This is a genomic window from Piscinibacter gummiphilus, from assembly GCF_032681285.1.
Classification (GTDB): Bacteria; Pseudomonadota; Gammaproteobacteria; order Burkholderiales; family Burkholderiaceae_C; genus Rhizobacter; species Rhizobacter gummiphilus_A.
In genome coordinates, this window is record NZ_CP136336.1 from 1,324,855 (window position 1) to 1,382,182 (window position 57,328).

Annotated in this window: 46 protein-coding genes and 4 pseudogenes (2 of these 50 running past the window's edge); 17 read left to right on the forward strand and 33 right to left on the reverse strand. The window is 66.8% G+C overall.

Annotated features, from left to right (window positions below; all coding sequences use genetic code 11):
- The 6 genes from RXV79_RS06400 to RXV79_RS06425 form a co-directional block, all read right to left on the reverse strand.
- Positions 1 to 697: the 5' portion of a heavy metal translocating P-type ATPase gene (locus tag RXV79_RS06400; RefSeq protein WP_294371833.1), read on the reverse strand. The gene continues 1,868 nt to the left of window position 1, outside the view; the window shows 697 of its 2,565 coding nt (coding positions 1-697); its start codon is at positions 695 to 697; its stop codon lies beyond the left edge, outside the window.
- A 101-nt stretch (positions 698 to 798) separates the two neighbouring features.
- Positions 799 to 1,185 (reverse strand): hypothetical protein, encoded by a 387-nt coding sequence (locus tag RXV79_RS06405; RefSeq protein ID WP_316702593.1) that lies wholly within the window; start codon positions 1,183 to 1,185, stop codon positions 799 to 801.
- Between the two features lie 69 nt (positions 1,186 to 1,254).
- The gene (locus RXV79_RS06410; protein WP_316702594.1) at positions 1,255 to 4,500 is read right to left on the reverse strand and encodes a CusA/CzcA family heavy metal efflux RND transporter; all 3,246 of its coding nucleotides are present in this window, start codon (positions 4,498 to 4,500) and stop codon (positions 1,255 to 1,257) included.
- A 16-nt stretch (positions 4,501 to 4,516) separates the two neighbouring features.
- Positions 4,517 to 6,100 (reverse strand): efflux RND transporter periplasmic adaptor subunit, encoded by a 1,584-nt coding sequence (locus RXV79_RS06415; protein ID WP_316702595.1) that lies wholly within the window; start codon positions 6,098 to 6,100, stop codon positions 4,517 to 4,519.
- A complete protein-coding gene (locus RXV79_RS06420; protein WP_316702596.1) occupies positions 6,097 to 7,368 on the reverse strand; it encodes a TolC family protein in 1,272 nt (423 codons plus the stop codon). The genes RXV79_RS06415 and RXV79_RS06420 overlap by 4 nt, the downstream gene beginning before the upstream one ends.
- A gap of 95 nt (positions 7,369 to 7,463) precedes the next feature.
- Complete coding sequence (locus tag RXV79_RS06425) at positions 7,464 to 7,832, reverse strand: hypothetical protein (RefSeq protein ID WP_294371622.1); 369 nt, start codon at positions 7,830 to 7,832, stop codon at positions 7,464 to 7,466.
- A 260-nt stretch (positions 7,833 to 8,092) separates the two neighbouring features.
- Between RXV79_RS06425 and RXV79_RS06430 the strand changes: the two are divergent.
- The 3 pseudogenes from RXV79_RS06430 to RXV79_RS28155 form a co-directional block, all read left to right on the forward strand.
- Positions 8,093 to 8,251, forward strand: a pseudogene (locus RXV79_RS06430) (EamA-like transporter family protein); the annotation flags it as partial.
- Positions 8,252 to 8,307: 56 nt separating this feature from the next.
- A pseudogene (locus RXV79_RS06435) lies at positions 8,308 to 8,460 on the forward strand (EamA/RhaT family transporter); the annotation flags it as partial.
- Positions 8,430 to 9,128: pseudogene (locus RXV79_RS28155) on the forward strand (transporter substrate-binding domain-containing protein). The pseudogenes RXV79_RS06435 and RXV79_RS28155, both read left to right, overlap by 31 nt.
- A gap of 98 nt (positions 9,129 to 9,226) precedes the next feature.
- Here the strand turns inward: RXV79_RS28155 and RXV79_RS06450 are convergent.
- From RXV79_RS06450 to RXV79_RS06525, 16 genes and pseudogenes are all read right to left on the reverse strand, one after another.
- Complete coding sequence (locus RXV79_RS06450; protein WP_294371623.1) at positions 9,227 to 10,708, reverse strand: NAD-dependent succinate-semialdehyde dehydrogenase; 1,482 nt, start codon at positions 10,706 to 10,708, stop codon at positions 9,227 to 9,229.
- A gap of 9 nt (positions 10,709 to 10,717) precedes the next feature.
- On the reverse strand, positions 10,718 to 11,689 hold the full coding sequence (locus RXV79_RS06455) for a Bug family tripartite tricarboxylate transporter substrate binding protein (protein WP_294371628.1): 972 nt from the start codon (positions 11,687 to 11,689) through the stop codon (positions 10,718 to 10,720).
- 19 nt (positions 11,690 to 11,708) lie between these two features.
- Complete coding sequence (locus RXV79_RS06460; RefSeq protein WP_294371630.1) at positions 11,709 to 12,113, reverse strand: carboxymuconolactone decarboxylase family protein; 405 nt, start codon at positions 12,111 to 12,113, stop codon at positions 11,709 to 11,711.
- Positions 12,110 to 12,961 carry an alpha/beta fold hydrolase gene (locus RXV79_RS06465; protein ID WP_294371632.1) on the reverse strand — a complete coding sequence of 284 codons (852 nt, stop codon included), beginning with the start codon at positions 12,959 to 12,961 and terminating at the stop codon, positions 12,110 to 12,112. The genes RXV79_RS06460 and RXV79_RS06465 overlap by 4 nt, the downstream gene beginning before the upstream one ends.
- On the reverse strand, positions 12,958 to 13,386 hold the full coding sequence (locus RXV79_RS06470; RefSeq protein WP_304304820.1) for a hypothetical protein: 429 nt from the start codon (positions 13,384 to 13,386) through the stop codon (positions 12,958 to 12,960). Before RXV79_RS06470 ends, RXV79_RS06465 begins: the two co-directional genes overlap by 4 nt.
- A 75-nt stretch (positions 13,387 to 13,461) precedes the next feature.
- A complete protein-coding gene (locus RXV79_RS06475) occupies positions 13,462 to 14,361 on the reverse strand; it encodes a LysR family transcriptional regulator (protein WP_304304821.1) in 900 nt (299 codons plus the stop codon).
- Between the two features lie 292 nt (positions 14,362 to 14,653).
- Positions 14,654 to 16,534: a DUF3363 domain-containing protein gene (locus tag RXV79_RS06480; protein WP_316702600.1), complete on the reverse strand. Its 1,881-nt coding sequence runs from the start codon at positions 16,532 to 16,534 to the stop codon at positions 14,654 to 14,656.
- Between the two features lie 465 nt (positions 16,535 to 16,999).
- Positions 17,000 to 17,524, reverse strand: a complete 525-nt coding sequence (locus RXV79_RS06485) for a S26 family signal peptidase (RefSeq protein ID WP_304304823.1) — start codon at positions 17,522 to 17,524, stop codon at positions 17,000 to 17,002.
- A gap of 8 nt (positions 17,525 to 17,532) precedes the next feature.
- Complete coding sequence (locus RXV79_RS06490; protein WP_304304824.1) at positions 17,533 to 18,075, reverse strand: DUF2840 domain-containing protein; 543 nt, start codon at positions 18,073 to 18,075, stop codon at positions 17,533 to 17,535.
- Entirely contained in the window at positions 18,072 to 18,347 is a 276-nt protein-coding gene (locus RXV79_RS06495; protein WP_304304825.1) for a chromosome partitioning protein ParB, read from the reverse strand. Before RXV79_RS06495 ends, RXV79_RS06490 begins: the two co-directional genes overlap by 4 nt.
- Complete coding sequence (gene parA / locus RXV79_RS06500) at positions 18,344 to 19,108, reverse strand: ParA family partition ATPase (protein ID WP_304304826.1); 765 nt, start codon at positions 19,106 to 19,108, stop codon at positions 18,344 to 18,346. Before parA ends, RXV79_RS06495 begins: the two co-directional genes overlap by 4 nt.
- 224 nt (positions 19,109 to 19,332) lie before the next feature.
- Positions 19,333 to 20,151, reverse strand: a pseudogene (locus tag RXV79_RS06505) (replication initiator protein A); the annotation flags it as partial.
- 21 nt (positions 20,152 to 20,172) lie between these two features.
- Positions 20,173 to 20,466: a helix-turn-helix transcriptional regulator gene (locus RXV79_RS06510; RefSeq protein ID WP_304304827.1), complete on the reverse strand. Its 294-nt coding sequence runs from the start codon at positions 20,464 to 20,466 to the stop codon at positions 20,173 to 20,175.
- A gap of 122 nt (positions 20,467 to 20,588) precedes the next feature.
- Positions 20,589 to 21,209 carry a DUF2285 domain-containing protein gene (locus tag RXV79_RS06515; protein ID WP_316702601.1) on the reverse strand — a complete coding sequence of 207 codons (621 nt, stop codon included), beginning with the start codon at positions 21,207 to 21,209 and terminating at the stop codon, positions 20,589 to 20,591.
- Positions 21,148 to 21,345, reverse strand: a complete 198-nt coding sequence (locus RXV79_RS06520) for a transcriptional regulator domain-containing protein (protein WP_316702602.1) — start codon at positions 21,343 to 21,345, stop codon at positions 21,148 to 21,150. Before RXV79_RS06520 ends, RXV79_RS06515 begins: the two co-directional genes overlap by 62 nt.
- A 101-nt stretch (positions 21,346 to 21,446) precedes the next feature.
- Positions 21,447 to 21,788, reverse strand: coding sequence for a DUF2958 domain-containing protein (locus RXV79_RS06525; RefSeq protein WP_304304828.1), 342 nt, complete (start codon positions 21,786 to 21,788; stop codon positions 21,447 to 21,449).
- A gap of 148 nt (positions 21,789 to 21,936) precedes the next feature.
- Here RXV79_RS06525 and RXV79_RS06530 point away from each other — a divergent pair, with 148 nt between their 5' ends.
- Positions 21,937 to 22,209 carry a helix-turn-helix domain-containing protein gene (locus tag RXV79_RS06530; RefSeq protein WP_304304829.1) on the forward strand — a complete coding sequence of 91 codons (273 nt, stop codon included), beginning with the start codon at positions 21,937 to 21,939 and terminating at the stop codon, positions 22,207 to 22,209.
- A gap of 61 nt (positions 22,210 to 22,270) precedes the next feature.
- Here the strand turns inward: RXV79_RS06530 and RXV79_RS06535 are convergent, their stop codons facing one another.
- From RXV79_RS06535 to radC, 6 genes are all read right to left on the reverse strand, one after another.
- The gene (locus tag RXV79_RS06535) at positions 22,271 to 22,615 is read right to left on the reverse strand and encodes a DUF2958 domain-containing protein (RefSeq protein ID WP_304304830.1); all 345 of its coding nucleotides are present in this window, start codon (positions 22,613 to 22,615) and stop codon (positions 22,271 to 22,273) included.
- Positions 22,616 to 23,158: 543 nt separating this feature from the next.
- Positions 23,159 to 23,467, reverse strand: a complete 309-nt coding sequence (locus RXV79_RS06540; RefSeq protein ID WP_304304831.1) for a DUF736 domain-containing protein — start codon at positions 23,465 to 23,467, stop codon at positions 23,159 to 23,161.
- A 738-nt stretch (positions 23,468 to 24,205) separates the two neighbouring features.
- Complete coding sequence (locus RXV79_RS06545; protein WP_304304832.1) at positions 24,206 to 26,266, reverse strand: ParB/RepB/Spo0J family partition protein; 2,061 nt, start codon at positions 26,264 to 26,266, stop codon at positions 24,206 to 24,208.
- 439 nt (positions 26,267 to 26,705) lie between these two features.
- A complete protein-coding gene (locus tag RXV79_RS06550; RefSeq protein ID WP_304304833.1) occupies positions 26,706 to 26,885 on the reverse strand; it encodes a hypothetical protein in 180 nt (59 codons plus the stop codon).
- Positions 26,886 to 27,162: 277 nt separating this feature from the next.
- Positions 27,163 to 27,555, reverse strand: a complete 393-nt coding sequence (locus tag RXV79_RS06555) for an ATPase (protein ID WP_304304834.1) — start codon at positions 27,553 to 27,555, stop codon at positions 27,163 to 27,165.
- A 210-nt stretch (positions 27,556 to 27,765) separates the two neighbouring features.
- Positions 27,766 to 28,284 carry a RadC family protein gene (gene radC, locus RXV79_RS06560; RefSeq protein ID WP_304304835.1) on the reverse strand — a complete coding sequence of 173 codons (519 nt, stop codon included), beginning with the start codon at positions 28,282 to 28,284 and terminating at the stop codon, positions 27,766 to 27,768.
- A gap of 690 nt (positions 28,285 to 28,974) precedes the next feature.
- On the opposite strand from radC, the gene RXV79_RS06565 reads away from it, so the two are divergent.
- The 9 genes from RXV79_RS06565 to RXV79_RS06605 are packed head-to-tail and all read left to right on the forward strand — an operon-like array spanning position 28,975 to position 50,850.
- On the forward strand, positions 28,975 to 29,166 hold the full coding sequence (locus tag RXV79_RS06565) for a type II toxin -antitoxin system TacA 1-like antitoxin (protein WP_304304836.1): 192 nt from the start codon (positions 28,975 to 28,977) through the stop codon (positions 29,164 to 29,166).
- Positions 29,167 to 29,179: 13 nt separating this feature from the next.
- Positions 29,180 to 34,513, forward strand: coding sequence for a DEAD/DEAH box helicase (locus RXV79_RS06570; protein ID WP_304304837.1), 5,334 nt, complete (start codon positions 29,180 to 29,182; stop codon positions 34,511 to 34,513).
- A 6-nt stretch (positions 34,514 to 34,519) separates the two neighbouring features.
- Complete coding sequence (locus tag RXV79_RS06575; protein WP_316702604.1) at positions 34,520 to 37,396, forward strand: DUF8741 domain-containing protein; 2,877 nt, start codon at positions 34,520 to 34,522, stop codon at positions 37,394 to 37,396.
- Positions 37,397 to 37,400: 4 nt separating this feature from the next.
- On the forward strand, positions 37,401 to 42,305 hold the full coding sequence (locus tag RXV79_RS06580; RefSeq protein WP_304303401.1) for an Eco57I restriction-modification methylase domain-containing protein: 4,905 nt from the start codon (positions 37,401 to 37,403) through the stop codon (positions 42,303 to 42,305).
- Between the two features lie 9 nt (positions 42,306 to 42,314).
- Positions 42,315 to 44,300, forward strand: coding sequence for a hypothetical protein (locus RXV79_RS06585; RefSeq protein WP_304303402.1), 1,986 nt, complete (start codon positions 42,315 to 42,317; stop codon positions 44,298 to 44,300).
- Positions 44,297 to 45,184, forward strand: a complete 888-nt coding sequence (locus tag RXV79_RS06590; protein WP_304303403.1) for a Hachiman antiphage defense system protein HamA — start codon at positions 44,297 to 44,299, stop codon at positions 45,182 to 45,184. The genes RXV79_RS06585 and RXV79_RS06590 overlap by 4 nt, the downstream gene beginning before the upstream one ends.
- Positions 45,174 to 48,311, forward strand: a complete 3,138-nt coding sequence (locus tag RXV79_RS06595) for a DEAD/DEAH box helicase (RefSeq protein WP_304303404.1) — start codon at positions 45,174 to 45,176, stop codon at positions 48,309 to 48,311. Before RXV79_RS06590 ends, RXV79_RS06595 begins: the two co-directional genes overlap by 11 nt.
- Before the next feature lie 53 nt (positions 48,312 to 48,364).
- On the forward strand, positions 48,365 to 50,131 hold the full coding sequence (locus RXV79_RS06600; RefSeq protein ID WP_304303405.1) for a GmrSD restriction endonuclease domain-containing protein: 1,767 nt from the start codon (positions 48,365 to 48,367) through the stop codon (positions 50,129 to 50,131).
- The gene (locus RXV79_RS06605) at positions 50,128 to 50,850 is read left to right on the forward strand and encodes an HNH endonuclease (protein WP_304303406.1); all 723 of its coding nucleotides are present in this window, start codon (positions 50,128 to 50,130) and stop codon (positions 50,848 to 50,850) included. Before RXV79_RS06600 ends, RXV79_RS06605 begins: the two co-directional genes overlap by 4 nt.
- Before the next feature lie 161 nt (positions 50,851 to 51,011).
- Here the strand turns inward: RXV79_RS06605 and RXV79_RS06610 are convergent, their stop codons facing one another.
- From RXV79_RS06610 to RXV79_RS06620, 3 genes are all read right to left on the reverse strand, one after another.
- Complete coding sequence (locus RXV79_RS06610; RefSeq protein ID WP_304303407.1) at positions 51,012 to 51,326, reverse strand: helix-turn-helix domain-containing transcriptional regulator; 315 nt, start codon at positions 51,324 to 51,326, stop codon at positions 51,012 to 51,014.
- The gene (locus RXV79_RS06615) at positions 51,323 to 51,658 is read right to left on the reverse strand and encodes a type II toxin-antitoxin system RelE/ParE family toxin (RefSeq protein ID WP_304303408.1); all 336 of its coding nucleotides are present in this window, start codon (positions 51,656 to 51,658) and stop codon (positions 51,323 to 51,325) included. The genes RXV79_RS06610 and RXV79_RS06615 overlap by 4 nt, the downstream gene beginning before the upstream one ends.
- Before the next feature lie 88 nt (positions 51,659 to 51,746).
- Positions 51,747 to 53,075, reverse strand: coding sequence for a tyrosine-type recombinase/integrase (locus RXV79_RS06620; RefSeq protein WP_304303409.1), 1,329 nt, complete (start codon positions 53,073 to 53,075; stop codon positions 51,747 to 51,749).
- A 319-nt stretch (positions 53,076 to 53,394) separates the two neighbouring features.
- On the opposite strand from RXV79_RS06620, the gene cysM reads away from it, so the two are divergent.
- Genes cysM through RXV79_RS06635 form a run of 3 tightly spaced genes read left to right on the forward strand, consistent with a single transcriptional unit; the run spans position 53,395 to position 55,078 of the window.
- Positions 53,395 to 54,297: a cysteine synthase CysM gene (cysM, locus tag RXV79_RS06625; RefSeq protein ID WP_316702605.1), complete on the forward strand. Its 903-nt coding sequence runs from the start codon at positions 53,395 to 53,397 to the stop codon at positions 54,295 to 54,297.
- Entirely contained in the window at positions 54,294 to 54,845 is a 552-nt protein-coding gene (locus tag RXV79_RS06630) for an NUDIX domain-containing protein (protein WP_316702606.1), read from the forward strand. The genes cysM and RXV79_RS06630 overlap by 4 nt, the downstream gene beginning before the upstream one ends.
- Before the next feature lie 5 nt (positions 54,846 to 54,850).
- Positions 54,851 to 55,078: a sulfurtransferase TusA family protein gene (locus RXV79_RS06635; protein WP_296722092.1), complete on the forward strand. Its 228-nt coding sequence runs from the start codon at positions 54,851 to 54,853 to the stop codon at positions 55,076 to 55,078.
- Here the strand turns inward: RXV79_RS06635 and galU are convergent.
- A complete protein-coding gene (galU, locus tag RXV79_RS06640) occupies positions 55,075 to 55,941 on the reverse strand; it encodes a UTP--glucose-1-phosphate uridylyltransferase GalU (protein ID WP_316702607.1) in 867 nt (288 codons plus the stop codon). The genes RXV79_RS06635 and galU overlap by 4 nt on opposite strands.
- An 80-nt stretch (positions 55,942 to 56,021) precedes the next feature.
- Here galU and RXV79_RS06645 point away from each other — a divergent pair, with 80 nt between their 5' ends.
- Positions 56,022 to 56,999, forward strand: coding sequence for an NAD(P)-dependent oxidoreductase (locus RXV79_RS06645; protein ID WP_316702608.1), 978 nt, complete (start codon positions 56,022 to 56,024; stop codon positions 56,997 to 56,999).
- On the opposite strand, the gene RXV79_RS06650 is transcribed toward RXV79_RS06645, so the two are convergent.
- On the reverse strand, positions 56,941 to 57,328 hold the 3' end of the coding sequence (locus RXV79_RS06650; RefSeq protein WP_316702609.1) for a valine--tRNA ligase. Its footprint extends 2,450 nt past the window's final position; 388 of the gene's 2,838 nt are visible here — the last part of the coding sequence; its start codon lies beyond the right edge, outside the window; its stop codon occupies positions 56,941 to 56,943. The genes RXV79_RS06645 and RXV79_RS06650 overlap by 59 nt on opposite strands.

Here is a 57,328-nt window from a genome sequence, read left to right on the forward strand (position 1 = left end):
AGATGTATGCCAGGATGTAGCAGGCCACCGGCAGCCAGCCGGGTGCATCGCCCAGCAGTTTCTCGACGGCAAAACCGATCCCCAGCAACGCGCCGCAGGCCAGCGCGAAGATCAGTTCCGTGTTGGGCCCCAGCCATCCCCCGTGGCCGTGCGGGTGATCGTGTTCCTGGCCATGATCTTCTCCCGTCTCGTGCCGATGCCCTGGTTCGCCATGGCCCGCGTGGTCTCCAGAGCCTGTCTTGACCATGCCAGCCACGACGGTCACTCCAAGCCTCGCCAGCGCGCTGGTCAGCGACTGCTCGGTGAGACGTTCCCGGTCGAACTCCACATGTACCACCCCCGCGGCACTCGCCGCCGCTTCGAGCACCCCAGGCAGCGTGCGCAGACTGTCGATGACGGTCTGCGCGCGCCGCTGGTGACCGATGCCTTCGACCTGCCATTGGACATGGCCGAAACGCTCGGTGATCTTCGCGCCGGCCGCTTGCGTGATCTCGCGGATCCGCGCCAGAGGCAGCACGTCCGGGTCGTAGTGGATGCACAGTTGGGCGGGCGAGGAGCCCTCGCCGGGGCGGACATGCACCTTGTCGATGCCGGCGCGCCCTTGCAGCTCGTCGATCAATCGCCCAACGCAGGCGTCCGCAGCGTCAGGAACGCCCGGCAGGACCACCGGGATGTCGAGGCTGAGCTTGTTTGTCATGATGGATTTGGTCAAGCTGGGGAGCCGATGAAGGGCGGGAGTCCATGCATGCGCGGTCCGTACCCCATGGACGCAGGGCGCTCAGGCGCGAGTAGATGACTTCACTTCAACGTGAACCGCACGGATTGCACTGGCTTGCCCTTGAGGGCGACCTGCGCCACTGCCTTGGTGCCAGGACCGGTCTCGAAGGAACCGCGCGCTTCCAAGGCGGGACCGTTGGCCTTCATCTCCACTTCCTGCTTCGCGGTGCCGGACAGCAGCGTCAGCTTGGCCGTGGCGCCGCTGACGTCCACCGGCTTGCCGTGGTCGCTGATGTGGATGGCCAAGGCGTCCTTGGCGGCCACCAGTTCATAGCTCACGTCCTTGACGACGGTCACCACGCCGCCGTGGCGCGGCTTGGCCTCGTCGGCATGGTCGCCGGCAGCGAACGCGGCGCCGCTCAGGGCCAGGGAGGAGATGGCGAGAAATCGAGCAATGTTCATGGTCATGGAGGTCCTGTCACCTGGTTCAAGCCCCTCGGCATCATGGCCGTGCGAGGGGATCACGGCGTTCAACAATCAGGCGGGCTTCACATCCGGCGGCCCCGCAGCCGCTGCGGCAGGGGGGCCATCGAAGACCTCTTCCTCCTCGTCCCTCGCATGCGCCAACCGGTAGAGCACCGGCAGCACCAGCAGTGTGAGCGCTGTGGACGACAGGATGCCGCCGATCACCACCGTGGCCAGGGGGCGCTGCACCTCGGCGCCCGTGCCCGTGGCGATGGCCATCGGCACGAAGCCCAGCGATGCCACCAGCGCCGTCATCAGCACCGGGCGCAGGCGGGTGATCGCTCCCTCGTGGATGGCCGCGTCCAGTGAGCGGCCCTCCTCGCGCAGGTTGCGGATGAAGGAGATCATCACCAGGCCGTTGAGCACGGCCACGCCCGACAGGGCGATGAAGCCCACGGCCGCGGTGATCGACAGCGGGATGCCCCGCAGCCAGAGGGCCAGAATGCCGCCCGTCAAGGCGAAGGGGATGCCGGTGAAGACGATCAACCCGTCCTTGATGTTGCCGAACATGGCGAAAAGCAGCGTGAAGACCAGCAGCAGCGCGACGGGCACCACGATCTGCAGGCGCTCGGTGGCTGACTGCAGGTTCTCGAACTGCCCGCCCCAGGTGGTCCAGTAGCCCGTCGGGATCTTCACCCGCGCCTCCAACGCGGCGGTGGCCTCCGACACAAATCCGCCCAGGTCGCGCCCACGCACGTTGGCGCTCACGACGATGCGCCGCTTGCCGTTCTCGCGGCTGACCTGGTTGGGCCCGGGCGCCAAATCCAACGTGGCGACCTCGGCCAGGGGAATGAAACTCACACGGGTGGAATTTCCGCCTGGGGCTGCGGCCGTCGCGCCTCGCGAACTGCCCGGGGTGTCCGCGGCGGTGGCCGGCAGCGGAATGGGCAGCCGGCGGATGGCGTCGATGTTGCCCCGCACATGTTCGGGCAGGCGCACCACGATCTCGAAGCGGCGGTCGCCCTCGAACAGGGTGCCGGCCTCGCGACCGCCGACGGCGGTGGCCAGGATCTCCTGCACGTCGGCGATGTTCAGGCCGTAGCGCGTCACCTTGTCGCGGTCGATCTGGACGGTGAGCATCGGCAGGCCGGTGGTCTGTTCCACCTTGACTTCTGATGCGCCCGGGATGCCGGCAAGCACCTTCTCCACGTCCGCCGCGGTCTTGTTCAGCACGTCCATGTCGTCGCCGAAGACCTTCACGGCCACGTCGCTTCGCACGCCCGAGACCAGTTCGTTGAAGCGCAGCTGGATGGGCTGCGAGAACTCGTAGCTGTTGCCGGGAATCTTTGCGGCTTCTTCCTGCACGGCTTGCACCAACTCGGCGCGGGTGCGCCGGGGCTCGGGCCAGTCCTTCTCCGGCTTGAGCATGACGTAGCCGTCGGAGATGTTCGGGGGCATGGCGTCGGAAGCGATCTCCGCGGTGCCGGTGCGCGCGAAGATGCGCTCGATCTCCGGGAACTTGTCCTTCAGCCGCGTCTCGAGCTGCTGCTGCATCTGCACCGACTGCGTGAGGCTGGTGCCGGGAATGCGCAGGGCTTGGATGGCGAAGTCGCCCTCGTTCAGGCTCGGGATGAACTCGCTGCCCAGGCGCGTGGCCAACAGCCCGCACAGCACCACCGCGATGCCGGCAAAGGTCAGAACCACCGCCTTGGCGTCCAGGGCCCGGGCAAGCAGCGGCTCGTAGCCGCGCCGTGCCCAACGCATCAGGCGGTTCTCCTTCTCGGTGACCTTGTTGCCGATGAACAGGGCCACGGCCGCCGGGATGAAGGTGACTGACAGGATCATGGCCCCGAGCAGCGCAATGACCACCGTCAGCGCCATCGGATGGAACATCTTCCCCTCCACGCCGGTGAGCGCGAAGATGGGCAGGTAGACGATCATGATGATCAGCTGGCCGAACAGCAGCGCCCGGCGCGCCTCCTTCGAGGCGGCGAACACCTCGTGGAAGCGCTCGGTGCGCGTGAGCGGCCGACCATGGTGCGCCTGGGCATGCGCCAGGCGGCGCACGCAGTTCTCCACGATCACCACCGCGCCGTCGATGATGATGCCGAAGTCCAGCGCTCCCAGGCTCATCAGGTTGGCGCTGACCTTCTGGCTCACCATCCCGGTGAAGGTGAAGAGCATCGACAGGGGGATCACCATCGCGGTGATGACCGCCGCGCGCAGATTGCCCAGGAAGGCGAACAGCACCGCGATGACCAGGATGGCGCCTTCCAGCAGGTTCTTCTTGACCGTGGCGATGGCCTTGTCCACCAGCACCGTGCGGTCGTAGACCGTCACCGCCTCGACGCCTTCGGGCAGGTTGCGGTTGATCTCCTCCATCTTCTTGGCCACCGCCTGCGAGACGGTACGGCTGTTTTCGCCGATGAGCATGAAGACGGTGCCGAGCACGACCTCGCGGCCATTGTCGGTGGCCGCGCCCGTGCGCAGCTCCTGGCCCAGCTCCACCTGCGCCACGTCGCGCACGCGCACCGGCGTGCTGCCAGCGCTGGACAGGATCACGTTCCCGATGTCCTCGACGCTGCGCACCTGGCCCGGCGCGCGGATCAGGTACTGCTCGCCGCGGCGCTCGATGTAGCCGGCGCCGACGTTGGTGTTGTTGCGCTCCAGCGCGCGCACCACGTCGGCCAGCGACAGGCCGTAGGCGGCGAGCCGCTCCGGCACGGGTGCGATCTGATACTGCTTGGCGTAGCCCCCGATGGTGTTGATCTCGGTGACGCCGGGCACGTTGCGCAACTGCGGCTTGATGACCCAGTCCTGGATCTCGCGCAGGTCGGTGGACGTGTAGGGCGTGCCGTCGGGCTTCGTCGCGCCTTCCCCGGCCTCTACGGTCCACAGGAAGATCTCACCCAGGCCGGTGGAGATCGGCCCCGCCACCGGATGGATGCCGTCGGGCAGCTGGCCGGTGGTGGTCTGCAGCCGCTCGTTGACCAACTGGCGAGCGAAATAGATGTCGGTGCCGTCGCGGAAGATCACCGTCACCTGCGACAGGCCGTAGCGCGAAAGCGAACGGGTTTCCTGCAGGCCCGGCAGCCCGGCCATCACGGTCTCGATGGGATAGGTGACACGCTGCTCGGTCTCCAACGGCGAATAGCCCGGCGCTGCGGTGTTGATCTGGACCTGGACGTTGGTGATGTCCGGCACTGCATCGATGGGCAGGCGCTGGTAGTTGTAGACGCCCAGCGCCGCCATGGCGAGCACAGCCAGGAGCACCAGCCATCGCTGCTCGATGGCAAAGCGGATGATTCTCTCGAACATGGTCGCGTCGTCCGCCTCAGTGGGTGTGCGTGGCAGAGCCCTTGCCCTGCTCCGACTTGACGACGAAGCTGCCGGCGGCGGCGTAGCTGCTGCCCGCCTTCAGCCCGCCCAGCACCTCGACACGCTTGCCGTCCGAGCGGCCCAACTGAATCGGCTGGGCCACGAAGCCGCCCGGCACCTTGAGGAACACGACCGGCCGATCGTCGAGCGTCTGGACCGCCGACGACGCCACCGTGACCGGCGCGGCCACCTCCTCGGCCACCACCTCGATGTTCACGAACAGGCCAGGGCGCCAGGCGCCCTGCGGGTTGGCCAGGGTGATGCGGGCGCGGGCCGTGCGCGTCTGCTCGCCGATGAGCGAGCCGACATAGGCCACCGTGCCGCTGGCACTGGCGTCGAAGGCGCCGGAGCGCACTACCGCCTTTTCGCCCACACGCACCCGGGGCAGCTCCCGCGCGGGGATGCTCATCTCGGCCCAGACGGTGGACAGATCGGAGATGGTAAACACCTGCGTGTCCTCGCGTACCGCCTCGCCCAGGGCGATGTGCTTCTCAACCACGACACCGTCGAAGGGTGCCCTTAGCTCGACGCGCCCGAGGGAGCTGCTGCCCGGCGAAGCGCCAAGCGTCAGCAGTTTCTGGTTGGCGTTGGCCGCGGCGATCTCAGCCTCGCGCAGCGCCTGGCGCGCCTGCAGCACATCCTGCTCCGGGGAGATCTTCTCCTCCCACAGTTTCTTCTCGCGCTCGTAGGTGGTCCGGGCCAGGTCCTTGCGCTGCAGCGCGGATTGCAGTTCGGCACGAGTCTCGGAGACGGCGCTACTGGAGATCACCGCCAGCACCTGCCCCTTCCTGACCTGCTGCCCCAGGTTGGCGCCCACGCTGTCGACCACGCCCGCCACGCGCGGGACGATGTGCGCGGTGCGGTCCTCGTTGAAGCGGATCTCGCCGGGCAGTTGCAGGCCGCCGTGGATAGTGGCTGGTGCCGCGCTGTCCAGCGTGATGCCGGCGGAGCGGATCTGCGCATCGCTCATGGCCACCTTGCCCTCGTCGCGGGTGAAGGCGAAGAGGTAGCTCTCCCGGGGTGTCTGCACCTCGACCGTGGCTTCGAAGTTGTGCGGCTCGGCCACCGGTTGCTCGCTGGTAAGCACGCCCTGTTGGGGCTGGAGCCGGAATTCCTGCTTCTCGCCGCTGGGGCGTGTCAGGGCGATCACCACTGTGGCGCCTGCCGCATCGGCAGGCTGGTTCTTCTCGAAGGTCCAGGCCTTGAAGCGCGGCTCGCCGCCTTCCTCGCTCAGCAGCAGTTCCAGAGAGAAGTCGCCATCGGCAAAGAGCTGGCCGCCGTGCGGTCCCTTGGGTGCCTGCTCTTCGGCATGGCCGGCTTCACCTCCTCCCTCACCGTGGGCATGACCGTGACCGTCGTCACCTTCCTTGGCCCCGGCGGCGTGGTCGCCGTGGCTGTCCGCTGCGGGTTTGCCGCCCGTCTGGGTGAGGATGAGCACCCCGGCGATGACGCCCAGCACGAGCAGCACGGCGATGGCGACGAGTTGCCTGGACCGCGAGGCCCCCCTGCCCTGCGGCTGCGGCGATGGATTGGGATTCATGGACGTTCCTTGGAAAGCGTGGAAGGAGGCGTGCCGGGAGCACCGAGCAGGCGCTGCAGGTCGGCCGCTGCCTGATGAGCCTGGGCCAGAGCCCGCAGGTACTGCGACCTGGACTGCAGCAGGGTGCGCTGCGCGTCCAGCGCTTCGAGGTAGCTGAACTTGCCCAGCTCGAAGCCCTTGGTGGCTGCGTCGAAGGCGCTTTGCGCACCGGGCAGCACCTCCTCGCGCAGCGTGTTGACCTCGGCCAGGGCCGTCTCGAAACGCTGACGCGCGGCCGTGGCTTCCGAGCGAACGCGCAACTCGGCGGCCTGCGCGAGGTCTTCGGCCTTGTCCAGCCGGCGCAGGGCCTCCTGCAGGTTGCCCCGGCTCGTGTCGAAGATCGGCAGTGGAATGGAGATGCCGACGACGGCCTGGTTGCGCGCCAGTTCCTGCTCGCGCTTGGCGCCGACGGTGAGCGTGACGTCCGGGATCCGTTTGGCACGCTCCAGCTCGGCCAGCGCCTGCAGGCGGCGTGCGTCCAGGCGAGCCTCCCTGACAGCGGGTGCCGAGTCCACGCGGGACGATACTTCCTCGGCGGCCGGCAGCGCCTGGATGTTCAGCGCATCACCGTCCACCCGGCCGATCTCTGGACCGGGGCCGATGGCGGCGCGCAACTGGCTCAGCGCGGTGCGCAGTTCGCCCTGCGCCTGCACCCGCTCGAGACGCACGCCAGCCTCGGCCACGCGTGCCTTGGTTTCCTCCACCGGCGACACCTTGCCCGCCGTCACCCGCTTGCTGGCTGCATCCCGGCCGCGCTGCGCGAGGTCGAGCGAGGCCTGTGCCAGGGTCAGGCGCTCCTGGGCCACCAGCGCCGCGAAGAAGGCCGACGTGACGCTGGCCTCGAGATCGGTCTTCCGCGCATCGAGCTGGCTGCGCGCGATGTCAATGGCACGCTCGGCCGCCTCGATGCGCGCGCTGCGCTTGCCGCCCAGTTCGATGGGCTGGCTCAGGGTCAGCGTCGTGGTGCGCGTCTCGCGCCGCTGATCCTCCCACTGCGCTTCGAGGGTGGGATTCGGCAGGGCGCCGGCTTGAACCCGGGCTCCTTCGGCTGCTTCCAGTTCATGGCGCGCTGCAGACAGCTCGGGGTTGGTCTGCCGCGCCTGCAGCATGGCCTCGGCGAGGGTCAGCGCCGCTGCCTGTCGGGCCGGCACCTGCGACGCTGGCATATTCGTCTGGGCTGCCGTAGGGCAGCCCGCGAGCGCCAGGATCGCCCACGCGATCGGCGCCAAGTTCCTGTACATCGGGTTCTCCAGTCAAGAGGGGACAGAAAGGCCGATGCAGCAGCTCTGGGGGAAGTGTCGAAGGATGTGGAGCGCTGCACCGTTCAGGCGGTGCGGCGCCATTTGGGGCGTTCGATGTCGCGAGGTTGATCGCTGCTGTACCGCGCCAGCGTGATCGTGGCAAAGACATGCGAAGTCGACTCGGCCACGTGATCGGTGGTCAAAGGCAATGCCTGCAGGGTCAGACCGTGGCATGCCGTGCAGTCAAGATCCTCACTCGGGCCGGACGGATCATCCAACTGGTCTTGGGCCGCCGCGGAGGCGTCGGATGCGGCACGGTCGTGCTGGTGTGTGTGATGGCCGAGGTGGCTCGCTCCCGGCGCCGCCTCGTGGCGACAGTAAGGCGCGGCTGCCGACCATGCCCATTGCCACGGCAAAGCAGCAAGGAGGAAGACGAGAAGCCAGCGGCGCATGGGCGAGTGCGATTGAGTTGATGGCGGCAAGGCGATCGCCAGGAGCGCTTGCTGCGCATGGTCGGGTCCAGATTCCAGGCAGCGGGCTGTTCACCTCAACGCCGCACGGACCATGCTAGTGGGCGAGATGGCCGCTTATCTAACGGGAAAATTACAAGTCTGTCATCTTGGATTCGACAGCCTATGGTCGTGCCTCAGCTGGCAACTGTCGTCAAGCATGACGATGACAAGCTCGTTCTCCCAGCGTCGCCCTGCAGCAAGTGCTCAATGCCAGCCTGCGCACCCAGATCGATTCCCTCTGGTGGGACGGCTTCGTGAGCTACTTCGTCGGCACGGTGGCGATGCTGGTCGTCGCGCCGGCCGGCCTGGGAGCGGGAGGCCATGGCTGGGTCGCCTGGACAGGCGGCCTGTTCGGGGCCATCTTCATTGCCATCGCGATCCTGATGGCGCCGCGCCTGGGTGCGACGATGGTGCTGGCATCGCCGCCGTGGGGCAGTTGCAGCTGCTGCAGCCTTTCATGGGGTTCGGCGGGGCCGCCGTGCTACCCCACGAAAAGGTGAGCTGGACGATGCTGGTGGCGACGCTGGTCGCCGTGATCTGTGCGCCTTCGTGCTACGCGCGGCCCTGAACATGGGGAACCCAGTGCTGGCGCACAGCCGCTCGCATCCGAGCGCCCGCCGGCGTGACCATCGATCTCGCACGCATCCTGGCCGGCCGACTGGGGCTGACACTCCAACTGCTGGAGTTCGACACGCCCGGCGCCGCGGGCGCAGCGCTGAGTTCGGGCGCCGCCGACATCGGGTTCCTGGCGGTCGATCCCGTTCGCGCCCAAAAACTGCGCTTCACCTCGCCCTATGTGCGCATCGAAGGCGCCTACCTCGTTCGCGAATCCTCGCCCTTAGTCACCAACGAAGATGTGGACCGACCCGGCATCCGCGTGGTTGTCGGCACGGCCAGCGCGTATGCCCTGTTCCTGGAACGTCATCTCTCGCAGGCGAAACTCGTCGAGGTGCCCAGGCCGAGCAGGTGGCAGACGCCTTCGCCGCCGACTCGAGCTTGAACGTGGCCGCCGGCGTCCGGCAGCAACTGCACGCCGATGCCATTCGGTTGCCTGGAATGCGGCCACTGCCGGGCGCCTTTATGACTATCGAGCAGGCGATGGTCCTGCCGCGTGACCGCAGCGAGCCTGCAGCGCGGTTCATCGAGACCTCTATCACCGAACAGCGCTGCAGCGGCATGGTCGCCGATGCGCTTGAACGCCATGGGATCGAGGGAGCCATGGTCGCAGACGCGTAGTCTTACGGTGTCATGGATTTCCGATCGAACCTTCTCGACTTCGGGCCGGTTGATCGATGCATGCAGTCGCGCACTGGCTACACGGAGCCGCGACTGCCTCAGCCATCCAGCCCGCCCAAGCACAGGTACTTGATCTCGAGGAACTCCTCGATCCCGTACTTCGAGCCCTCGCGCCCCAGCCCCGACTGCTTGACGCCGCCGAAGGGCGCCTCGGCGGTGGAGATCAGGCCGGTGTTCGCGCCGACGATGCCCGACTCCAGCTGCTCGGCCACGCGCCAGATGCGGCCCACGTCGCGGGTGTAGAAGTAGGCGGCCAGGCCGAACTCGGTGTCGTTGGCCATCGCGATGCCCTCGGCCTCGGTGTCGAAGGCGAAGACGGGCGCCAGCGGACCGAAGCTCTCCTCGCGCGCGAACAGCATGTCCTGCGTAGCACCGGCCACCACCGTCGGCTCGTAGAACAGGCCGCCCAGCGCATGGCGCCTGCCGCCGGTGAGCACCCGGCCGCCCTTGGCCACCGCGTCGGCCACGTGCTCCTCGATCTTGGCCACCGCCTTGTCGTCGATCAGCGGGCCCTGCGTCACGCCGGCCTCCAGCCCGTTGCCGACCTTCAGCGCGCGCACCTTCTCGACCAGCTTCGCGGTGAAGGCCTCCAGCACGCCGCGCTGCACGTAGATGCGGTTGGCGCACACGCAGGTCTGCCCGGTGTTGCGGTACTTGGAGATCATCGCGCCCTCGACCGCCGCATCCAGGTCCGCGTCGTCGAACACCAGGAAGGGCGCGTTGCCGCCCAGCTCCAGCGAGAGCTTCTTGACCGTGTCAGCCGACTGCTTCATCAGCGTACGGCCCACCTCGGTGGAGCCGGTGAAGGTGAGCTTGCGCACGATCGGGCTGGCCGTCATCTCGCCGCCGATGGCGCTGGCCGAGCCGGTGAGCACCGACAGCAGCCCGTCGGGCAGGCCGGCGCGCTGCGCCAGCTCGGCGAAGGCCAGGGCGGAGAAGGGCGTCTGCGTGGCCGGCTTGACCACCATCGCGCAGCCGGCGGCCAGCGCCGGGCCGGCCTTGCGCGTGAGCATGGCGGTGGGGAAGTTCCAGGGCGTGATGGCGGCGGTGACGCCGATCGGCTGCTTGAGCGCCAGGATGCGCTTGTCGGCGCCGGGCGCGGGGATGGTGTCGCCGTACACCCGGCGCGCCTCCTCCGCGAACCATTCGATGAAGGAGGCCGCGTAGGCGATCTCGCCCTTGGCCTCGGCCAGCGGCTTGCCCTGCTCGCTGGTCATGATCAGCGCCAGGTCGTCGGTGTTCGCCAGCATCAGGTCGTTGAGCCTGCGCAGGATGGCGCTGCGCTCCTTGGCCGGGCGCGCGGCCCAGGCGCGCCAGGCGCCCTCGGCCGCCTCGATGGCGCGCCGCGTCTCGGCCGCGCCGCACACCGGCACGGTGCCGATGGTCTCGCCGGTGGCGGGGTTGGTCACCGCGATCGTCTTGCCTTCGTCGGCGTCGATCCATGCGCCGGCCAGAAAGGCCTGCTGGCGGAAGAGGGAAGGGTCCTTCAGGGGGAGTGCGCTCACGAGTCCGGGTTCCATGTCTGTTCTTTACTGCGGCTCGATGCCGAGGCCCTTGAGCGTGCGCGCCCAGAACGCCGTTTCCTTGTTCACTTCCTCGCCGAACATCCCAGGCGGCAGCGGCGCGGGATCGTTGCCGAGCTTGTCGCGCAGCACGGCCTGGGCATCCGCGCGGGCGAGCACGCGGTTGACGTCGTTGGTAATGCGAGCGAGTACGTGGTCCGGGGTACCTGCCGGCGCGATGATCCCGGTCCACACTTGAGGAATGAAGCCCTGGTAGCCTTCCTCTTTCACGGTGGGCAGGTCGGGCAGATCGGAGAAGCGGTGCTCGGAGACGGCCGCCAGCAAACGGACCCGACCCGCCTTCGCTTGCTCCTTGAGCACCTGGGCGCCACCCCACACCAACTGCACGTCGTTGCGGATCAGCGCCGTGTTGTGTTCTGCCGCACCTTTGTACGCGACCGGCGTGAGATCCATGTGCAGTCCCTGCTTCAGCACCTCCATGCCGATGTCGATGATCGACGTACGCCCCAGTCCGGCATAGTTCATCGTCCCCGGCCGGGCACGGCTGAGCGCGGCGAACTCACGCAGGTTCGGAACTGGCACCTTGTTGTTGGTGGCCAGAACGATACGCAGAATCGCCAGGCGCGCCACCGGCTTCAAATCGCGGCCGATGCGGAAGTTGGCATTGCGATCAATGAGCGGCGCGATCACCAGTGACGATCCCGTCAACAGCAGAGTGTGCCCGTCGGCCGGCTGCTTGGACACGTAGTCGGCCGCCACCACGCCACCGGCACCCGGGCGGTTCTCCACGATGACGGGCTGCCCCCATTCCGCCTCAAGCCATTGAGCCACCTGGCGCGCCAGGATGTCGGTCGCCGAACCCGGACCCAGCGGCACCACCAGCTTGACCGGCATGGAGGGAAATTCCGCTGCCGGCGCGCAGATCGCCACGGCCATCGCGGCGCAGGCGACCAGCCCTCTCAAGAATTGCTTCAGCATCGCGCAATGTCTCCTTGTTCTACGTCGATGGAGGCGCGGGATCCTGTGGTTGCTGCGCCTCTGCGAGATATTCGTTGGCCCATCGGAAGGCCTGGCTGCCGGTGGGCAGGCCGCAATAAATCACCAACTGGAGCAAAACCTCCTGGATTTCCTCGTGCGTCGCGCCGTTGCGTAGCGCCCCTCCCACATGGGCCTTGAATTCGACCGGCTTGTTCTGCACCGCCAGCAAGGCCAAGCAGACCAAACTGCGAATCTTCCACGACACGCCCTCGCGCGACCACAATTCACCCCAGCAATAGCGCATGGCGAGTTCGTTCAGCGGCTGCGAGAAGCTGGTACGCGCCGCGGTGCTGCTCGCCACATGGGTCTCGCCCATCACGAATCGCCGGTTGGCCACACCCTTTTCGTAGAGCGGGTCGTTCATGCCGACTGCTCCTCTTCGAGCATGTGCTCCAGCGCGCCATGCAGGCTGGGACGCAGCTTGGCGTAGTCCTCGATGACCGGGAAATGGCCCAGCCCCTCGATCAGCGTGAACTGGGCGCCGGGGATCGCCTCAGCCACCTGCCGGGAGACGTCAGGCAGCGCCGAATAGTCATAGTCGCCCGAGATGATCGATACCTTGCAGCGGCGCGTATCGATGTCCTTGAGTTGGGCACGCACGTCGAACTCCCGCCCGAAGGCGGTATCGCCGGCATAGACACCCGGCCCGCCCTGAGCGTAGTACCACCAATTCTCTCGCCGGGCCTCCTCCGGACTCAGAGGCGAATTCAGCCCGTACGTATAGCTGGCAGCGAACTCGCCGCCGTGGATCGCGGGGTGGTGCAGGAAGTCGTTGTGGCGGCCGATGCCATGGGCCACGCTTTGCAGGCCGATGACGCCGCGAAGCTCCTCGCCATGATCCACCGCCAGTTGCAGCACCACGAAGCCGCCGATGGAGCAACCCAGCAGGATGGGGCGTTCCAGTTCCAGCGCCCGATAGACCTCGCGGATGCAGCCCACGTAGAGACGACGAGTGAGTTCGTACTTGCGCAGCCACCAGCCCGCGGGAGGATTCGAGCGCCCGTGGTAAGGCAGGTCGAATGCAATGACGCGAAAGCGCTGGGTGACTTCGCGGTCGTTGAGCAGGTGTCGCCACTGGCGGCTGTCGGCGCCGGCAGTGTGCAGGCACAGCAGCGGAATGCCCTGCCCCGCTTCCTCGTAGAAGATCCGGTAGGCGACACCATCGACCTCGATACCGAAGTAGCCGCCGCGGATAGGTTCGAAGCGGCTCATTGCGGCTGCCCCTGGATCTGCATCAGCTCGAGCAGCCGGGTCATGGAGCGCGCGTTCTGTGCGAACAGCAGGGTGTCGCCCTCCATTTCGAACTCATCCACGCGCATTGCCATGGCAAAGACGCTGTTGTATAGCGGGGGCGCCGGCCGGGAGAAGAACTTGTCCCACACGGCATCCGGCGCACGGAAGCCGAAGTCGACGCGCCAGTCCAGCTTCTTGCCATGGCGCACGTCCACGACCTTGCCGTGCTGGAGTACGAGGTGGTGGCGCTGCGCGCCGAAAGCGAAGGCGACCGTGGCATTCAGATGCTGCCCCACCAGATCCATCTCGGGATCGTCGTTGATGCACTGAGCGACCTGGCGGAACCAGGCCGCGTCGCGCGGTGGAAGGCCACCCGCGTTTGATAGTGATTCAGAAGATTGCATACCGCCAGCGTAGGCAGCGGAGAGCAACCGCGCCAGCGAGAAATATCGAAGGCGCGCCTGGAGAAAAATCGATGATCAACCCGGCCAGCGCGGCTTTGACCCGACAGCGACCACCGTCTCTCGCACGGCGGCGCCCAGGGTACTGTCGTCGTCGCGCCGCCAATGCAGGTAGTAGGGGAGCGATGGAACCAGCAGTTCCCGCACGGCGGCCACGCGCACGAGGCGCCCTTCCTTGAAGAACCGGGACGCGAACGGCTTGGGCAATACGCACAGGCCCAGGCCGGCAGCGGCCAGGGCGGCCACCGCGCCCATGCTGTTGCACGCGACGATGCGGCGGAACTTGAAGCCACGGTCCACCGCCCAGGCGTCAAGTGCGGCCGTGGCTCCGGCCTGCGCCGATGTGGTGATCACCGGCAGTTGCGTCAGCCGCTCGGGCGTCAGGACGCCATCCGGCGGCATGAAATCCTGCCCTGCCACCCAAACCATCTCGACAGCATGCAGTCTGCGCGAACTGAGCTGTGCGTCAGCCGAGCCACCCGGACACAAGGCGAAGTCAGTCTCCCCCCGCACCACGGCGGCCAACAGCTCATGCGTCACGCCGACGCGGGGCTCCAGCGCGACTTCGGGCCAGCTCTTGCGCATCCGCTGCACGAGTGCCGGCAGCCATGTGGAGGCGACCTGCTCACTGACGCCGAAGCGGCAGGTTCCCAGCAACGCCGTCGGCCCCCGCGCGCCGATGAGGACGGCGTCACGCAGAGCCAGCATCTGCCGAGCCTGGGCCAGCACACGCTCGCCGGCACCGGTGATTCGCGCCCGGGGGCCGGAGCGGTCGAACAGCCTTTCGCCGAGTTCCTCCTCCAGTTCGAGGATCCGCTTGGACAGCGAAGACTGGGTCATCGACAAGCGGTCTGCGGCCAATACGAAACTGCCTAACGTACCGGCCCAGTACACGGCTTCCAACTCTTTCAAGGTCATGCACGGATTGTCCGTCCAGACCAACAGTACTACCCCGCCAGTCACTCAATCTGCCTGCCCGGCTGCGTATGCCCATAGCCAACCTGTCCTGGGTACTGATCTCATTGTCCGGCCGACAGAGACGGGGCGCCGGTTCCTGCTCGCGTTCGATGCGGCACGAATCCTGCCACCATGTGCAAAGCGCCTCGGCCGCGTTCACAACGGCCTGCATACGACATCTGTCCCGGAGACTCCGCTCCAAAGCAAATGGGCTCCACGCCACGCAAGTATGTCAACCCGTGCCCGCCCAGTCTCAACAGATTCCAATGCCGCGCCGATACCCGATCTCCCATGCCACTTCGCGACCATGAAGTGTGGCGGCAACCTGCTTGCCCAGGCGTGATTCAATGACTGGTTTCCACGGCACCAGGCTAAACCCTACGCCGTCGTCCAGGAGGGCATAGCGGCCGCTGACGAGCATGAGGCTGCGCCGATAGGTGGCGGCCAACTTCTGTCCATTGGCCGGCCTCCGGTACTTCAAGCCAGTTTCGGAGGCGATTGCCCGCGCAGTCTCCGAAAGCTCTCGATCCCGCAAGGTCGCCAGCAGGTTGCGAGCGAAGACAACGCGCTGGCCCCGGCGCTCGGCCAGCCCCTGCCCGATCAGGAACTCCACACGCTGCCGCATGGCCTCGCGCACCTGTGCACCAAAGCCCTGCACAGCCGGCCGAGCCATATCGCCCGCCACCAGCCCCCGATCCAGCCAAGTCGCACCGATGGCCCTGACCTGCTGCTCGATAGACAGGTGCGAGCGCAATAGGACGGCGCGCCGTGGCATCTTCAGCGCGCCATGCTCCCGAGCTTGCCGCAACAGGTCCGATGGCACGGTCCAGGCGCCGTCGGCGATGCGCTCCACGATGCCGCTGCGGCGCAGCGCCTCCAGTCGGCGCACGTGGATCTCCACCGTGGTCTCGGGATCCCGGTCGCCGGTCTGCACGAGCTGCGCCCGATGGCTGGCCGGGGTGTAGATGCCGTCCCTGGCCACGGCCAGGATATTCCGATCCACGATGCTCTCCCGCGTTGGCGGCCGAAACTCCACGATGCCGCCCAGCGGTAGTCCGCCCAGGTCGATGCCAGCCGGCAGTTTCAGGTAGTACGCCCGTCCGTCGATGCCATCGACCACCAGGCAGGGTCGGTCATGCAGTTCATCGCCCAGCCCCTTGCCCGCGATACGCCCGACGACGGACGCATCCGCCGGAGGATCGGTCACCAACTCGCGCTGCTCGCCCTTCATGGCCCGGTGCATGGTGCGCAGGATGTCGCCGCGCTCGCCCATGGCGGCCAGCGTCTGGTCCATGCCAGCCGCCAGCCGCCAGCGGTTCGCGTCGATGCGCTCGGCCAGCGACATGGCTTCGAGCCGCTGCAGCCGGGCGCGCAGCAGCGTCCGGCGCTGCGTGCCGGGTACGTTGCCTGCCCCCTCGGTCAGGTCCACGACGTCCACCTCGGCTTGGCGCAGTAGTTGACGATCCAGACCGGTGAGGCGCTGCTGCTCCACCTCGCGCTGCAGGCTCTGGCGGATCTCGGCCTCGGTGCGCGGCCCCATCCATTCGGTCGCGATCTCGCAGGCGCGCAGGCGCACGCCGTGGGCCAGGTAGTCGGGCGCGATCACGAGGTCACGGCCCTGGCGCTCACTGCCTATCCAGCCACGCAGCACGATGTGGGTGTGCGGGTTGTCCGTGTCCCAGTGGTCTACGGCGACCCAGTCCAGCGGAGTCTCCAGGTCGATCTCCATGCGCCGCATCAGTTGCCGCGTGAAGCCCCTGAGGTCCTGCAGTTCCGGAGCATCCTCCGGCGAGACGATGAGGCGGAACTGGTGCCGGTCGCCCCGGCCGCGTTCCTCGAAGGCCTGGAGGTCCGCCGCGTCGGTGTCGGCGCCATAGGCCTGTCCTTTCTGTCCGTTGCGGGTCACGCCCTCGCGCTCGATGTAGCGCAGGTGTGCCGACACCGCTTTTGCACCCGCGCGCTTCAGCACGACGAAGCGGGACTTGATGACCACGCGCCGGGCGCTCGCGCCGAGGCCGCGGCCGGCCAGTCCGGCGGCCATGCGCCCCCGGCCGAAGGTCGAGGCGGGGCGTGCACCGCGTGTGTCTGACGCCTTGACCCCGGACTTCGACACGGCCTTGAGCACCTGGGACACGAAGCGCTGGGAACGCGGCCCGGAGCGCGCTCTGGGCGGTGTCGGACGGAGGCGAAAGCGGTCATCGTCAGCGTCAGCCATCGCGAAGGCCCCGGCGCATCGAGGCGCAGTGCAGCGTGGACGGCACGCGCCAGACTATTGCAGCGGCAGCGAATTGGCGTCCGCACGGCACACAACGCCGCAGGCGACGTGCCGTGCCCACCCCACGTGCAGACTGGAGAAGCGCCCCGAGGCGTGCCGGCCCTTTTCTCTTGCCCTCTGCCTGCGCCCCCCGCATCCGCTCGCGGCTCCGGCATGCCGCCAGCCGCGCACGGCGCGCGCAGCGCAGCCCGCGAGGCTGCGCGGGTGCAGCGGGCGCTGCGCGCTTGCGACGGGATTCCTGCACGCTGGAATGCAGCCGAAGTGCAGCTTCGGCCGCAGTCCGGCGACAGGCTCGGCGCATGCGTGGACGCAAGCGCATGACACTCACCATGTCCACAAGGGTCGCGCGATGCCGAGCACGGCGGCGGCATCGATGGGGCCGAAGTAGCGGCTGTCGAACGACGCCGGATGGGTGTTGCTGAGCAGGAAAAGTTCGCTCTGCATGAGCGCCCGGCACTGCGCCCGGGGATGCAGCGGCCGGCGCGCGCCATCGTGCGTGAGCACAGCCGCCACGGGCACCCCGTCGATCCACACCAGGCGATCAAAGACGCACACCGCCTGCGGCGCCATGGCGCCGATGCGCTTGAGGATCGGCACGCCCTCGGGCAGGTAGCCGCGCTGCGCCGCGAACGCGGCCACGCCAGCGGGGAGCCGAGCCAAGACGATGCTGCCTACCTGCAACGATTCTTGCAGCGAGCCGGGATGACCGAGCGCATCGACGCGATACCACCCGCGCGCCACGCTCGCGCTCGGGTTGAAGACGATCCGCACCGGAAGCGGCACCGCCGCAGGCGTGGCAATCGCCGCCACGGCGAGCGCCATGCACGCCAGCAACGCGAGGCGGTGCATACGCGCGATCATTGCAGTGCCCCGCGTGCCAGGTGCGCCGCGTGGCGCTCCGGCGTGTAGGTCGGCAGCGGCAGGCGGGCGGCCAGCCGGTTGCCCGCCATGCACCAGTAGACCGGCGCGACCGCGCAGGGGTCGATGCCCGCCGCCTCGATCGCATCGACAGCGGCGAGCACGGCCTTGACGCGATGTTCGCCATCGGCGCGCAGCAGGATGCGCGCGCCGGGCGACACGCCCGAGATGCACTGCATGCCATCCAGCGGCGTCGGCGCCTGCAGCACCATGAGCTGCCACAGCGTGGTGCCGAAGTCGTTGCCGATCCACTTGACGCGGCAGCAGACGGCCCCCGGCAGGAACACCGCGACGCGCCGCCAGCGGTCCAGCACGATCTCGCGTGCCGGCCGACCGAAGCGCAGCCAGACGTTCACGCGATGCTCGACGAAGGCGAGCGACACCTTCATGGGTGTAGGCACGGGCACTGGGGCCGGCGGCAGCGCCGCCTGCGCCCAGGCCCGCGTGCCCGGCGTGCTGCCCGCCACTTGCACCGCCGTCATGGCCGTGCCTCCGGGTACTCGCGCTCCAGCAGCTCGCGCAGCATGTCGGCGGCGGTGATGCCGCGCTGGAACGCGATCACCTTGATGCGCCCACGCAGCGCTGGCGTCACGTCGATGGTCAGGCGCGCGGTGAACACCGCCGCTTTCATCGCTGCTTTCACCGGCGCCGCGCCGCCATCTTCCCGATGCACCCAGGCCGTGGCCGGGTCGGGCGCCGGCCGGCGGCCGATGGCGGCCCGCCGCGATGGCTTCGGTGTACCGACAGCCGTCATCGCAGCGCCTCCTGCACGGCATCCGCCAGCGCAGCCACCTCACGCGCTGCGGCGCCCTTGGGCGCCACCTCCCACACCAGCTTGCCCGCCGCCACACAGTCGGCGAAGGCGATGCGCTGCGCGATGTCGGCGCGCAGCGTCGGAAACGACTGGTCTGCCAGCGCGGCGCGCGCCTCGCGCCCGATCACGGTCCCAACCACGCGCCGGTTGATGACGAAGGCCGCGCGCAGCGCAGGCCGGAACACCTGCGCTTCCTGGATCAGGCCCACCATTTCCTGCGTGGCCCAGACGTCGTAGGCGCTGGGCTGCACGGGGATCAGCACCAGGTCGGCGGCCAGCAGCGCGGAGCGCGCGAGCGCCGCCACCCTGGGCGGCCCGTCGATGACCACGTAGTCGGCCTGCAGGGCGATCGGAGGCACTTCCCGATGGAGGGTGTTCCGTGCCAGCCCGAAGACCCCGTAGAGCCGGCCCTGGCCGCTCTGCAGCCGTCGTTGCGCCCAGTCCAGGGCCGAGCCCTGGGGATCGGCATCGATGAGCGTGACGCGCTGCCCCTGGCTGGCGAACGCGCCGGCCAGGTGCGTGGACAGCGTGGTCTTTCCGGCGCCGCCTTTCTGGTTCAACAAGGCGATGACCTTGCCGACCAGGCTGGCCTGTTTGCCGGCCTGCGTTCCCTGGGTTTCTGGTGAACGGCTTTCGCTGCCTTGGATTTGAGCACTGCTGCCTTCTTGGGCACCGTCGGCTCGCGCGCGCGTCTCTTTCATTTATGTATCCCTTTAGATGTTTAGGGAGGCCCGAAACCGTTGCTGGACGGGGCTTGCGGGCCGATGGGCGCCGGTGATCCACCGATGGCAGCGCCGGTGATCCACCGAGTCCCGTGCCGGTGATCCACCGAGTGCGTCCACACGCCATCCACAGCTTCTTCAACAGGTCTTGTGGATAAGTCGCGGCCGGGGCGACCTGCTTCGGCGGACACCGGCCGCACCTGTGGGCAGAAGGTCAGCCACTCGCTGCCGCCATTCCAAGCGACGGCCAGCCGGTAGCCCGGCAAGGCCTGGCGCAGCGCCAGGTGACGAAGATGAGCGGCGAAGTCGCGGTAGCGCTGCAGCGCACCGGACTTCAGGTACAGGTGGCGCATCTCGAAGCGCCAGCCCGCCGGCTGGCGGCCGCCGTGCTTGCGCACCAGCCGGTACAGCCAGCGTTCGATGCCCCCGGAGAGTTGGAAGTACGTGGGGTCCAGCGTGAGCACCAGGGCCTCGTCCATCACGCCGGAGAAGAACCAGTCGGCCAGGATCAACTCGATGCCGTCCGCCCTGCCGTCGGCCCGGACGAACTCCTTCCACTCGTTGATCCAAGAGAAGCGGTGCAGGCGCCGCCCACCGTCGGGGCGCTCGCGCTGGCGCAGCGTGGTGGCTATGGTGGTCGATTGCAGCCGGTCCAGCGCGGCGCGCAGCGCCAGATAGTCGGCGCGGCCGGTGCCGCGCTGCGTGAAGCGCAGGATCTCGTAGGGCGTGGCCACCATCAGGCGCGAAGGGGCAATGCCCCCCTTCTTCGCCTGGACGATCTGGCTCGCGGCCCAGATCAGCACGTCGGCATCCCAGATGGTGGCGATACCGTGCTCAGGCACGCCCTCCACGGTGAGCGAGACGGCGCCGGCCTCGAAGCGAATGGGCACGGTGCGCCGCGACTTGGCCAGGCTGAAGAAGGGATAGGCCATCAGGTCCTGCGCGTCGCGCAGCCCCATGTCCTCGGCTGGCAGCGCGCGAAACAGCGCCAGCTGCTCGCGTTCGCTGGATCGCCTGGACATGGCCCGTTCCTCCAGGCCGGGTCAGCGCACCGAATCCCGGACCACGTAGCCCGGATCGGAGGTCATGCCGTAGGTGTTGCTGTCGGCCCAGGCGCGCAGGTCGGCCAGCGCGTAGACCACGCGCGCACCAAACTTGCGAAAGCGCGGCCCCCCGCCCAGCACGCGCTGCTTCTCCAGCGTGCGCGGCGACAGCCGCAGCAGCGTGGCCGCCTCGTCGGTGGTCAGGAATTCAGGCTTTGCGGCCGGCGCCGCAGGAGCGGGCTGCGGCGCAGCCGCTGCCGTGCCGCGTGAGGGGATCGGATGTCCTGCTGCCATTGAGGCCTCCATCTCGGTGGATGGGCCGCGATCCATTCGTGGCCCGATGGAGACAGTCTGGGCAAGGGCCGAGGCAATGCGAAGGGAGATTCAGTTCTGAAACTCGTCTCCGTGGGCGGCCGCTAAGCGGGGCGTACTCTGGCGAGTTGGAGGTAGCCGCCGTTCATCCAAGCTCGCCCGCGCGCCAGGATGTGCCGCACCTGGGCGCGCAGGTCGCTGTCCGCATGCCAGTGCTCGGCGACGGCACTGGCGCCGAACAGGACCTGGGCGACATCTCGCTGGCCGAGCCCGGCCTGCTGCGCGTCGAGGGCCTGCAGGCAGCGCATGTGCAGAAGGTGGGTGCGCGCGACGCGCCGGAAAGCAGGCGCGGATCGCTCACCGGCGACAAGGCGCAACTGTGCACGGCAAGGTGCGGCGTCCATGCCTAGAGGGATCGAGAAGCGGCAGGGCTGGCCGTCGGCCAGCGCGGGCGACAGGCTGGCCCGCAGCAGTGCTGGCCCGTCCTGGGCGCAGAGGATCAGGTCGGCGCCTCCATGCAGCAGGCGCTTGCGGCCAGGGATGCGCCAGAGGCTGAAGACTTGCCCGCACGGCACGCCGCGCAACTGCGCCGGCCGCACGTGCAGCATGGCCTCCTCGGCGTCGAGCCAGACGGGATGCGCCTCTCGCGCATCCAGGCGAGGGTCAAGCGCGAAAACGCAGGCCCCAGCGATGTGCGCTGGGGACACGTCGCTTGCGAGGCTCACCCAGGCAGGCTGCCCGGTAGCCGGGATGCCGGCGCAGATACTCCCAGGCCAGCGCCGGACCGTCCAGGTCCAGCGCATAGAGGTAGGCGGCTGCGGCGCGCCAGGGCGCGCAAACCGTTTCGCAAGGCATCGTCATGACGGCAAGCTCCTTCGGCAAGGGTGGCAAGCTGCCATGGATCGGCCTGACGCGGGTCGCCGTTGGCGCGACGACAGGTCGCGCGGAGCGCGAACTCCGTCTCAATCGGTGATCATGCCGTCGCGCTGTGCGTCGGCCAGGTAGGCCACGAGTGTCTTGCGCGGACGGTACTGCGGCTCCACCGCAACGGGCTCGCCCTTCGGGCCCCGGATGCCCGCCAGCATCGACAGGCTTACCTCGCCCAGCTCAGGAAAGCCGGTACCCGCATCGATGAGCCCGTAGGCCAGGTCGCCGTCGGCGGCCAAGGCCGTGAGCACCCAGGCAGCGCCGGCATCCGGCGTGTAGAGCTTGACCACGGGATAAGGATCGGTTGCTTCGCCACGGGCGCGGGCCACGCCGTTGGCCAGCATCTGGCGTCGCTGCTCGTCAGTGAGGAAGGTCATGGCTGCTCTCCTGCGGGCCGAGAACGAACGCTCTGCAGTTCGATGGTCCCGACTCCCTGTTTGTGCGCCATCGTTCGACTCGCCTTGATTCTGTTTTGTACCATACAAGCGGGTGCATAAATAAGGCACGACAACGAGATTCGTTGCCGTGCGCTCCAACCAAGATCCCGCTCTGCTGCGTGCCTTCGCCGCCGAAATCAAGGCACGGCGCGCGGCGTCGGCGCTCAGCCAGGAGGGCTTGGCATTCGCATCCGGCGTCACGCGCACCTTCGTTGCCAAGCTGGAACTGGGCCAGACCAGCCCCTCGCTGACGACGATTTTCCGGCTGGCCGAGGGACTGGGAACCGGACCGGACGAGATGATCCACTCTACGATGAAGCGATACAAGAAAGAACTGCGCGGGCAGCATGCCAGCCAGTGACGGCTGCGGGCCACCCGCGGGCGCCAGAGCGGGCACCGCCACCCGGCGGTGCCGTCCACCGCTACGCCACGATGCGCCCGGCCAGCCGAGCTTCGCGCGCGTAGGCGCCGATGGTCTTGTCGGCGCGGAAGTGCAGGTCGCGCTCGATCGGCAGCCCCAACGGACCGCGCAGCATCGCCAACTCGTGCAGGCTCACATAGCCGAGCTCGGGGAAGCCCTGGCCCAGGTCGCAGAGCCCGAAGCAGCGATCACCGTCCCCGTCGATCTCGGTCAGCAGCCAGGTGGCGCCCGCATCGGGCGTGAACAGCTTGACCACCGGCGGCGGGTCGAAGCCCTCGTCCTCGATGGATCGCCGGCCGTTGGCCAGCAACTGCGCGCGTTGTTCGTCGGTGATGAACGTCATCATGGTCTGCTCCTTCATGGATGCCGGGCGGGATTGCCCGGGCCCGCAGGCCGCGCGGCGCAGCGCCGCCGTCACAGGTTCGAGGACGGCCGCCAGGACGCCAGCGTGCGCAGCACGCGCAGACCTTGACGGCGGAGACCGCCGTGCGACGATGAAGGACCACGCAAGCCAGCCCGTCCCCGCGCACCTCGCTGCCCCTGCAAGCGCAGCGCGCAGCACCGCAGGTGCGAAGGCGTCAGCGATCGGCGCCCGGATGGGTCGAGACGCCAGGACACCCGTGGCCTGGTGGCTCGATGCGGAGCGCAAGAGCGCGGTCCGGTCTCGGCCGGAGACGCACGGAACCGCACTGACTCCAACCCGCCTTTGCTGAAACCCTGTGAACCGGAGAACCGGTCCCGCGCTTTCACGCCCATCCGCCAAGACACAGAAACGCAGAAACGGCTTTGCGACGACACGGTGGATCTTCGGCACGCCACCACGGCCCGCAGCGACGCCCGAGCCGAACAGCACAAGGCACCCCGCCGAAGCGGGGCGCTGGGGCGGCGATCAGTCGGCCTTGCTGCGCGTCCAGATCAGGTTGTGCGCGCCGTCCTCGCCTTCGACCAGGCGGGCGTAGAGGGTGGCCGGGAAGGATGGGTCGTCCAGCGTCACCGACAGGTAGGGCCGGTCGGCCTTGCTGACCTTCTTCCAGGCCGCGCCGATCTCCAGCCCGTTGCCCGCGACGATGCGGAAATCCGGGGCGTGCTCGCTGCCCTTGTCGTTGGGCACGATGCGGACCTTGACGTTCAGGGTGAGCGTGCGCACGGTGCCGGTGTAGCTGTTGCCCGTCGCGGTGAAGTTGCCGATGGTGCTCATGGTGATTTCCTTTCGGGGTGGTGCCAGGTCCGCGCCCATCGCGGCCTTGTGCGGTGATCCGGCCGGCGCGGGTCCGGGCGCGCCGCACTCGTAATGCAATGAAGGGCCGCAACGCAGTGGAGGACCGGCCGGTCCAAGAAATTTGGCTCGCGAGGAATGCGCGAGAGCGCAGGGGAAATTTGTCGGGCCGGCCGGTTGCGGCGATCAAGCCCGAGGCGAGCCGGAACGCAGCGACAGCGAAGTGAAGGTGCGCCGTGCCCACGCCAGGATTCACGCTCAAAGACAAGGCCGAGGGAGCGGACCGACCCTCGCAAGGAACCAGGGGCACCGGCTACGCCAACGCTGCCACAGCCTTCCGGCATGGTTCGGCACACCGGACGCCAAGCCGGCTGACCAGCGACCAAGACAGCACCCACCGCCGCATCGAATCGACAGGAGCGCGGCAGGAGACAGCGACAGGAGACGTCGGCATGGCATCCGGCCCGTCAACGACCTTGTACCGGATCACGGCCACCCACCGCTCGCCAGGATCGGGGAAGGCATCGCTCCGCACAACCTGGCGCAGCCAGGCCCATCGCACGTCCGCGCACCGCATCGCGGGGCGCCTGCCCAGGATGCACGGGCAAAGCCCGCTGAGTTGGGTGTATCTCCGCGCGCGGCACACCTGCCGCGCGCGCCGCGCCGAGGCCCACCAGGCCGAGGCGCGGCAAAAGCCCCGGCCGAAGCCGGGGCGCTGGCTCATGCCGTGGCGTGCGCTTCTTCCTCCGTGTCAAGCTCGGAGCCGTCCGCATCGGTCTGGGCTTCGGCTTCCGGCTCGGCCTGCTCGATGGCCGCCGCCTCCGGCGTCCTGAACATCACCGGCAGCCACCCCGACCCCGCCGCCAGCCGCTCGGCCTCGGCGGCGATCTGCGCCTTCTTCAGCTTGGCGAGGCGATGCACCTCGCCCAGCGCGAACACCCGCACCGCCTCCAGCGCCTTGGCCTTGGACACATGGTCGAAGTAGCCCCCCGCCGTGGGCGTCCACCAGTCGTGCATGTCCAGCCCCACGGCCCGGGCCAGCGCCACCGCAGGCACTTCGGTTTCCTTCGATGCGAACGCCGCGACAGTACGGCCCACGCACAGCGCCAGCAGCGACAGCAGTTCCTCCTGCTGCATCGCCAGCAGTTCGGCGAACAGCGCCTCGGGATCGGACGGCAGCCGCGCCACCCAGGCCTCGCGCACCCGTTCCAGTCCCTGCGCCGCCGGGGACTCGTCTATGTCCGGCGCCATGTGCGACAGCCGGTCCTGCGGGGAAGCGCTGACGTTGATGGACGAGCCGCCGTAGCCGTCGAGGATGACCCGGTGCGCCAGCAGATGCACCAGGGCCACCAGCGCCACGCGGGGATGCCGCGCCACCTCGGCCTGCAAGGCGACGGTGCGGTGCGCGCTCAGGCGCCGGGCCAGCTTCTCCGAAATGCCGGGACCGGCCGGCTCGGCATCGGCCTGCCCCTCGGTGCCTCCTGCATCCCTCCCGGCGTCCTGCCGCACCTGCTCTCGCAGCGCCTTGGCCTGTTCTTCGCGCAGCAGCCCGCGATGCACCACGACCGCGCCCGCGTGGTCGATCGACACCACGGCCCCGGCCAGCGGCACCACCCCCGGCGCGTAGACGAGCAAACCCTGCTCGATGCCGTCCAGTTCATCGCCCAGCCGGTCCAGTTCTTCGTGCAGCGCCTGCACCCCATCGTCGGACAGGTCGGCGTCCTCGTCGTCCAGCCGGTCCTGGATGCGGGCCTGCTCGGCCTCCAGCTTGGCGAGGCGCTTGGCCTCGGCCTTGCCCGGCTCCCGGCGCGTCGGCCTCGCCCGCTGGAACTGATGCAGTTCCGCCGAAGTGGCGCGTGGCACGGCCTCCACCCAGCCCCAGCCCTCGGCCCGCACCGCATCGGCCACCGATTCCAGCCGCTCGCGCGCCAGCGTGTCCAGCAGGGCCGCATCGGTGAGGAACACGCCGTTGCGCTCATCCGCGAACAGGTCGCGCCGGATGCCGCCGCCCGCCGCCTCGTAGGCTTCTACCCCGACGAAGCGCGCCACCGCATCGCGGCCGGCGTCGATTTCCTCCATCGTCAGGTGATCGCGCAGCGACTCCGGCTCGCGCTGCCAGTGCGGCGCCTCGTAGAACGCGGCCTCCTGCGCCGCGTGGTCGTCGATGATCGCCAGCGCCATCAACTGCTCCAGCGACACCTCGCCCTGCTGGTAGTCCGCCAGCAGCCGGGGCGAGACGTTGGCGAGCTTCAGGCGCCGGCGCACCACCAGCGGCGTGACGCCGAAGTCTGCCGCGATGTCCTCGATGGCCCGGCCTTCGGCCGCCAGCGCCTTCCAGGCAAACAGTTCGTCCACCGGCGACATGGATTCGCGGTGGACGTTCTCCGTCAGGCTGACGGTGCGGGCCGAGGCATCGGGCACCAGCAGACAGGGCACCGGATGGTCGCGCCCGATCTTGCGGCGCTTGGCCAGCAGCTTCAACGCCGCCAGCCGCCGCTTGCCGGCTACCACCTCGAAGTGCTCGCCATCGGGCGAGGCGATGGCAGTCAGGTTCTGCAGCAGTCCCACGCGGGTGACGCTTGCGGCCAGTTCCGGGATGGACGTGCCGCCGCTCTTGCGCACGTTGCGAGCCGAGGGCCGCAGCCTGGACAGCGGGATCAGGTGCAGTTCATATGGGCCAGCGGCCGGCACGGTGACGGTGGCGCCCGCTGCGGTGGTAGACGCCGCAGCAGCGGCCACGGTGTGCAGGGCCTGGGCTTCGGAATGGGAAACGGTGTTCATGTGAAATCTCCTGTCCCGCGCGGGGACACGGTGGATGAAAGGGGAAGAAAACGGGGGTGGATTCACTCGGTGCTGTGCACGGGCGCTCTCCTTGGGTGTTGGGCTCCGCAGGGGCCGCGAAGCCCTTCGCGGCCATGACGGCCGGCTGGGGCCGGCGCGGGTGCGCCGTCAAGGGAGGAAGCGAAGGCGCTGGCGCGGCCCGCAGGCGAAGCCGAGGACACGGGCGCCGCAGCGGCCCTTGACGGGGGAAGCGCCCGCAAAGGCCAGGCAAGCTGCCTGCTTGCAGGCAGGTGGCGCGCAGGCGCGGCGTAGCCGCGCCGGAGAGAACATGTCGACGTGGTGCGCGCCGTGCGCAGGAGAGGGTGGCGATGCGGCCTGCCACCTAGGCCAGCATCAGATAGAAGCGGTGCGCCGATCGCCCGGACGCACCGCGCCAGACTCAGACGATCCCGAGCAGGCTCAGCCAGCTGTCGGGATGGTCGGGTTCGACGGTGTCCCCGTCGGGGGTCTCGCAGACGCTGCCGAAGACCCAGGCCTCGATCTGGTCGAAGTCGGGAATGTCGTAGGTGAGGCCCCGCCAGACGATGGTGTCGGGAAGCCCGTTGCGATCGGTTGCCATGAAGGTTCTCCTGGCCGGAACGCGCCGGCCGCGCGCCGGGCGAGGGCCCGACGCGAAGCGGCAAGCGCCGGCGGAAGGAGCGGCCAGACACCCGCAGGGCCGCAACGCAGTGAAGGACGCCGCAGGCGTTGCGTGGCCGCGGCCGCCGGCGACGATGCGCGAGCCCCGGGGACCTTGGACGAAGGCACGTGAACGAGATACCGGCATATGGCCAGCGCCACGGGAACGATGCGCCCTGCTCGTCTTTGGCAAGGCGCACCGTCGAATCAGTCCGCCGTCAATCCTCGGATGGCACCGTCATGGCCTGCAGCCGCTCGATCACGCCGGGTTCGACGAAGACCATGGCCTGGTCGGCCGCGACGGGCACATCGAACACCTGCCCGAAGACTTCGCGCCGGAGATGGGCAATGCGCCCCGTGCGATAGGCCTGCTCGGGCCGCATGCGCCCCACTGCCGCATCGCCGCTGCGCCGTAGGTCGCATTCGACCAGGGCAACATAACCCTCGGAATGCAGTCGCTGGTGTTCGGGGCACAGGCCCCAGCCCGTAGTCGTGTGGCGCGCCATGCTCGCGCGCAGGCGCCTGTCCAGCAACAGGTTGCCTGTGTCGTAAGGAACGCCGCACACCGCGCACAGGTGCTGCTCCATCGAAACGTAGGATGTGTCGTCCATGGTGAACTCCGGTCGATCGGGCGGGATTGCCCGGAACCGTCACCGGCACGCCGCAGCGCAAGCAGTCAGGGGTCGAAGGCGCAGCCGCAGACGGCCATCGGGCCGCCAGCGGGCGCAGCACACGCCGCCCTTGACGGCGAGCACGGCGTGGCACGATGGAGGACCGGCGAACCCGCCCTCCACCAAAGAGGGCCGAAGCCCCCCCGGCACTCACAGCAGGCCTCGCTCCGCGAACGAGAGGACCGTCGGACCGGCCACGATCAGGTGATCGACTACGCGCACATCCACCATCGCCAGCGCCTCCTTGAGCCGTTGCGTCAGGGCCTCGTCCGCCCGCGATGGCTCGGCCGAGCCCGAGGGATGGTTGTGCACCAGGATCATGGCCGCCGCGTTGCGCGCCAGGGCTTCCTTGACGATCTCGCGCGGGTACACCGAGGTCTGGCATACCGTGCCGCGGAACATCTCGACGTACTCGATGACCCGGTGCTGTGCATCCAGGTGGATGACCGCGAACACCTCGTGCTCCAGCCCGCCCAGCTTGATGCGCAGGAAGTCGCGCACCACCTGCGGCGAGGACAGCATCGCGCTGCCGCGCAGCTGGCCCGCCAGCACCCGCAGGGCCGCCTGCAGGACCTCGGCGGGTTCGGCCGGCCGGTAGCTGCCCGCGACATCGCGCACGAGCAGCGAAGCGGCATCGGAAGAAGACAAGGACAGGGAAAGCTGCGACATGATCGGCTCCGGTTCGGAATCGGGCGGGATTGCCCGGAACCGGCCACCCACGCCGCAGCGCAAGCAGTCAAGGGTCGAAGGCGCAGCCGAAGACGGCCGTGAGGCCGCCAGCGTGCGCAGCACGCGCCGCCCTTGACGGCGAGCACGGCGTGGTAGGTTGAAAGGGCACAGCAGGACCGCCCTCACCACCGCACGCCATCACGTAGTCGGCAAGCGAAGCGCGCAGCGGCGCACACGCCGCGGAGGCGTCAGCGATGGGAGCCGTCAGGTCGAGACCCAGGTCTGCCGTGGGGCTCGATGCTTCGCACGTACAGCGCGGCCCGGCTACGCCGGGTGACGACCGGGGTGCCATCGCAACCATGGCACCGAAACGATGGGCCTCCTTCAGACTGCGAGTCGCCACTCAAATTTCGCCTATGAATGACCGCTGACTCGAAAAGAAGTCGGTCGCTCGTCATCAACCGCGTGGTCAACCGAATGCGCAAACTCGACCTGTAGCTGCTTATTGATGGCCTCCGATCAAACGGTGGCCTGCGGCCTGCCGCGTTGACAACAGGGCTGCTCCCCTCAGACGCGGTAGATGCCACGGTGCCGCCGAGGTATTCAGGCCAATCTACGTCATCTACGCCGCAATCACTCAGCAACATTAAGTTGCAGTTGCGTTACATTGTGGGCACTGGAGATGCCTAGATGGAACGCAGAACCGACACGCTCAACCTTCGGGTTACGCCTGAGCTGAAAGAGCTCGTCCGATTGGCCGCGGAGCGGGAGTACAGAACTATCAGCAGCTTCATCGAGGTTCTGGTTCGCGATCACTGCACGAAGCACGGCGTCAAGACCACATCCGGCGCGAGCCAGGCGCCCAACAAGGGTGCTGTCTGAGGGGGGCCAACAGATGGACGTTTTTCAGTTTCGCGAGAGCCTCGTCAGCGAATACGAACAGTTCACGCGCAGTTTCACGCGTATTCGATCCGAAGACATCAAGGCCTTCGTCGATCGAGAGTACGACAGCCAGCGCTACTGGCCAGAGCCGCTCATCCAAATCAACCCGAACTACCGGTCGGGTGGCACGGTCGATGAGCTCGTCCAGGCGGGGCAACTGAATCCCGAGTGCTCGACCATCTTCCGTCTGGGCAAGTCGGCCAGCTCTGAAGGGGTGACGTTGCCGCTGCACAAGCACCAGGCCGAGGCCATCAGCTTGGCACTGGCTGGCGAGAGCTACGTCCTGACCACCGGCACGGGCTCAGGCAAGTCCCTGAGCTACTTCATCCCTGTGGTCGACTCCTGCCTCAAGGCAAAGAAGGCTGACCCGACGCCACGCACCCGGGCCATCGTCATCTATCCGATGAACGCATTGGCGAACTCGCAGCTTGAGGAGCTGAAGAAGTTCCTGGGCTCAGACCCTGCAGCTCGGGCCGTCACCTTCGGCCGCTACACCGGGCAGGAATCGGATGAAGAGCGCCAGGCCATGGCTGCGACGCCGCCAGACATCCTCCTGACCAACTTCATGATGCTCGAGCTGCTGATGACCCGGCAGAACGACATCGACAAGGCCGTGATGCGCAACGCCAAAGGCCTGCGCTTCCTGGTCCTCGACGAACTGCATACCTATCGCGGTCGCCAGGGTGCCGATGTGGCGCTGCTAGTGCGGCGCGTGCGTGAAGCTCTTTCTGACGAGCTCATCTGCATCGGCACCTCGGCCACGATGGCGTCCGAAGGCACGCAGATGGAACGCAATGCTGTTGTGGCGAAGGTGGCGCGACGCCTGTTCGGTACTGCCATTGCCGACCGCAACGTCATCACCGAGACGCTGCGTCGCACGACACCCGAGAGCCAGACGCTCGATACCGTGCGAAGCGCGCTCGGAGACGCCATCCGTGCGGGTGTGCCGACGGACCTCAGCTTCGAGGCCATGGCGGCGCACCCGATGTCGGTCTGGGTAGAGCTCACTCTCGGGTTGACCTACGAGGACGACAAGCCACGCCGCGCGCGTCCGCGCACGCTGGCAGATGCGTCTCAGCTGCTGCACGATGCTTCTGGTGAGTCCGTCGAGGCCTGCCTGGCCTACCTGCAGCAATTCATGCTGCGCGCCTACGCGGTCACGGACGACGCCGGAAAGAGCCTGTTCGCCTTCAAGCTGCACCAGTTCATCGCCGGCGGCGGCAAGGTCTACACAACGCTGGAAGCACCAGGCCAGCGGGCTGTCACGCTCGACGGCCAGCAATTCGTCTCGGGCGACGACGACCGGCAGCGGCGGTACTATCACGTGCATTTCTGCCGCGACTGCGGGCAGGAGTACATCCCGGTTTGGGACACTGACGGCCCGGAAGGTCGAGGCTTCGACGTCCGCAGCATCGATGAGCGACAGCACGACGACGAGGCAGTCAAGTTTGGCTTCCTGATGCCTGACGGCCGCGGTCTCTGGGAGCCAGACGTTCTGGAACGCTACCCGGAGACATGGCTGGAAGAACGGGCTGACGGCGAATGGCGCATCAAGTCAGGCCAGCGCAAATTCGTGCCGCAAGCGGTCAAGCTCCGGCCCGACGGGGTCACGACGACCGACAAGGGCCTGCAGGCCTGGTTTATCCCGGGTGCCTTCCGCTTCTGCCTGGCTTGCGGGGTCTCGCACACCTCGTCCGGCAAGGATGCCCTGCGGCTGACCTCGTTGTCGGGTGAAGGCCGGAGCTCCGCCACGACGATGCTCACGTTGTCGGCCCTGCGCTACCTGTACGAACAGGACCAGCAGCTCTCGGCTGAAGCCAAGAAGGTCCTGGGCTTCTCCGACAACCGGCAGGACGCCGCACTACAGGCCGGGCACTTCAACGACTTCCTGCAGGTACTGCTGACCCGCGCCGCGCTGCTGTCGGCCGTGCAGAAAGGCGGGGGACAAGCGCTGTCTGAGCGCGAGGTCGCCAACGCGGTCTTCGAAGCTCTGGGCTTCCACCGTGACGACCCGGCCGTGCGTGCCGAGTACATGCAGCAACCCGAGGTCAAGGGCAACACGCGTCGGCAGGTGCAAGAGGCGATGCGCGGCATCCTGGGCTACCGCGCCTACTTCGACCTGCGGCGCGGCTGGCGCTTCAACAACCCCAACCTTGAGCAGCTGGGCCTGGTACGCATCGGCTACCAGGACATCGACGACCTTGCGGCCGATGCGGCCGAGTGGGCCGAGGCACCCCAGGTTCTGCAGTCGGCGACACCCGCTGAGCGGGCCGTGGTGCTGCGCGCCATGTTCGAGTTTATGCGCCAGGGGCTCTGCATCGCTACGCGATACCTTGACCGCACCGAGCTCGAGCAATTGCGCACGCAGAGCTACGCCAACCTGCGGGAGCCCTGGGGATTCACGGAAGACGAGCAGCCAGTGCCCGCCCGTTGGTTCGTCACCTCGCGCCCGCGCGAAGAGACCGACCGCCGCGGTCGTCGGTTGCAGTTGGAAGACTTCCTGGTCATCGGCTCCAGCCGGTCTCGCCTGGGCAAGCTGCTTCGGCAAGGCAGCACCTGGGGCGGTGGCAACCCGTACTACAAGCACATCAACGACCAGACCTACCCGGACGTCATTGCGGCACTGCTCAAGGCCGCCGAGTCCTACGGCTTGGTCAAACGCGAAGAGACCGATGTCGGCCTCACCGGCTGGCAGCTCAACGGCACTGCGTTGCTGTGGGAGGCAGGCTCAGGCCAGAGTCAGCGCCAAGCCGAAGACAACGCGTTCTTCCGCGCTCTGTACCGCAACATCACAGGGCTGCTGAGCAGCCCTGTGCACCAACTCTTCGACTTCGAGGCGCGCGAGCACACCGCGCAGGTCGAACAGGAAGACCGCCTGGAGCGCGAGGCCCGCTTCCGCTACACCGACAAAGACCGCGACGAGTGGCGCAAGAAGAACGGCGTCGAACTCGAATGGCTGCCGGTCCTGTTCTGCTCGCCGACGATGGAGCTTGGCGTCGACATCTCGTCACTGAACACCGTCTACATGCGCAACGTGCCGCCCACGCCGGCCAACTACGCGCAGCGAAGCGGCCGTGCCGGGCGCGCAGGCCAGCCAGCGCTGGTCATCACGTACTGCGCATCGCAGAGCCCCCACGACCAGTACTACTTCCGCGACCCCGTCCGCATGGTGCACGGGCAGGTCAACGCGCCCACGCTGGACCTGGCCAACCTGGAGCTCGTCAAGAGCCATATGCATGCCATCTGGCTCGCCGAGACCGGCAAGCGGCTGGGCAACAGCGTCCGCGATCTGCTCGACATGAACGAGCCCGAGAAGCTACCGGTCGCAGAAGACATGGCTGCCGACCTCGACAAGCCCGACGCGAAGAAGCGCGCGCACCAGCGCGGCCTCAAGGTGCTGGGCATGCTGGCCACCGAGCTCACAGCGCAGAACGCGCCCTGGTACAGCGAGCACTGGGCTGAGTCCGTCTTTCAGCGGGCGTATTACGAGTTCGATGGCGCACTGCAGCGCTGGCGTGACCTCTACCGTGCCACGGCACAAGCCATCGAGCTGAACTTCAAAATCGAGAACAACCCTGCCGCCTCGGAGCGCGAGCGCCGTGAAGCCCAGCAGCGCCACAACGAGGCCCGCAAGCAGCGTGACCTGCTGCTGGCCGGCGACAGCGCCTTCAACTCGGATTTCTACACCTACCGCTACCTGGCCTCGCAGGGCTTCCTACCGGGCTACAACTTCCCCCGTCTACCGCTGCTGGCCTACCTGCCTGCACGGCGCGGCTCCATTGGACGCGAGAGCTTCCTGTCGCGTCCGCGGTTCCTGGCGCTGGGCGAGTTCGGCCCCTACAGCCTCATCTACCACGAGGGCAGCCAGTACCGCGTCACCAAGGCTCTGCTGACCATCACGGGCCAAGACCAGGTCACCGACGGCGCGAAGCTGCCCACCGAGGTCGCCCGTCTGTGTCCGGCCTGCGGCTATGGCCACTTTCGGTCCCAGCGCGATGCAGACCGCTGCGTGTCCTGCGGCGCCTCGCTGTCCGGCGCGCAGGAGGTCAAGAACCTCTATCGCATCGAGAACGTCTCGACCAAACGCGCCGAGCGCATCACCGCCAACGAGGAAGAGCGGGTCCGGCAGGGCTACGAAATGCAGACCACCCTGCAGTTCGCTGAAGCCGAAGGCAAGCTTCAGATGGTCACGACGGTGGTTGAAGACGACGAAGGCCCGCTGCTGGAAATGCAGTACGGCCCCGCCGCCACGGTCTGGCGCATGAACTTCGGCTGGCGTCGCCGCAAGGAGAAGTCCATCCAGGGCTTCATGATGAACCCGGTCACGGGCCACTGGGTCGGTGGTGTTGACGACGGCAACGGCGAGAAGGAGGTCGAAGGCGAATCGCCCCCCGACAAGACGCCGCCGCAGCGCATCGTGCCCTACGTCGAGGACCGTCGAAATATCCTCATCGTGCGGCCGCACTACCGCCTCGGTGAACTTGAGGCCGAGACCCTGACGACGCTGCAGTACGCGCTCAAACGTGGCATCGAGGCTGTCTATCAGCTCGAAGAGAGCGAGCTGATGGCCGAGCCTCTGCCCACCCGCGACAACCGCCAGTCCATCCTGCTGTTCGAAGCCGCCGAAGGTGGGGCCGGCGTGCTGACCCGCCTGGCCACTGAGCCCGAGGCGCTCTCGGCTGTCGCGGCCAAAGCTCTAGAGGTCATGCACTTCCAGCCGCCCCCCGCCGGACAGGCATGGACTCGCAAGACGCTTACGGAAGAACTGGACCACGATGGCAAGCCGTTGTGCGAGGCCGGCTGCTACCGCTGCCTGCTGTCGTACTACAACCAGCCCGACCACACGCTCATCGACCGCAAGGACAAGGATGCCGGTGGATTGCTGCTGGACATCCTCTGTCGCCTGACGGCCGCGCGCGCCCACCAGGGCACGCAAGGTCGCGCCCCCCAGGAGCACGACGCCGAGCTCGCCCGCACCGCCGGCAGCACGCTGGAGCAGGCCTGGCTGGATCACGTCAACGAGCATGGCTACCGCAAGCCTGACCGCGGCCAGCACACCGTTGCCGGCGTCAATGCCTGCGCCGACTTTTTCTACGACGACTTGAACCTCGCCATCTTCATCGACGGACCGCATCACGAGACCGACACCCAGCGAGCCGCAGACGCCGCCATTGACCGCGCCCTCGACGAGTTGGGCGTCTTGGTGGTGCGCTTCCCCAAGGAACAGGCCCGCTGGCCCGACCTCTTCAAGGACAACGCCGACCTCTTTGGCCCCGGCAAGGCCTGATACGACATGAATGCTCCGACGCCGGAATTTCTCCTGGGCAGCCTGGTTGCGGCCCGTGGCCGCGAGTGGATAGTGCTACCCGAATCCGACACGCAAACCCTGCGACTGCGCCCCCTGGGCGGTGGTGAGCGCGACGAAACGCTCATCTACCTGCCCCTGGAACGCCAGCCGGTCCAACCAGCCACCTTTCCCTGGCCCTCTGTCGAGCAGGCGCGCAATCACTCGGCCAGCCAACTGCTCCTGGATGCCCTGCAGCTCAAGTTGCGCAACGGCGCCGGCCCGTTCCGCAGCTTCGGCAACATCGCCGTCGAGCCGCGCGCCTACCAGCTGGTGCCGCTGCTGATGGCGCTCAAGCAACCGACGGTGCGCCTGCTGATTGCCGACGATGTCGGTATCGGGAAGACCATCGAGGGCGCGCTCATCGCGCGCGAGTTGCTCGACCGCGGTGAGGTCCAGCGCCTGGCCGTGCTGTGCCCGCCACACCTGTGCGAGCAGTGGCAGCGTGAGCTGGCGGAACGCTTCCACATTCAAGCCGTCGTCGTCCGCTCCAACACTGCTGACCGCCTGGAGCGCGACCTGCCACCCGGCACCTCGGTATTCCATGCCCACCCCTACACCGTGGTGAGCCTGGACTACATCAAGTCCGAGCGGCGGCGCGAAGCCTTCCAGCGCTTCTGCCCCGAGTTCGTCATCGTCGACGAGGCCCATACCTGCACCCAGGCCGGCCAGGGCCGCCAACAGCGCTACCAATTGCTCAAGGGCCTGGCGGCTGACGCGACGCGCCACCTCGTGCTGCTCACCGCCACGCCACACAGCGGTGACGAAGAGGCGTTCTTCAACCTGCTGGGCCTGCTGCGTCCCGACTTCACCCAGCTGAAGGACCTGCCCGCAGGCCAGCGCAGCGACCTGCGGGAAGACCTGTCACGCCACTTCGTCCAGCGCCGTCGGCCTGACATCGCAGAGTGGCAAGACACGTCGATGTTCCCCGACCGCCGCTCGGCCGAAATCACCTACAAGCTCACCGGTGCCTGGGGCCAGCTTTTCAACGATGTGCTGGCCTATGCGCGGGAGTTGGTCGAACGCTCCGAAGGGCAGGCCCTGCGCGAACAGCGCATGAACTGGTGGGCTGCCCTGGCGCTGCTGCGCTGCATCTCGTCGTCCCCGGCCGCTGCCGTGAACGCGCTGCGCACCCGCCTTCAGGGCGCTCTGGGCGAAGCAGGCCAGGCCGAGGCCACCTCGCTGGAGGAGTTCGAAGCCCAGGCCAGCGACCGCGTGCTGGACGGCACCGACGATGCCTTGTCCACCGACGACATCGAACCCGGCGCCCAGACCGAAGACAGCCAGCGCCTGCAGGCCCTCATGGCCAGCGCCGCCGCCCTGGCCGGCCAGCAGAACGACCCCAAGCTCGCCAAGCTGCAGGAGCACGTCGCCTTGCTGCTGAAAGAAGGCTTCCAGCCCGTTGTCTTCTGCCGCTACATCGCCACGGCGCATTACCTGGCCGCCGCTCTGCAGGAGAAATTCAAGTCCGTCACCGTCAAGGCCGTGACGGGCGAGCTGACGCCCGACGAACGGGAGGCGGCGGTCGACCAGTTGGGCGAGAGCGAGTTCCGCGTCCTGGTGGCCACCGACTGCCTGTCCGAGGGCATCAACTTGCAGGGCCTGTTCACTGCCGTCGTGCACTACGACCTCAGCTGGAACCCGACGCGCCACGAACAGCGCGAAGGCCGCGTGGACCGTTTCGGGCAGAAGGCGCGCGAGGTGCGCAGCACGATGCTGTACGGCGAGGACAACCCCGTCGATGGCGCCGTCCTGCAGGTCATCTTGCGCAAGGCCGAAAGCATCCGCAAGGAGCTGGGCGTGCTGGTGCCGATGCCCGACAACGAGGGCAAGCTCACGCAGGCGCTGATGAACGCCGTGCTGCTGCGCAAGGGTGCGCTCAACGCCCAGTCGCAGCTGGACCTCTTCGGCGAGCCGGCCAAGGAAATCGACCTGGCCTGGCAGAGCGCCAAGGAGAAAGCCAAACAGAACCGCAGTATCTTTGCCCAGCGCCGGCTGAAGCCCGAGGACGTACTACCGGAGTGGCGCAAGTCGGCCGCAGTGCTCGGTGGCGAGGCCGAGGTCGAGCGCTTCGTCAGCCGTGCCGCTGCCCAGCTCGGCGCGCCGCTGCAGCCCACATCCCAAAAGTCCGGGCAGCATTTCAAGCTGCTGACCGAGCACTTGCCGCCTGCCGTGCGCGAGCGCCTCGCGGCAGAGGGCTTGGCCAATACCCTGCGCATCGACTTTCACCAACCCGCAGCGCAGGGCGCCACCTTCGTCCACCGTACTCATCCGCTGGTGTCCGTCCTGGCCGGCACGCTGCTTGAACAAGCCCTCGACGAGGGCGCGCCTGCGGCCGACGACACCGCGGTGGCTCGCGCCGGCGCTGCCTTCGTGAAGGGCGTGTCGCTCAAGACCACCGTGCTGCTGCTGCGAATCCGCCACCAGCTCACCGTCAGCCATGGCAACCAGACCCGTCTGCTGATGTGCGAGGAAGCCGTGGCCGTGGCCGCCATGGGCTCCGAGCCTTTTGCCGAACTCGCCCCCGACATGACCCGCCAACTGTTGGGAGCCGAAGCCACCCGCAACATGCCCGCGCCGCTGCGCGACCGGCAGCTCCAGGCCACCCTCGACGCTTTGCCCGCTTGGCAGCCCCAGCTCGAAGCCATGGCCAAGGCCCGGGCCCAAGCACTGCTGGCCGACCACCGTCGTGTGCGCGAGGCCGCCGAAGGCCGCGGCAGCTATCAGGTCACCGCCAGCCTGCCGGTCGATGTGATGGGCCTGTACGTGCTGCTGCCTGACGCTGGCTCGGTGGCCGGCGCCGCCACCAACGCCATGGGAGCCTGACACCATGGCCAAGAAGCCCCTCCACCAACTCGCCTACCGCGCCATCCGCATCGAAGGCGGCCTGCTCCCCGCCGAGGAACTGAACCGCCTGACCCTGCTGGCCGACCCCAAGGCCACGGAACAGACCGAAGCCCACTACCGCATCGCCAAGGGCCTGAAGCTGCGCGACGAGATTGCGCGGGACTTCAAGATTGCGCTCACCCTCTGGCAAGACTTCCAGGCCCTACGCCGGCGGCAGGACGTGCAGGCCCACGACGTCACGGTGCGTGAATGGCTGCTGCCGCTGCTGCGCGATGTGCTGCACTTCCATGACGCCGCACGCTGCCCGGCCATCCAGCACGCCGGCCACCAGTACGCCATCGGGCACGCGGGCACCGGCGGTCGGGTGCCGCTGGTCTTCGCCGGCTTTGACCAGCCACTGGACAGCGCCGCCGGGCGCTTCGGCGAGACCAACCCCGACACCAACAAGACCCGCCGCCGAAGCCCCTTCATGCTGGCGCAAGAGGCGCTGAACGCCAGCGATGCGTCACTGTGGGCCATCGTCAGCAACGGCCTGACGCTGCGCATCCTGCGCGACAACGCCAGCCTCACGCGCCCGGCCTACATCGAGGTTGACCTCGAAGCCCTGTTCACCGAGGAGCTGCTGGCCGACTTCAGCGCCTTCTGGCTGCTGGCCCATGCCTCACGTTTCGGCACGGCCGAGACGCCACCCACCGGCTGCCCCTGGGAGCGGTGGCGTGCCGCAGGTCAGCAGGCCGGCGTCACCGTGCGCGGCAAGCTGCGCTACCAGGTAGCCGAGGCGCTGCGGGCGCTGGGCACAGGCTTCCTTTCGCACCCTGCCAACGGCGCCCTGCGCGCCGCGCTGCAAAGCACCCAGGACGGGTACGACCGCCAGGCCTTCTTCGAAGAGCTGCTGCGCCTGGTCTACCGACTCATCTTCCTGGCCACGGTGGAAGACCGGCGTGACAGGGGCACCGGCGAGCGTCTGGTCTTCGCCCCCGACGCCAGCGACGAGGCCAAGGCCCGCTACCTGGCCGGCTACTCCCTCACCTGGCTGCGCGAGCGCTCCGTGCGCCGCAGCCAGCACGACCGCCATGCCGACCTGTGGCAGGCGCTGAGCATCACCTTCGGCGCTTTGGGCACCGGCGAGGCAGCTTTGGGCCTGCCCGCGCTGGGCGGCCTGTTCGACGCCGACCAGTGCCCACGCCTGCACGCTGCCCAGCTCGACAACCGCCACCTGCTGGCCGCCGTATTTCAGCTCGGCTGGTTTCGCGCCGACGGCGGCCTCTCCCGCGTCAACTACCGCGACATGGGCCCCGAAGAGCTGGGCAGCGTCTACGAAAGCCTGCTGGAGCTGGTGCCCGACCTGCAGGGCCTGGCGTCGCCCGCGACGGCCCGCCTGGCCTTTGTGGGCGATGACGAAAGCGACGCCAGCACCAAGGGCAACACCCGCAAGCTGACCGGCAGCTACTACACGCCCGACAGCCTTGTGCAAGAGCTCATCAAGAGCGCACTTGAGCCAGTCATCGCGCAGACGGTGAAGGCCAACCCCGAGCAGCCGGTGCAGGCCCTGCTCGCGCTCACCGTGTGCGACCCCGCCTGCGGCAGCGGCCACTTCCTGCTGTCTGCCGCGCGGCGCCTGGCCGACGAGGTGGCGCTCCATCGTGCCGCCGCAGAGCGCGAAGGGGGTGCCCCCATGCCATCGGACTACCGCCACGCGCTGCGCGACGTGGTGGGCCGCTGCATCTTCGGCGTGGACAAAAACCCCATGGCCATCCAGTTGGCCAAGACGGCGCTGTGGCTGGAGGCCTATTCGCCTGACAGGCCGCTCAGCTTCGTGGACCACCACCTGCGCGTGGGCGACGCACTGCTGGGCGTGCTGGACCCGAAGGTGCTGGAGGGCGGCATCCCCGACGAGGCCTACACCGCGCTCTCGGGCGACGACAAGGCCGTGGCCAGCGCGCTGAAGAAGCAGAACAAGGCCGACCTGAAGAGCTGGCGGCAGATTGCCGGCGGCGACCTGCTCACGCACGCCGGCCTGGCCGCACAGGCCGTCAGCGTCGAGACGCTGAACGACGACACCCCCGAGCACCTGGCCGCCAAGCGCCAGGCCTGGGTTACGGCTGAAGGCCTGGCGCAGCGCAGCACCTTCGCCCGTCTGGCGGATACCTATGTGGCGGCCTTCCTGGCGCCCAAGCTGGCCGGGGCAGGCGACACCGTGCCGCTGTCGGGCTACCTGTGGGGTGTGCTGAGCGGCCAGGCGCCGAACGGCGGCCAGGGTGCGGCGGTGGAGCACGCCGCCCAGGCCCTGTGCCGCCAGCACAGCGTCTTCCACTGGTGGCTGGCCTTCCCGCAGGTGGCAGCCCAGGGCGGCTTCAGCGTGATGCTGGGTAACCCGCCGTGGGAACAACTGCAGCTCAGCGAGGAAGAGTTTTTCGCGCCCCGTGCGCCCTCTGTCGCCGCACTTGCGGGCGACAAGCGAAAGAAAGCGATTGCCGAGCTGGAACACACGGCGCCTTGGTTGTGGGAGCAGTTTCACAGCGCCAAGCGGCAGTACGACGCAGCGAACGTGTTCTTCCGCGCGGGTGGACGTTTTCCGCTCGCAGCCTTCGGCAAGCTCAACACCTATGCGTTGTTCTCCGAGGCTTTCCTTCAGGCGACATCGGCGAAGGGCCGCGCCGGCTTCATCGTGCCCACCGGCATCGCCACCGACGATTCCACCAAGGCCTACTTTGGTCACATCGCCGGTGGCGGCCGATTGGCGGCGCTCTATGACTTCGAGAACAGCGAAGCGGTATTCCCCGCGGTCCACCGCAGCTACAAGTTCTCCCTGCTCACGCTGGGTGCAGCACCACGGGCCGAGTTCGTCTGTTTCGCCACCCAGGTGGAGCACCTCGCTGACGAACGCCGCCGCTTCACGCTGGCGCCCGACGAATTCGCCCTCATCAACCCCAACACGCGCACCTGCCCCGTGTTCCGCAGCGAGCACGACGCCGAGCTGACCAAGAAGCTCTACCGCGCCGCGCCCGTGCTCATCCGTGAGGCGGGCACCGACAACGAGAGCACGATCCTCCAGACCGAGGTGAACCCTTGGGGCATCTCGTTCTCGCAGGGGCTGTTCAACATGACCAGCGACAGCGGCCTGTTCGCCGATGCACCCGCCGCCACAGGCCAGCCCGCACGCCTGCCGCTGTACGAGGCGAAGATGATTCACCAGTTCGACCACCGCTGGGCCACCTACGTGGACGCCGCTGGCGGGGCGTCGGGCGATGTGGAAACCGCTGACGTGAGCGAGGCGCAGAAGGCAAACCCCGCCTTCGCCGTGCGCCCACGCTACTGGGTGGACGAGCGCGAGGTGCTGGCCCGCATCGCCCGCGTGCCCACGCGCGTGGCGCGTGCCTGGCTCGCGCTGCACGCTGCGCAGGATGCGACAGTGCTGGACACCGCGCTGGCAGACCTGCTGCTGGCCTTGGCCCAATGGGTGGCCGGTGAGCTGTTCCATCGCCAGGCCGGCGCCGCCCCGGCGGGCGATGGCTGGACACCCACCCAGGCCCAAACCCACATCGCGCCCAACGAGGCTCAGCTCAAGGCCCGCTTCCCGCGCCTGAACGACGTGCTGCGCGGCGAGGGCCTGACCACCAGGAAGGCCTTGGCCGACTTCCCCAAATGGGCCACGCAGAACCGGGAAGCCCGCCTGGACGATGGCGAACTGGCCGCCCTGGCCGAGGCGCTGCGTGCCGTTGCGCTGGCCGACGCGCTGCGGGCGCTGCTGGACCACTGGATGGACCGGCGCAGTCCGCGGTGGTTGATGGGGTGGCGGGATATTTGCCGCAGCACGGACGAGCGAACGGTGATTGCGTCGGTGGTGCCGAGGGTGGGGGTCGGGCACACGATGCCCCTCCTGTTCACTGAAGAGCAGCCGCCCCTATGTGCCGCCATGTTGGGGAACTGGTGTTCCCTGGCCTTCGACTACGTTGCGCGAACCAAGGTTGGAGGGACTCACCTGACCTACGGCTACTTGAAGCAGTTCCCAGTGCTGCCGCCTGACCGCTACACCGACGCCGACCTCGCCTTCATCGTCCCCCGCGTCCTCGAACTTACCTACACCGCGCACGACCTGCAGGCCTGGGGCAAGGACCTCGCGGCCTACGACCCGCGCCCCGCCGCCGAGCAGGGCCAGCCCTTCGCCTGGAACCCCGAACGCCGCGCCCAACTGCGCGCCGAACTCGACGCCTGCTACGCCCGCCTCTACGGCCTCACACGCGACGAACTGCGCTACATCCTCGACCCCAAGGACGTGATGGGCGCCGACTACCCGAGCGAGACCTTCCGGGTGCTGAAGGAAGGCGAGATGCGAACTTACGGTGAGTACCGAACGCGGAGGCTGGTGCTGGAGGCGTGGGACCAGCAGGCCAGCGTGTCGTCCGCGGCGCAGCCGGTGCCCGTGTCGTATTCCGAGCTCGGAATGATTCGCAATGCCGAAGAAGGCCGCCTGGCCGGCCTGGTGACGGCACTGGTTGCTGAGCGAACGGTGGGCTGTTCGCTGGCGGACATCCAGTCAGCGGTGGCTGCGTTGGCAGCGGCTGGGCACTACCTGGCCCCTGCAGACGGCGCGCGCTTCGACGCCTTGCGCGCGGCGCTCGGGATAGCCGACATGACACCTCTGCTGAGTCGCGTCCTGCCCATCGTGCAGCGCTTGGCTGGCGCTGATGTGCTTGTGCGTTCAACCCGGGGCAGCGAGGCGTTCTACGCGCGCGGCGCGGGCGCGCCACCTGGCGATGTCATCCAACTGCCAGAGCATCCCGAAGCTGCTCGGCTTCTGTGGCGGGCCGAACGTCAGCGCGTAGCCGCAGAGGCCGATAACAGCGCGGCGCTACCGGCCAGCCCAAAGGCCACCGGTACACAGTAGGAGGACTCCATGGCAACCTGGCTCAAGGCAATTCAACCGGTTCGCACGCAGCCCAGGCTTTGGGTTGAAACGCTGTGGTTGATCGAATCCCGTGAGCCGTTGGTGCTCACGCGCACCATCGACCTGCACACCGGGCTGAACATCGTCTGGGCCAAGGAGTCCGCTTCGAACGACGCCTCGGGGTTGGCGAGCGCCGGTCACGGCGTGGGCAAGACCTCGCTGTGCTTGTTGCTGCGTTACGTGCTGGGCGACGATGCCCCGGCCATCGCCACGCTGCGTAGCAAGGCGGCCGTCAGCTTTCCCAAAGGCGGAGTGGCGGCAAAGGTCCATGTGGATGGCGCCGCCTGGTTGGTCTTCAGGCCGTACGGCTTGTACAGCCACTCCCTGGCCGCCCAATGCGACGGCCTGGACCGATTGTTCGATGGCACGGCGGCGAACGACTTCGACGGTTATGGCCGCGCACTGGAGCAGTTCTCGATAGGCCGGCTTGCGGCCCGCTCTTTGCCCGGGACAAATCAGCCGCTCGAATGGCGCCATCTGCTGGCCTGGTGCATCCGGGAACAGCGAACCCGCTTCGACGGCTTCTACCACTGGCGTGAGGGCGAAGGCCTGGGCTTCAAGCGCTCACGGCGTGACCCGCCGTTGCTGGTCGGCTCGGTGCTCGGCCTGGTTGACCAGGCGTTGGACCAGTTGCTGCGCGACATCGAGGCCAAGCAGAAGCAGGTCGACCAGTGCAAGGAGCGCATCCCCGAGCTCGAACGGGCACCGGCCTTCGCGCTGGCCCATGCCGACCGCCAACTGCGCCTGAAGGTGCGGGCGGAAGAAGACGAATCCGTCTTCGCAACCACGATTGGCGAATCGGTCGAGTCTCGTGTTCAGGCGGCGCTGCAAAAGGCCGAGTCGGACGAGCGCGGATGGGAGCGCGAAGTGGAACAAGCCGACGAAGCCCTGGCCAAGGAACAAGTGCGCCTGCATGAGCTAACCAAAGCCCGCGACCTGGCGAAGGTTGAAAACGAAATGGCCAAGTCATTGGTCGACGCAAAGCAAGAGGACTTTGAGCGTCTGACCAAGGTTCGAGACCGGTTGGCCGGCCTGGAGGGGCGATGCGACCCAGGGAATCTCGAGTTCAGCGCGTGCGAGCACGTCCAGAGGAACAAGAGCGCCGTCAACATGACCTGGTTCCAAGACGGCAAGCAGGCCAAGGCCGATGCTTCCTTGTTCGCTGCGCGCCATCAGGCCAGCACGGTCGCGCTCGACAAGGCCGAGAAGGCGGTCTCTGACCAAAAGAAGCTCATCGCCAAGAAGAGGCCTGAACTTCACCAACTGCGCGTTCGCATCGCCACGAGCGAAACCTCGCGAACGTTCTTGAAGCAGTCCTGGGACGACCTCCAGTTGAAGCACACCCAACGGAACCAGGGCGGTGACGCGGCGGAACTGGCCGATGCGCGGAAGCAACTTCTGGAGTTCGAGTCAGCGTTGAACTCCCTTCGGGCGGCAGAGGTTGTCCAACGGTCTCAGCAGTCGTCGAGAGTCGACGCCCTCAAGGCCCTGACGGCCACCGTGTCGACCAGACTCCTCGGTGCCGAGGGACACGCGCAATTCGTCCCAGGGCATGAGGTCCGCCCCTTCGAAGTGGCACGTGGCGGTGAGGCCTACCAGGTGCTGGAGGTGTTACTCGGCGACATCGTGTGCTTACTCGATTCGGCGACTTCCGACGCCAGCCATCACCCGGGCTTCCTGGTTCACGACTGCCCGCGAGAGGCGGACATGAGCGAGCTCCTGTATCGGGAGTTCTTCTTCGCCGCTGCTGAGGCGGCGGAGCAGCTTGGCGGCGAAGGTAGCATCGCGCCGTTCCAGTTCATCGTCACGACGACTTCTGCGCCTCCGCCCGCGCTTCAAGGGGCACGAGTTGTAGCGCTAGAGCTGGAACCTGGCGTCGAAGAAAAGCTGCTCTTCCGACGGGAACTGCAGCCCCTTCTTTCTGGTTTCGAATGACGCCTACTACAACACACCTAGCTCCGGACGAACCGGCGGCGGCAGCGATTGATGTCGCCGCTTTGAATCAAGGCGCTAAGCCGGCATACCTTCAACACCTCAAACTGGCCGAGCCGCTGACGTTGGACGGCGGCGGCAAGTGTGAGGTTTGGGACCTTGAGGTGGCTGCCGATGCAGATTGCCTCAGTGAGTGGGCAATCCGATTCCGGCAGACTTATTGTCCTGACAGCGATATTGACATCCTCCGTGCGGGCACTGGTAAGTCGCGAGCGGAATACCTGTTGGAGCTGGTCTTCCCAGACAAGAGCGCAGCGCCAGGGCCTGGTGTCCGGTCGGGTGACTTTGCAGAACTGCTAGTCTCAGACTACGTCGAGTTCATCCTCGGCTACTGGGTACCGCGCGGGAAGTACGCCGAGAAGGGAAGCCGAAACGAGTCAGTCAAGGGAGTCGACATTGTCGGCTTCAAGTGTCCTGATGCTGGGCAGCCGAAGGCCACTGACGAGATGTTGACCTTTGAGGCAAAGGCTCAACTAGGGGATGGCAAGTACAAGAACCGCCTTCAGGACGCGGTCGACGACTCGAGCAAGGACTACCTGCGAGCAGCAGAGACGCTGGCCGCGATGAAGCGCCGCATGCATGTATCCGGCGAGCGTGCGTCGATGCTGGTCGTGGAGCGATTTCAGAACGCCGTCGACCGACCCTACCGGCTTCTATCAGGAGCGGCTGCCATTCTTTCTGGCACGGCGTTCGATGCGGATGGCATCAAGGGAACCTCCATTACCAAACACAACAACGCAGGCAACTTGAGCCTGATTGCGGTCAAAGGCAAAGACCTGATGGCACTGGCCCACGCCTTGTACCAGCGAGCAGCCGATGAAGCCTGAATTCAGCAGTCGTCGGTACTTTGGCATCACTCGGTCCAAGGGGAAGATGTACGAGCTTGGGCTGCCTGAAGAGTCCCATATCGCCGTACCGGAAGGGGTAGAGCCTGCAGCCCTCTTTCCCCTGTCTGTCGGTACGCTGGTGGATGCGTCGGCAGCGCTCAATGACGCCGAAGACGGCCAGGGTAGATTGGCCGACGACTTGCTGGACGACCTCGGCTTTGCGGCGAGCTTCTTCGATGCCTACCTGGGCTCCCGATTCGATACCGAGATTTCGCGGGAGGTCACGCTGCTCGCTTCCGCCAGCTACTTCTTGGGCCAGCGCCCGGGCAGCAGTCTGGTGCTTGCGCGGCGCCTCCAGGCGGACGGTGTCAATGCGATTGAGCAGTTTGCGGTCTGGGCATTGCAGGCCGCCTGGCGTCAGCCGCCTGCCTTGGCCGCGCACTGGCTGACCGGGCTGCTTTACGAACTTTCCATCCGCCTGATGAGCCACTTTAACGACGGCTCGCCACCCGAGTCAGTGGTTGAACTGCTGAACGAGGTCCGTCGCTTGACCTACGCCAACGGCACCTCCCACGAAGTTGTTCTCGTGGAGGTCGCATCCGCGGTGGTTAAGCTGCGCTTGGCGAGCTCGGCATGGGCACTCATGCCCGGGTTCAGCGCCCTGGGTGGTGCCGCTTGGGCGGACGCGATTCGCCGTCCGGGCTTCCCCAAGGAACTCTGGCCGTCCCAGAGGTTGCTCGGCAAGGCCGGGCTCTTCGCTGGGAAGTCAGGCGTTGTCCAGATGCCCACGAGCGCGGGCAAGACACGTTCGGTTGAGGTCATTCTCCGCAGCGCATTCCTGGCCGACCGGACGCGGGTCGCGGTGCTCGTCGCGCCGTTCCGCGCCCTATGCCATGAGATTGCTACTTCTCTCCGTCACGCGTTCAAGGGCGAGGACGTCAAGGTCAATGAGCTTTCTGATGCACTACAACTGGACTTTGTCGACCAGTTGGCAGAGTTGCTTGGCCAGACGTCCCCGACAACGCGCCACCTGATGGTGCTCACACCGGAGAAGCTGCTGTATGTGCTCAGGCAAGAGCCGACCTTGGTTGCGCAAATCGGCATGGTGGTCTACGACGAGGGTCACCAATTCGATACCGGACCACGCGGCATCACTTACGAACTTCTGCTGACAGAAATCAAGGCGCTGCTAAGTCCATCGGCGCAGACCGTGCTCATCTCCGCGGTCATCAAGAACGCCATCGCAGTCGGCACGTGGCTTATCGGCACCGAGCCCAACGTCGTGGACGGTACGGGCCTGTTGTCCACGGCCCGGTCGGTTGCCTTTGCGACGTGGAGCGAGCGGCTCGGACAGCTCTTGTTCTTCGAGTCTGGTAGCTATGCTCGGCCGGACTACTTCGTTCCGCGGAGCATCGAATCCCAAGAGCTGCAGCTTCGTCGAAGGGAGCGAAATCCGCGCGTCTTCCCGGAGAAAGGTGACGACGCATGGAAGGACGTGTCTCTCTACCTAGGAATCCGGCTGGCGCCAAATGGTGCGGTGGCCATATTTTGTGGCCGCAAGGACACCGCCAGCGGGTTGGCAGCGCGTGCAGTGGAGGTGTACGAGCGAGGTTTCAACCTGCCGGCCCCTGCAGCTGCCTCAGACGCAGATGAGATTCAACGCCTGACGCACCTGGCCACGCAGCACTTCGGCAAGGATTCGACGATGGCGAAGGCTGCTGCGCTCGGCGTGTTTGTTCACCACGGAACGACGCCCCAAGGAATGCGTCTGTCCATTGAGCATGCTATGCAGGGTGAACTCATCAAGCTGGTGATTTGCACGTCGACCTTGGCTCAAGGGGTCAACTTACCGATTCGGTACCTCATTGTCTCTGGGGTGAACCAAGGCGCTGAACGCATTAAGACGCGGGACTTTCAGAACTTGATTGGCCGCGCTGGCCGGGCCGGCATGCACACCGAAGGACTTGTCCTCTTCGCGGACCCCAAGGTCATCGACAACCGTCAAGGGGAACGGTGGCGCCTGGACGCCGCGGTCGGGCTGTTGAAGCCGGAGAACTCTGAGGAGACGTCGAGTTCACTTCTCGAACTGGTGGCCCCCATCTCGTCGCCTGATGGCAGGTACCCGCTGCCAGTACCAATGGCCGAGGTACTGCAGGCCTACTTCAAGCGCGGAGAGGAGTTGCTCGCTTGGGCAAAGCAGATGACCGACGCTCATCACCGACTTGGATTTGACCAGCGGTCGCTGACGAAGGAGATTTCTGAAAGGCAAGCGCTGCTCTCCGCCCTCGAAAGCTATTTGATGGCCAACCGTGGCGTCGAGGACTTCGAAACCGTGCTGCCCAGGGTGCGCGTGCTGGCGGCCTCGACACTTGCCTACTCTCTGGCCGACGAGGCTACGAAGTCCTTGCTTGTGCAGCTCTTTGAGTTGGCTGCCACACACATTGAGCAGTTGGTCCCCGAGCCTGCCCGACAGGCTGCATACGCAAAGACTCTGCTGGGCGTGTTCGATTCGACGAGGGTGGAGACCTGGGTTCTGGGGCGTGCAGATGCATTGCGGACCCTCGCGACAACCGATGAATGGTTGCAAGAAATTTGGCCGCTTTTCAATACTGTGATTGACGACAAGTTGCTGACGGGCATGGAACCCGCCGGCATCTCGATGCAGCTCGCGCAGGGATGGATGCGCGGGGATTCCTATCGACAGCTGATTGATGCGGCCGCGGGTGCTGAAGCTTCAAAGCCCTGGGGAGAAAATGGTCGGCGCAAGCTGACTGACGCCGATGTACTTCAGTTCCTAGAGGGCTGCCTTGGTTTTGACTGTCCGCTGGTCGCTGCCGCCGTTGGTCAGTTCCTCTTCGGGACGACAGGGCTCAGTAGTGAGGAGGCTGCGGCGCTAAATGAATTCCAAAAATCATTGGCGTACGGCCTGCCAAGCAAACTTTCAGTTGCGACCTACGAGGCCGGTCTGGCTGACCGGCATATCGCTCAGGATGTCGCGATTGACATTTGGCTAGCCGGGTATGAAGGGGCTTATTTCCGCGCCGCTCTGCCAGAGTACCGCGAGGTGGTTGCCAAAACACTTTTGGCCTATCCGTCTTACTTCGGTGCTGTGCTCGAAAGTCTTTGATTCGCAGGGCTTGCTGCCGTCCATTTGCGGTCGTTTAGTGGAGGAAGTTCAGGATGACCGACACACTCTTCAAAGAAGTTCACTATTCACTGGGTGTCCTCATCAACGACATCGGTCTCGGCCGCATCGGCCTGCCCGACATCCAGCGCCCCTTCGTATGGGCCAACGCCAAGGTTCGAGACCTGTTCGACTCGATGTACCGCGGCTACCCGGTCGGCTACTTCCTGTTCTGGCAGACCGGTGCCGAGGGCGTGGAAACCAAGGTCATCGGCGATGCCAACAAGCAGAAGGCGCCGTCGCTGCTCATCGTGGACGGGCAGCAGCGCCTGACCTCGCTGTACGCAGTCATCCGGCGCGAGGCCGTGTTGCGCGAAAACTTCGAGCGCGAGCACATCCGCATCGCGTTCCGGCCGCAGACCGGCACCTTCGCCGTGCCGGACGCGACGACCGAGCGTGACCCGGAGTACATCCTCGACATCTCGGAGGTGTTCAACCGGCCAACGCACAGGACCATCGGCGAATACCTGAAGCGCCTGACGGCGTCGCGCGAGGTGTCCGACGCCGAGGAGGAGAAGGTAGCCGACGCCATCGGCCGGCTGGCCGGGCTGACGAACTTCCCCTTCATTGCGCTGGAGCTGTCCCAGCAGTGCACCGAAGAGCAGGTGGCCGACGTCTTCGTGCGCATCAACAGCGAGGGCAAGAAGCTCAACCAGTCGGACTTCATCCTGACGCTGATGTCGGTGTTCTGGGACGACGGCCGCACTGAACTGGAGAAATTCTGCCGAGCGGCGCGCCAGCCGGCGCCTGCTGGCCAGGCCAGCCCGTTCAACCAGATTTTTCAGCCTGACCCCGACCATCTGCTGCGCGTCGACGTCGGTGTGGCCTTCCGGCGGGCGAGGTTGGAGCACGTCTACTCGCTGCTGCGCGGGAAGGACCTGACCAGCGGCGAGGTCAGCCTCGAGCAGCGCAACAGCCAGTTCGACAAGCTGCGCAACGCCCAGGGGCGCGTGCTGAACCTGACCTACTGGGCGGACTTTCTGAACGTCGTCCGTTCCGCTGGCTACCGCAGTGCCAAGACCATCAGCTCGGTCAACGCCCTGGTGTTCGCCTACCAGCTGTACCTGCTGGGCCGCACCGAGTACGACGTCGAAGGGTTCAAGCTGCGCAACGCCATCGCGCGGTGGCTCTTCATGTCGCTGCTGACAGGCCGGTTTACCTCCTCGCCGGAGTCGCGCATGGAGCAAGATCTGGCCGAGCTGCGCGAGCTGAAGACTGCCGACCAGTTCTTGACCCGGCTGGCAACAGTGGAGGCCGCGACGCTGACGGACGACTACTGGACCAAGACGCTGCCGTTGGACCTGGCGACCTCGGCGGGCCGCAGCCCGGCTCTGTTCGGCTTTTACGCGGCGCAGACGCTGCTGGGTGCCCAGGCCCTGTTCTCGCAGAGCCCCGTGGTGGACCTGCTGGACCCGCCCGCACAAGGTCAGAAGAAGGCGCTGGAGCGGCATCACCTGTTCCCGAAGCAGTACCTGAAGAAGCAGGGCATCGAGAGCGTCCGCGACATCAACCAGATTGCCAACTACGCGCTGGTGGAGTGGGACGACAACATCGCCATCTCCGACGCGCCGCCTGCCCAGTACTGGGGCAAGTACGCCGAGCGCTTCGACCAGTCGACGCTGGGCGCGATGATGCAGGGTCACGCACTGCCAGAGCAGTGGTGGACGATGAGCTACGAGCAGTTCCTCGCGGCCAGGCGCCCGCTGATCGCGGAAGTCATCCGGCGTGGGTATGCGAAGTTGGTCACCTCGGCGGGCCAATGACCCCGCTCGAACGTCTGCGCGTTGAGAAGGCTGCATCAGACTGCGGGTTCGAGAGAACGCCGCTAGAACGAGAAGGCGGGCTGGAGCTGCGGTCGGCCCACTTCCCCGAGACGGTCGTGGTTCGTTCGGTCGGAGAGTTGCTCTTTGAAGTCTCCTCACCCGCTGGTCTTTCGCTCAACGACGTGGATGCGAACTTCCCGGTCAATGTTTACGGCTACGAAGAGCTGTACGAGTTGCTGCGCAGGGCTGCATCGCGTGGCCGAACGCTGCCGAACCGCGTCGCCGACGCATTCCGGCAGGCGACCGCTGACCTGCCTTGCACCACGGAGGCAGACCGAGTCGTCGTGGCAAGAGTGGGGCAGGCCATGTTTCGCGCTTCCCTATTGGACTACTGGCAAGGTCGATGCTGTATCACTGGACTCGAAGTGCCAGAACTTCTCAGGGCGTCTCACATCAAGCCCTGGGCGAGCTGCGAGCGCGACGACGAGCGCCTCGATGTGTTCAATGGATTGCTCTTGGCGCCGCATCTTGATGCCATGTTCGATTCGGGCTGGATGACCGTCGCCATAGATGGGGAAGTGCATGTTGCCAAGGCCCTGGATCCATTTGCCCGTGCAGCTCTTGGGGTAGATCGGGCGCTCAAGTTGCACGGTATTCGGCCTGCGCATGAGCGCTACTTGGAGTACCACAATCGCTATGTCTTCCGAAAGGCGGCATAGCGCAGAATCTGACATTCACGCCCTCTTGGTGAAAGCCCGCCACCGCTGCGAAGCGGAAATCGAGATCGAGCCGAGGGCACAGCGCCGATTTGAACTTTCTACTGCAGAAACCCGCCCTGTCATCCTGCTTTGCCGCCATCACCTGCGGCATACCTGCGAAATCAAGCCGCCTGAGAGTGCGGCGAAGGCAACGGCTGCACCGCCAGACGCAGGCCCAGCGCCTTGAGGATGGCGGTCAGGCTGTTCAAGGCAGGATTGCCCTTCGGGGACAACGTGCGGTAGATCTGCGTCGGGTTCAGGTGCGCGTGCTCGGCGACCGCCTGCACGCCACCGACGGCCTGCGCGAGTTGACGCAGTACGGTCATCAGTTCGGCTTGGTCGCCGTCGGCCAGGATGCCATTGATGACTTCCAGCGCGAGCGCCGGATCGCTGCGGTACAGCTCGGCCATCGCATCGTCATGGGGTCTGCTTTTCATTCGTCGCCTCTTCGTTGCCAGTCCTGCCAGTAACCCACCGCTCGGACGATGTCCGCATCCTGCGTACGCTTGTCGCCGCCACACAGCAGCAGCACCAAGCGTTCACCCGCCAGCCCGTAATAAACCCGATAGCCCGGACCCACGTCGATGCGTAGCTCCCACACGCCATCGCGGCAAAACCTGTGATCGCCAAAGTTGCCCTGCTCGACACGGGCCACACGCCGGATGACCGCCACCTTGGCCTGGACGTCGCGCAAGCGCCGCAGCCAGTTATCGTAGAGATCCTTCTGGCCATCCGCCGTCAGGTAGTGCTCGATCTGGTACACCGTCATTTTCGTTTATAGACGAATTTAGTCAAGTCATCGGGCATGTACGCGAGCGCCCGCCATGCCCTGGTCGGTCCACGCTCAGGCCCTCTCGTCAGCGGATGGGCAAGGCGCCCGCCCGCTTGGTGCCGGGCGGCACGGCGCGTGTGGCTGCCTTCCGATGCCGGTACGGCCGGTAGTTGCCCGAGCCCGTTCGAGTCGGTGCAGCCTCGGCGGCTGCCACCCGCGACGGGTCGGATGGGGCTACGGCAGCGCCGATGGTTTCGCGGCGCAGGGCGGCCACCTTCTCAGCGGCCGCCCGGATCGGCCCCTCCTCCGTATGGACGTATCGCATGAACATGGCGATGGTCTTGTGCGCGGTCAACGCCATGCCGACCTTCAGCGGCACGCCCGAGTTGGCAATGTCCGTGGCGGCCCGGTGCCGAATGCCATGCGTCCCGACGTGAGGCACGCCCACGCGCTTCAGGATGCGCCGCCAGGAGTTGTAGTAGGTGCTCTCGGGCAGTGAGCGACGGCTGTCGTAGATGCTGGGGCAAACGTAGGGCGAATCGTCAAACCGATAGGCATTGGAAAGCAGCAGAAAGGCCGACTCGCTCATCGGTTTGGAAATGCAGCCGGTCTTGCTGTCCGGCCAGGCGATGCGACGGTTGTCCAGATCCACCCAAGCCCACTCTAGATCGCAGATTTCCGAGCGGCGCGCGGAGAACTCGAACTGCAGCCGGATGGCCAGCGTCAGGGTGGGATGCTCCAACCCGTCGACGTCCGCATCGTCGAGGTAGGCATAGATGCGCGCCAGTTCATCGTCGGTGATGTATCGGGTTTTCCCCTTCTCTGGATACTTCGGCACATGGCGACACGGGTTGGAGCCGTCAGGCCTATAGCCCCACACCTCGGCCATGTTGAGCATCTTGCGCAGGCAAGCAAGCACCCGGTTGGCCGTGGTGGGCGTCTTCGCGAGATCCCGCATCATGCCGGTCACGTCCGCCCTGGTCAGGTCGGGCACCTTCACCCTGCCAAGGAGGGGCACGAGGTAGCGGTCGATCTGGCCCTGGTAGGTCTCGACCGTCGAGGGCTTGTTGCGCGTCTTGGAGTACTCGTTGATGAACTGCTCACCGAGTTCCCGGACCGTGGGAGCCCTTCGCGCCGCCTGCTTGGCGGCGCTGGGGTCGTTGCCCCTGCGGACGTCGGCCAGCCAGTCCAGGGCGATCGAACGAGCCTGCTCGACCGTCAGTTCACCGAACAGGCCGATCTTCGGCTTGCGGCGCTCGCCGCAATTGGTGCGGTACTGGAGCATGAACACCTTGCGACCGCCTGCCGTGATCTTGCAGAGGAAGCCGGGCGTGGCCGCGTCACGCAGTTCGTAGTCCTTGCCGGTGAACGTGGCGGCATCGACGACCGACTTGGTGAGCTTGGTGACTGTCATGAAAACTCCCGCCTGGTTGACCGAAACAGGGAACCGGCCAGGAGCCACGAGAGCGGCAAACTCAGCGTGATGGGTCCAATCATGGGGTAAGACTACGTCGGACCGAACTCCCGGAAAACCAAGCGCAGCAAGCACTTGGGGGTTCCAGCGTAGGTCCATCGTAGGCTTCAAACCTCGGCTCAAAATCCCGTTCCGCAAGGAGTGTCGGTTCGATTCCGACCCGAGGCACCACCCCTTCTCACCCGCACCTTCCCCCCAGAGCCATTGCCGATGGCGGGGCTTGGCAGCGCTGCGACAATGCGCCGCAGGAGAGACCCCCGTGCACTACAAGACGATAGAAGACGTGATCGGCCGCACGCCGCTGGTTCGGCTGGTGCGCGTGCCAGGCGCCGAGAACGATCGCCGCGGCAACGTGATCCTCGGCAAGCTCGAAGGCAACAACCCCGCCGGTTCGGTGAAAGACCGGCCCGCCATCAGCATGATTCGGCGCGCCGAAGAGCGCGGCGACATCAAACCCGGCGACACGCTGATCGAAGCCACCTCGGGCAACACCGGCATTGCGCTGGCGATGGCGGCGGCCATCCGCGGCTACCGCATGGTGCTCATCATGCCGGAGGACCTCTCCATCGAACGCGCACAGACGATGAAGGCCTTCGGTGCCGAACTCGTGCTCACGCCGCGCAGCGGCGGCATGGAATACGCACGCGACCTCGCCGACCAGATGGTGCGTGACGGCAAGGGCCGCGTGCTCGACCAGTTCGCCAACGCCGACAACCCGCGCGCCCACTACGAGACCACCGGCCCCGAGATCTGGGACGACACCGACGGCCGCATCACGCATTTCGTGAGCGCGATGGGCACCACCGGCACCATCACCGGCACCTCGCGCTACCTGAAGGAAAAGAATCCGGCAGTGCGCATCATCGGCGCGCAGCCGGCCGAAGGCTCGCGCATTCCCGGCATCCGCAAGTGGCCCGAGGCCTACATGCCGAAGATCTACGACCCGACCCACATCGACGAGGTGGTGAACGTGTCGCAGGAAGCCTCCGAAGACATGGCCCGCCGCCTGGCGCGTGAAGAGGGCATCTTCGGCGGCATCTCCGCCGCGGGTGCCTGCTGGGTGGCGCTGGAGATCGCCAAGAAAGTCGAGAACGCGACCATCGTGTTCGTCGTCTGCGATCGCGGGGATCGGTATCTCTCCACGGGAGTGTTCCCCGCATGAAGCACCAGTTCAATTTCTGCCCCAACTGCGCCACCGAATTGCAGCAACTCGTCGCCGAGGAAGACGGCGGCCCGAAGGTGCGTACACGCTGCCCGGCCTGCAATTGGACGCATTGGAACAACCCGACGCCGGTGCTCGCCGCGGTGATCGAGATGCCCGACCGCGATGGCCACTTGCTGCTCGCACGCAATGCCGCATGGCCCGGTCGCTTCTTCGGCCTCATCACCGGCTTCATGGAAGCGGGCGAGACGCCCGAAGGCGGCATCGCACGCGAAGTGCTCGAAGAGACCTCGCTCACGGTCGACGCGGTGAAGCTGATCGGCGTCTACGACTTCCAGCGCATGAACCAGGTCATCATCGCCTACCACGTGGTGGCGCATGGCGAGATCAAGCTGTCACCCGAGCTCGCCGAGTACAAGATCGTCTCGCCGCACGAAGTGAAATGCTGGCCCGCCGGCACCGGCCAGGCGCTGGCCGAATGGCTCACCTCGCGCGGCATCACGCCGCAGTGGCTCGAGCTGCCGCCACGCCGCCCCTCTGAAGGTTGAACGCGATGGACTTCCACAAGGAACTCGACACCCGCGGGCTCAACTGCCCGCTGCCCATCCTGAAGGCCAAGAAGGCGCTCGCCGACATGCACAGCGGCGAGATCCTGAAGGTCGTGGCGACCGACCCCGGGTCGATGCGCGACTTCCAGGCGTTTGCGCGGCAGACGGGGAATGAACTCGTCGAGCAGTCAGCGGCGAACGACGAGTTCGTGCATTTCCTCAGAAGGCGTTAGATCTCGACGCTTCTGAGGTAGTCGCGGAAGCCAGGCCCCAACACAGGGTGCTTCAACGCCAGCTCCACGTTGGCCTGCAGGAAGCCTTCCTTGCTGCCGCAGTCGTAGCGCTTGCCTTCGTAGCGATACGCAAACACCTTCTCGCGGCGCAGCAGGCCGGCGATGCCGTCGGTGAGCTGGATCTCACCGCCCACGCCACGTGGCTGGTTGGCGATCTCGTGGAAGACGCCCGGCGTGAGGATGTAGCGGCCGGCCACACCCAGGCGTGACGGAGCCACTTCAGGCGCCGGCTTCTCGACGATGCGGCTCACGTCCATCAGGTGTTCGTTGACCGGCGTGCCGGCCACGATGCCGTAGCGCCGCGTGTGTTCCGCCGGCACCTCTTGCACCGCGAGGATGGACACGCGCCATTCGTTGAACTGCTCGACCATCTGTTTGAGCACCGGCTTGTCGCCGACCATCAGGTCGTCGGCCAGCAGCACGGCGAACGGGTCCTTGCCGATCAGGCGCTGGCCGCACAGCACGGCGTGGCCGAGGCCCAGGGCCTGCGCCTGGCGCACGTAGATGCACTCCATGTCGTCGGGCTTCACCGAACGCACCACCTCGAGCAGCTCCTGCTTGTTGGCCTGTTCGAGTGCGACTTCCAGCTCGAAGGTCATGTCGAAGTGGTCTTCGATCGGGCGCTTGTGGCGGCCGGTCACGAAGATCATCTCCCGCACGCCGGCCGCGTAGGCTTCTTCGACGGCGTACTGGATGAGTGGCTTGTCGACCACCGGCAGCATCTCTTTGGGTTGTGCTTTTGTCGCCGGCAGGAAGCGGGTGCCGAGTCCTGCCACGGGGAAGATCGCTTTGGTGACTAACATCTGCTTACAATCGTGGTTCTGAGGAAGGGGTCCGAGAGATTCTGTCACGCGCTCTGTGGCAGTCGTGACCCCTGGAATGCATGGACATACTCATCATCGAGCCCCTCGAAACCGAGGTGATGCAGTGGCTGGCAGATCGCCATTCCGTGCGTTATGCCCCCGAACTGGCGCGCGATGCGCGCGAATTCCGGCAGTCGCTCTACAACGTGCGCGCGCTGATCCTGCCGTCGTTCGTTGCGCTGGATGGCGCGGCGCTGCATTACGCGCCGGTCCTGCGCGCCGTCGGGCGGGTGAGTGGCGGCGCCGAGAACGTCGACCTCGACGCCTGCTCGCGTGCCGGTGTGGAAGTGGTGCGCAGCGCCACGGCCACCGCCCAGGCCGAGGCCGAATTCATGATCGGCGCGATGCTCTCGCTGCTGCGGCGCGTGCCGGTCGAAGGCTCCGACGGCATGCTGGTCGGCCGCGAGCTGGGCGCCTGCACCGTGGGCTTGATCGGCATGCCGCCGGCCGCCAAGGCGATGGCGCAGATGCTCTCGGGCTTCGGTTCGCGCATGGTGGGTTATGACCCGTCGCTGCATGCAAGCGACGGCGTGTTCGAGCGCTGGCGCGTGGCGCCGCTCGGCCTGCGAGAGCTGCTGGAGACGAGCGATGCGGTCTGCGTGCAGCTCAACTACTTCAGCCGCTACCAGGGCCTGCTCGGCGAGCGTTTCCTGCCCTACTGCAAGCCCAACCAGGTCATGGTGAGCATCTCGCACTCGGGCGTGTTCAACGAACGGGCGCTGGCCGACGTGCTCATCAGCGGCCGCCTCTCGGCGTGCTGGCTCGACAGCCTGGAGCCTGGGGCGCTGGACGACGGCCGCCCGCTCAAGGGCATGGACACCTTGCAGGTCACGCCGCGCGTGGCGAGCACCACGCGCGAGTCGCGCCTGCGCAGCGCGTGGGCCGTGGCCCGGCGCATCGACGAGCTGCTCCAAGCGACGCCGCCGGCGCCGCGCGAATTCAGGCCGTCGATCCCAGGCGAGCCAACTGATCTCGCAGCCGCTCAAGAGCAGCCGTGAAGTCGGCGATGCGCTGACGCTCCTGCGCCACCACCTCGGCCGGGGCGCGCGCCACAAACGATTCGTTCGACAGCTTGCCGGTCGCCTTGGTGAGCTCGGCGTCCAGGCGCTTGATTTCCTTGTTCAGGCGCTCGGTTTCGGCGGCGACATCGATCTCCACGTGCAGCGCGAGGCGCGACTCGCCCGACACCACCACGGGTGACTGGCGCGTGGCCTCGTTGAACGCGCCTTCGTCGTCGAACACCTTCACTTCGGAAAGCTTGCCGAGTGTCTTCAAGACGGCCGCGGCTTCGTTCAGGAAGCTGTTGTCGCCGATCACATAGAGCGGC

Excerpts from the sequence above, each read along its gene's own strand:
- RXV79_RS06495 (WP_304304825.1), bottom strand. The coding sequence starts at position 18,347 with ATGACGGCTGTCGGTACACCGAAGCCATCGCGGCGGGCCGCCATCGGC.
- RXV79_RS06595 (WP_304303404.1), top strand. The coding sequence starts at position 45,174 with ATGAAGCCTGAATTCAGCAGTCGTCGGTACTTTGGCATCACTCGGTCC.
- RXV79_RS06415 (WP_316702595.1), bottom strand. The coding sequence starts at position 6,100 with ATGAATCCCAATCCATCGCCGCAGCCGCAGGGCAGGGGGGCCTCGCGG.
- RXV79_RS06490 (WP_304304824.1), bottom strand. The coding sequence starts at position 18,075 with ATGACGGCGGTGCAAGTGGCGGGCAGCACGCCGGGCACGCGGGCCTGG.
- RXV79_RS06425 (WP_294371622.1), bottom strand. The coding sequence starts at position 7,832 with ATGCGCCGCTGGCTTCTCGTCTTCCTCCTTGCTGCTTTGCCGTGGCAA.
- RXV79_RS06520 (WP_316702602.1), bottom strand. The coding sequence starts at position 21,345 with ATGACGATGCCTTGCGAAACGGTTTGCGCGCCCTGGCGCGCCGCAGCC.
- RXV79_RS06590 (WP_304303403.1), top strand. The coding sequence starts at position 44,297 with ATGACGCCTACTACAACACACCTAGCTCCGGACGAACCGGCGGCGGCA.
- RXV79_RS06460 (WP_294371630.1), bottom strand. The coding sequence starts at position 12,113 with ATGAACGACCCGCTCTACGAAAAGGGTGTGGCCAACCGGCGATTCGTG.
- RXV79_RS06455 (WP_294371628.1), bottom strand. The coding sequence starts at position 11,689 with ATGCTGAAGCAATTCTTGAGAGGGCTGGTCGCCTGCGCCGCGATGGCC.
- RXV79_RS06510 (WP_304304827.1), bottom strand. The coding sequence starts at position 20,466 with ATGGCAGCAGGACATCCGATCCCCTCACGCGGCACGGCAGCGGCTGCG.
- RXV79_RS06405 (WP_316702593.1), bottom strand. The coding sequence starts at position 1,185 with ATGACCATGAACATTGCTCGATTTCTCGCCATCTCCTCCCTGGCCCTG.
- RXV79_RS06540 (WP_304304831.1), bottom strand. The coding sequence starts at position 23,467 with ATGAGCACCATCGGCAACTTCACCGCGACGGGCAACAGCTACACCGGC.
- RXV79_RS06485 (WP_304304823.1), bottom strand. The coding sequence starts at position 17,524 with ATGCACCGCCTCGCGTTGCTGGCGTGCATGGCGCTCGCCGTGGCGGCG.
- RXV79_RS06645 (WP_316702608.1), top strand. The coding sequence starts at position 56,022 with ATGGACATACTCATCATCGAGCCCCTCGAAACCGAGGTGATGCAGTGG.
- RXV79_RS06525 (WP_304304828.1), bottom strand. The coding sequence starts at position 21,788 with ATGACCTTCCTCACTGACGAGCAGCGACGCCAGATGCTGGCCAACGGC.
- RXV79_RS06410 (WP_316702594.1), bottom strand. The coding sequence starts at position 4,500 with ATGTTCGAGAGAATCATCCGCTTTGCCATCGAGCAGCGATGGCTGGTG.
- RXV79_RS06475 (WP_304304821.1), bottom strand. The coding sequence starts at position 14,361 with ATGACCTTGAAAGAGTTGGAAGCCGTGTACTGGGCCGGTACGTTAGGC.
- RXV79_RS06570 (WP_304304837.1), top strand. The coding sequence starts at position 29,180 with ATGGACGTTTTTCAGTTTCGCGAGAGCCTCGTCAGCGAATACGAACAG.
- galU (WP_316702607.1), bottom strand. The coding sequence starts at position 55,941 with ATGTTAGTCACCAAAGCGATCTTCCCCGTGGCAGGACTCGGCACCCGC.
- RXV79_RS06635 (WP_296722092.1), top strand. The coding sequence starts at position 54,851 with ATGGACTTCCACAAGGAACTCGACACCCGCGGGCTCAACTGCCCGCTG.
- RXV79_RS06545 (WP_304304832.1), bottom strand. The coding sequence starts at position 26,266 with ATGAACACCGTTTCCCATTCCGAAGCCCAGGCCCTGCACACCGTGGCC.
- parA (WP_304304826.1), bottom strand. The coding sequence starts at position 19,108 with ATGAAAGAGACGCGCGCGCGAGCCGACGGTGCCCAAGAAGGCAGCAGT.
- RXV79_RS06450 (WP_294371623.1), bottom strand. The coding sequence starts at position 10,708 with ATGGAACCCGGACTCGTGAGCGCACTCCCCCTGAAGGACCCTTCCCTC.
- RXV79_RS06555 (WP_304304834.1), bottom strand. The coding sequence starts at position 27,555 with ATGGACGACACATCCTACGTTTCGATGGAGCAGCACCTGTGCGCGGTG.
- RXV79_RS06630 (WP_316702606.1), top strand. The coding sequence starts at position 54,294 with ATGAAGCACCAGTTCAATTTCTGCCCCAACTGCGCCACCGAATTGCAG.
- RXV79_RS06465 (WP_294371632.1), bottom strand. The coding sequence starts at position 12,961 with ATGAGCCGCTTCGAACCTATCCGCGGCGGCTACTTCGGTATCGAGGTC.
- RXV79_RS06550 (WP_304304833.1), bottom strand. The coding sequence starts at position 26,885 with ATGGCAACCGATCGCAACGGGCTTCCCGACACCATCGTCTGGCGGGGC.
- RXV79_RS06610 (WP_304303407.1), bottom strand. The coding sequence starts at position 51,326 with ATGAAAAGCAGACCCCATGACGATGCGATGGCCGAGCTGTACCGCAGC.
- RXV79_RS06615 (WP_304303408.1), bottom strand. The coding sequence starts at position 51,658 with ATGACGGTGTACCAGATCGAGCACTACCTGACGGCGGATGGCCAGAAG.
- RXV79_RS06580 (WP_304303401.1), top strand. The coding sequence starts at position 37,401 with ATGGCCAAGAAGCCCCTCCACCAACTCGCCTACCGCGCCATCCGCATC.
- RXV79_RS06600 (WP_304303405.1), top strand. The coding sequence starts at position 48,365 with ATGACCGACACACTCTTCAAAGAAGTTCACTATTCACTGGGTGTCCTC.
- RXV79_RS06470 (WP_304304820.1), bottom strand. The coding sequence starts at position 13,386 with ATGCAATCTTCTGAATCACTATCAAACGCGGGTGGCCTTCCACCGCGC.
- radC (WP_304304835.1), bottom strand. The coding sequence starts at position 28,284 with ATGTCGCAGCTTTCCCTGTCCTTGTCTTCTTCCGATGCCGCTTCGCTG.
- RXV79_RS06620 (WP_304303409.1), bottom strand. The coding sequence starts at position 53,075 with ATGACAGTCACCAAGCTCACCAAGTCGGTCGTCGATGCCGCCACGTTC.
- RXV79_RS06535 (WP_304304830.1), bottom strand. The coding sequence starts at position 22,615 with ATGATGACGTTCATCACCGACGAACAACGCGCGCAGTTGCTGGCCAAC.
- RXV79_RS06585 (WP_304303402.1), top strand. The coding sequence starts at position 42,315 with ATGGCAACCTGGCTCAAGGCAATTCAACCGGTTCGCACGCAGCCCAGG.
- RXV79_RS06605 (WP_304303406.1), top strand. The coding sequence starts at position 50,128 with ATGACCCCGCTCGAACGTCTGCGCGTTGAGAAGGCTGCATCAGACTGC.
- RXV79_RS06565 (WP_304304836.1), top strand. The coding sequence starts at position 28,975 with ATGGAACGCAGAACCGACACGCTCAACCTTCGGGTTACGCCTGAGCTG.
- RXV79_RS06575 (WP_316702604.1), top strand. The coding sequence starts at position 34,520 with ATGAATGCTCCGACGCCGGAATTTCTCCTGGGCAGCCTGGTTGCGGCC.